Here is a 57,671-nt window from a genome sequence, read left to right on the forward strand (position 1 = left end):
CTGGCATAGGTTTCAGCGGCGGCTTCGCTTTCGTCTTCACCTTCCAGGCGCACCAGGTGGGCAGGCACGCCAGTCGCGGCGCCCCAGTAGTAGATGCCCAGCGCGCAGGCGGCCACGGCCACGGTGTCGAGCGGGTGGCCGATTACCCCCAGGCCACCGAAGCTGCCCAGCCACGACAGCAGGATGGTCACCGCGTAGAAGCCGATCAGCCACGCCGACGAGCGCACTTGTTGGGCCAGCGACAGGTGCTGGGTGGGTACGAAACGGCTGCACAGCAGGTACAGCACGAACATCACGATTTGCAGGGCCAGCAGCCACGACACGGTGTTCCAGCCCGACCAGTACACGATCAGCGCGGCGATGATGAACGACAGCGGGCCGAGCACGGCCATGCCCTTGACCCGGAACGGGCGCGGCATGTGGGGTGCATTGCGGCGCAGGGCGGCGACGGTGACCGGGGCTACGGCGTAGCTCAGTACCAGGGCAGCCGATACCACGTTGATCAGCGCTTCCCACGAGGGGAACGGCAGGGTCCAGAACACCGACAGGCCAAACGTCAGCCACAGGGCCGGGCGCGGGATGCCGGACTCTGCATCGATGCGGGTGAAGTACTTGAAGAAGGTGCCAGTCTGCGCCCAACCATAGATCACCCGCGGGGTGGCGTTCATGTAGATGTTGCCGCAGCCGCTGGGCGAGATCACGGCGTCGGCCACCACCAGGTAGGCCAGCCAGCCCACACCCAGGGCCAGGGCGATGTCACGGTAGGGCAGGGCCAGTTCCTTGGTCACGCTGGTCCAGCCGTTGGCCAGCATTTCGGTCGGCACGCTGCCGAGGAAGGCCAGTTGCAACAGGGCGTAAATCGCTGTGGACAGCAATACCGAAAGAATCAGCGCAATCGGGATGGTGCGCTGTGGGTTCTTCACCTCGCTGGCCACCGAAATGATCGGCGTCAGGCCCAGGTAGGCGAAGATGATGCCGCCTGCCGACACGGCCATTTCCACCCCGGACAGGCCGAACGGGGCAAAGCCGTGGACCTCGAAGTTTTCTGGTTTGAAGAAGGTGAACAGCACGCCGATTACCAGCAGCGGCACGATGAACTTGAACACGCTGACCAGGTTGTTGGCTTTGGCGAAGGTTTTCACGCTGCGGTAGTTGAGGAAGAAGAACAGCCCCAGCAGGGCGAACTGCACCAGCCAGCCGAGCACGGTCGGGTCGCTGGAGCCGGCCTTGGTCAGCCCGGGGAACCAGGCGGCGGCGTATTGGCGTGAGGCGACCACTTCGATGGCGATCAGGCTGGAAAAGGCGATCAGGGTGATGAAACCCATCAGGTAGCCGAGCAGTGGGCCGTGCGAGTAAACCGGGTAGCGCACCACGCCACCGGCGCGGGGCAGGGCGGCGCCCAGCTCGCAGTAGACGATGCCCAGCAGCAGTACGGCGAACCCGCCAAGGAACCAGGAGAGGATGCCGGCCGGGCCGGCGATGGCCGACACGTGGCTGGCGGCGAACAGCCAACCGGAGCCGAAAATGGCCCCTAGGCCGATGAAGGTGAGGTCCAGCAGTGATAACTGTTTTTTGAATTTGCCTGACATGGGTTCGCCTTTTTGTTGGTTATTGGATAGGCAGGTCTGATGTCACGAGATGCGGCTTTTTGGGCCGCGCTCTTGTAGGACTTGGGCGGCTTGCGTGGGGCATAGAGTGAACCGGTCGTGGCGACGGTTCTTGATGGTTTTCTGCAGGGGGGATGACGAAATCGGCACAGTTGCAAAAAAAACTGGCGGCCAGGGTGGGCTGGTGGATAGGCTGTAGGCCATACCGGATAAGGGTTTGAGAGATGCAGTGGCAGTGCTGGCCCCTTCGCAGCACAAGGCTGCTCCTACAAGGACCGCATGGCTATCAAGACCTGTAGGAGCAGCCTTGCGCTGCGAAGAGGCCGGCCCAGCAAACCGAGATAGAGAAGATGACCAACACCCCCCTGGCAACCCTCTACCAGTCCCTCGACCAGCACCGCCCCGCCACCCTCGAGGCCCTGCTCGCCGGTGTATCGCTGCTGCTGCCGATCCTCGACGCCATCCCCAACGCCGCCATCTTCATCAAGGACCCGGCCGCCCGCTACGTGCTGGCCAACAACACCCTGGTCCAGCGCTGCGGCCTCAAGCGCCTGCAACCGCTGCTGGGCAAGACCAGCGCCGAAGTGTTCCCGGCACAGCTGGGCCCCGGCTACACCGAACAGGACCGCCGGGTGCTCAAGGAGGGGATGGTACTGGAGGACCAACTGGAGCTGCACCTGTACGGCAGCCTCGAACCCGGCTGGTGCCTGACCCACAAGCGCCCGCTGTACAATCAGGCGGGCGAGATCATCGGCCTGGTCGGCATTTCGGTCGACCTGCAGTCAGCCGCCGACAGCCACCCCGCCTATCAACGCCTGGCCGCGGTGGACGAGCACATTCGCCAGCACTTTCACCAGCCGATCAGCATGGGCGAGCTCACCCGCATTGCCGGTATTTCCGTGGCCCAGCTGGAGCGCTACTGCAAGCGGGTGTTCCACCTCACGCCCCGGCAGATGATCCACAAGGCACGCCTGGAGCACGCCCATCGCCTGTTGCATTCGGACCTGCCGATCACGGAAGTGGCGATGTGCTGCGGCTACACCGACCACAGCGCCTTCAGCCGCCAGTTCAAGCAACTGACCGGCTTTACCCCGCGTCAGTATCGCCAGGCAACCAGCGCTCAGGTGGCTTGAAACAGTGCTCGCGCCTCGGCGAAGCACTGTTCGGCAATCGCCGAGCGCGGCTCGCTGCGGCGCAACAGCAGGCCGACCTGGCTGTGGATGGCGGCGTCGGCCACCGGCACGATGCGCAGGTGCTCGCTGAGGTCTTCCAGGCCGCAGTCCAGCGGCATGATCGCGCAGCACATGCCGGTGTTGATAGCCTGGATCAGCTGGAAGGTCGAGTCGCTTTCCAGCACCGCATTCGGCTCCAGGCCACGGCTGCGGAAGCTCAGGTCCAGCGATTGGCGGTAGTGCATGCCTTTGCTCAGCAGGCCCAGTGGTATGTCGCTGAGTGCATCCCAGCGCAGCGGGTCGCCGGCAAACTGGAAGTGCCGGGTGTCGTGCAGCAGGCCCATGGTGGTGGTGCCCAGTTCGATCACTTCGAAAAAGCTGGTGTTGACCTGGTCCAGGTAGCAGATACCCAGGTCGAGCTGGTTGCGGCTGAGCCCGTCGATGACTTGTTCCGAGCTCAGCGAGCTGAGCTGAAAGTGCAGTTCGGGGTATTCTTCGCGCAGCGGCAGCAGCAGGTGCATGGGGTTGAAGCTGGCCAGCGGCACCGTACCCAGGCGCAGGCTGCCGACCACCTGGCCGCGGCAGCTGGCGGCCTCGGCCTGCAGGCCGTCGTGGGCGGCGAGCAGGGTGCGGGCCCAGGCCAGGATGCGCTCGCCGGCCTCGGTGAAACCTTCGAAGCGCTGGCCGCGCTTGACCAGCACCAGCTCCAGTTCGTCCTCCAGGTTGCGCAGGCGCATGGACAGCGTCGGCTGGGTGATATGGCACAGCGCCGCCGCCTGGCCGAAGTGGCGGGTCTGGTCGAGGGCGATGAGGAACTTGAGCTGCTTGATGTCCATGAAAGTGCCTGGCGTCTGGTTATGCAGACCTTAACCCACGTCTGCGATAGATGTCATTGATCGCCCGGTACGCCATATTGATTGGACGCCCTCGGGCCGTGCCTCTAGCGTGGCGACAATGCCATTCAAGGAGCTTTACCGTGCGCGTCCAACCCGATGCAGTCTTCGTACCGCTGAACATCGCCGTGCTGACCGTCAGCGACACCCGTACCTACGACAACGATACCTCCGGCGAGCTGCTGGCCAGCCGTTCGGTAGAAATCGGCCACCGGCTGGTGGCGCGGGCGCTGCTCAAGGACGACCTGTACAAGATCCGCGCCCAGGTGGCGACCTGGATTGCCGATGAGCAGGTGCAGGTGGTGTTGATTACTGGCGGTACCGGCTTTACCGGGCGAGACAGCACGCCGGAGGCAGTCGAGTGCCTGCTGGACAAGCGCATCGACGGTTTTGGTGAGCTGTTCCGGGCGTTGTCGATTCTGGATATCGGCACCTCGACCGTGCAGAGCCGGGCCTTGGCCGGGTTGTCCAACCGCACGTTGGTGTGCTGCCTGCCTGGCTCTACCGGGGCCTGTCGTACGGCATGGGAAGGGATTCTAGCCGAGCAGCTGGATGCCCGGCACCGGCCGTGCAACTTCGTCAAACACCTGTTGCCGATCGAGGCCTGCGCAAGCCGGGGCTGAACTGGGTCCTGTACCGGCCCTTTCGCGGGTAAACCCGCTCCCACAGGATCGCCACTGCCTTTGGACTTTGTGCAGTCCCTGTGGGAGCGGGTTTACCCGCGAAAGGGCCAGCACAGGACGGCGCATTTGCTCAGCTCAGCACATACCCCACCGGCAACAACGCTGGCGGCAACTGCTGTTCCCCCAACCCCGCCAGCACATCGCGCTCCACAGTCCGCACCATGGCATCGGTCGGCAAATCGTTTTCATCACGCCCGAACGGGTCTTCCAGCTCGTTGCCAATCGCATCCAGCCCGAAGAACGTGTACCCCACGATGGTGGTGAACAGCGGCGCCAGCCAGCCCAGCGGCTCGGCCAGGGCAAACGGCAGCAGAATGCAGAAGATGTAGATGGTGCGGTGCAGCAGCAGCGTATAGGGGAACGGCAAGGGTGTACCCTTGATCCGCTCACAGGTGGCCTGCACTTCGGTCAGCCCCACCAGCCGCTGCTCCAGCAGGCTGTAGCGCCAATCGCTGATCTGCTGCTGCGCGGCCAAGCGCGAACAGTGCTCGCCCATTTCACGCAGGATGCCGTCACACACATTGTGTGGGCTGATCGCATCGGGCCGGGCCAACCACGGTCTGGCAGCTACCCGTTCGTCCTCGTTACGCAACCGTGCATTAAGCGCATGAGCGAAGCCACACAGGCTGCGCAGCAGGTCGCCACGCAGTTTTTCATCTGTAATGACCACGCTTTCACGAACGAACGAGCGGGTTTCGATGATCAGCTTGCCCCAGGCCTTGCGGCCCTCCCACCAGCGGTCATAGCAGGCGTTGTTGCGAAAGCTCATGAAGATCGACAGCGACAGGCCAAGCAAGGTGAACGGCGTGGCACTCACCGGGTAGAAAAACGCCGGGTAATGGCGCTCGACCAGCACGATCAATGCTGCCAGCAAGGTCACCATCAGGCAGCGCAGGGCAATGCGCTTGACGATCGAACCCTTGAGGGTGAACAGCACGCGCAGCACATCGGGGGTTGGGTGGACGATCATGGATTTCCAGAGACGGCCGCTTAGCCGCCGGTCATGTTCATGAAGCGCAGGATCTGCACGTCGCCACCGACTTCGAAGTGATGGCGGTAGGGCTTGAGGTGCAGCGAATCGCGGATGGCCTTTTCCAGGCGTTCGGCATTGCCAGGGTGCGCGCGCAGCACATGCTTCAGGTCCACCGAATGTTCATTGCCCAGGCACAGCAGCAGGCGGCCTTCGACCGTCAGGCGCACGCGGTTGCAGGTGGCGCAGAAATTGTGGCTGTGCGGCGATATGAAGCCGACCCGGGTGTTCGCGGTTTCGGCCAGGCGCCAGTAGCGGGCCGGGCCCTGTGAGGATTCGGTGGATTCGATCAGGGTGAACTGCGCGGCAAGGCGCTCACGTACTTCATCACTGGAGCAGAACGACTCGCCGCGTTCGTGCTCGCTGATCACCCCTAGCGGCATTTCTTCGATGAAGGTGATGTCCAGTTCGCGATCGATGGCAAAGCGCACCAGGTCGACCAGTTCATGATCGTTGCGGCCCTTGAGCACCACGCAGTTGAGCTTGGTGCGCTTGAAGCCGGCCTTGCGTGCGGCGTCGATACCGGCGATGACCTGATGCAGGTCGCCGGTGCGGGTCAGCTGCTTGAAACGGTCGGCGTCCAGGCTGTCGAGGCTGATGTTCAGGCGCGTCACGCCGGCATCGAACAGCGGCTGGGCCAGGCGCCCGAGTTGTGAGCCGTTGCTGGTCATGCACAGTTCGCGCAAGCCGGGCAGGGCGGCAATGCGCCCGCACAACTCGACGATGCCCTGGCGTACCAGTGGCTCGCCGCCGGTCAGGCGGATCTTGCGGGTGCCCAGGGCGACGAAGCGCTCGGCCACCTGGAACAGTTCTTCGAGGCTGAGGATTTGCTGGCGCGGCAAAAACTGCATGTCTTCTGCCATGCAGTACACGCAACGGAAGTCACAGCGGTCGGTGACCGACATCCGCAGGTAGTCGATTTTCCGGTTGAAGCCGTCAATCAGGGCCCGGCTGTTCTGTTCCACGTTCGCGCTCGAATGGGTTGGGACACATCTCCAAGCTATAACCTGGCCGCAGGGGCGTCAAATTGCTTTGTCCGACTGCTTGATCGACGGCATCTATCACTTGACTTGGCATCTTCAGCGTCTGTGAGATCGAGCGCCGCCCGCGCGGCGCATCGCGAGCTGCGCTCGCTCCTACGTTTGTTTGGGCCAGTTATTCCTGGGGGAGTTGCGCGCGAACGCTTTGGCGCATGGCTCGGTATCGCGTCGTACGAACAAGGCGGTCGCGCGCGCCTGTCACAGGCGTTACTGGCCCGAAACAAACGTAGGAGCGAGCGCAGCTCGCGATGCGCCGCGCGGGCGGCGCTCGATCTCACTGGCGCTGAAGATGGCACGGCAAGCACCTGGAAACCCATGATCGACACCGCTTATCACACCGTAAGATCTTTCGATTGGACGCCCCTGCCTCACGCTCAATAGGCTGGAAAAAAGCATCGAAGCGTGAGGATTCATCGCATGAGCCAGGACGAACACATCAGGGACTACAAAGGCGCCGCCGCCGGTTGGGGGGCGCTCAAGAGCGTCACCAAAAGCTGGCTGGGCAGCGAAAATGCCTTCAAGAACCTGCGGGCCATGCTCAAGACCAACCAGAACGGCGGCTTCGACTGCCCCGGCTGTGCCTGGGGCGAGTCGCCGGAAAGCGATATGGTCAAGTTCTGCGAAAACGGCGCCAAGGCGGTTAACTGGGAAGCCACCGGCCGCTCGGTCGACCCGGCCTTCTTCGCCAAATACAGTGTCAGCGCGCTGAAGGACCAGACCGACTACTGGCTCGAATACCAGGGCCGCCTCACGCACCCGATGCGTTACGACGCTGCCACCGATCACTATGTCGAAACCACCTGGCAGGAGGCCTTCGAGCTGGTCGCCACGCACCTGCGTGCGCTGCAGTCGCCCGATGAGGCCGAGTTCTACACCTCGGGCCGGGCCAGCAACGAGGCGGCGTTCCTCTACCAGCTGTTCGTGCGCGCTTACGGCACCAACAACTTCCCCGATTGCTCGAACATGTGCCACGAAGCCAGCGGCGCAGGCCTGTCGGAAACCCTCGGGGTGGGCAAGGGCACTGTCGTGTTCCACGACCTGGAGCTGGCCGACGCCATCTTCGTCATCGGCCAGAACCCCGGCACCAACCACCCGCGCATGCTCGAACCGCTGCGTGAGGCGGTCAAGCGCGGGGCCCAGGTGGTGTGCTTCAACCCACTGAAAGAGCGTGGCCTGGAGCGCTTCCAGCACCCGCAGCACCCGTTCGAAATGCTCAGCAACGGCTCCGAGCCGACGTCCAGTGCCTACTTCCGCCCGGCCTTGGGCGGTGACATGGCGGCCATGCGTGGCATCGCCAAGTTCCTCTTGCAGTGGGAGCGCGAAGCCCAGGCCAAGGGCGAGCCGGCGGTGTTCGACCATGCTTTCATCGCCGAGCACACCAGCGGCGTCGATGGCTACCTGGCGGCGGTGGACGCCACCTCCTGGGCGCACATCGTCAAACAGTCGGGCCTGACCCTGGCCGAGATCGAGCTGGCAGCACGCATGTACCGCAAGGCCGAGCGGGTGATCATGTGCTGGGCCATGGGTGTCACCCAGCACCGCCATTCGGTGCCGACCGTGCAGGAAATCGTCAACCTGCAGCTGCTGCGCGGCAACGTCGGCAAGCCCGGTGCCGGCCTGTCGCCGGTGCGCGGCCACAGCAACGTGCAGGGCGACCGCACCATGGGCATCGACGAGAAGCCCAAGGCGGCGCTGCTCGATGCCATCGAAAAACGCTTCCAGTTCCGCGTGCCGCGGGCCCATGGGCACAACGCGGTGCTGGCGATCAAGGCCATGGAAGAGGGCCGGGCCAAGGTGTTCATCGCCCTGGGCGGCAACTTCGCCCAAGCCACCCCGGACACCCCGCGCACCCACGCGGCGCTGCTGAACTGCGCGTTGACCGTGCAGATTTCCACCAAGCTCAACCGCTCGCACCTGGTGACCGGCCGCGATGCGCTGATCTTGCCGTGCCTGGGCCGTACCGAAATCGACCTGCAGGCCGAAGGGCCGCAAGGCGTGACCGTGGAGGACACCTTCAGCATGGTGCACATCTCCAACGGCCAGTTGCGCCCGCGTTCGCCGCACATGCGCTCGGAGCCGTGGATCGTCGCCGGCATGGCCAAGGCCACGCTGGGCAATCAGCCGATCGACTGGGAGTATGCGGTGGCCGACTACAACCGCATTCGTGACATGATCGCCGACGTGATCCCGGGTTTCACCGGCTTCAACCAACGCCTGCATAGCCCAGGCGGTTTCCACCTGGGCAACAATGCCGCCGATCGCAGCTTCCGCACGGCCACAGGCAAGGCCCGCTTCATGCCCCACGCACTGCCGGAAGAGTTGATCAACGCCAAGGTACTGGCACGGGGTGACAAGCCCGACCTGATCCTGCAGACGCTGCGCTCGCATGACCAGTACAACACCACCCTGTATGGCCTGGATGACCGCTACCGCGGGGTGTTCGGCCTGCGTGAAGTGGTGTTCGTCAACGAGGCCGACATCCGCCGCCTGGGCTTCGAGCCGGGTGAGCAGGTGGACTTGGTGTCGCTGTGGGAGGATGGCGTAGAGCGGCGGGTGTCGGGGTTCCGCCTGGTGGCGTATGACGTGCCTGAGGGGCAGGCGGCGGCGTATTACCCGGAGACCAACCCACTGGTGCCGCTGGAAAGTTATGGCGAGGGGACCTACACCCCGACCTCGAAGTTTGTAGCGATCAAGGTCGAGAAAGCCAAGGCGGGGAACCGCATTGCGGCGGTGTTGGCTTCGGATTGATCGGTTGCCTGAGCTGGCCCATTCGCGGCACAAGGCCGCTCCTACAGGTGATCGCATTCCCCTGTAGGAGCGGCCTTGTGCCGCGAATGGGCTGCAAAGCAGCCCTTGATCACCGATGCACCGGGTAGGCCGTGGTGTATTTCATCTGCTCCATGGCAAAACTGGAGGTAATGTTCGACAGCCCATCGGTACGGGTAATCAGCTTTTTGTAGAACCGGTCATACGCCGCAATATCCCCCACCACCACCCGCAGCATGTAATCCCAGTCCCCCGACATGCGGTAAAACTCCATCACTTCCTCGAACCCGGTCACAGTCGCGGCAAACTGCTCCAGCCAGGCGCTGTCATGGCGCTGGGTCTTGAGCTGGACGAATACTGTCAGCCCCAGCCCCAGCCGTTCGGGGTCCAGCAGGGCGACACGGCCGAGTATGTAGCCTTCTTCTTCCAGGCGCTTGACCCGCTTCCAGCACGGCGTGGTGGACAGGTTGACGGCCTCGGCCAGGTCTTTGAGCGAGAGCGAGGCATCGCGCTGAAGCAGGGTAAGAATGTGCTGGTCGAAACTGTCCATATCGCGCGCGGGCCGTGTAGAAAAATTTTTCACAGATTACCCCAAGGCCAGACGATTTGGGTTGTGCGATAGTTGCAGCCTTCACTCTGCCAATGGGCCTGACCATGTCCGACAAGCCGCGCAATTTCGCCACCCGTACCATTCACGCCGGCGAGCAGTTCAGCGTCGCCGAAAACGCCATTTTCCCGGCCATCGTCACCGCCAGCTCGTTCACCAAGCGCAGCCTGGACGACAAGCCGGAGTACTCCTACAGCCGGGTCGGCAACCCCACCCGGCATGCCTACGAAACCTGTGTCGCCGCCCTGGAAGAAGGCGTGGGCGCGGTGGCCTGTGCCTCGGGGGTGAATGCCACTGCGACGGTGCTGGAGCTGCTACCCAAGGATGCCCACGTGGTGGTGATGAACGGCGTGTACGGCGGCACCTTCCGCATTATGGAGGACTACCGCAGCCGCACTTCGGGCCTGACCACCACCTATGTCGACCTCAACGACCTTGAGGCTGTGGCCGCCGCCATCAAGCCGGAAACCCAGCTGATCTGGATCGAGTCGCCGACCAACCCGTTGCTGCACCTGGTCGACATCAAGGCCGTGTGCGACCTGGCCAAGGCGCGGGGTATTCTCACCTGCATCGACAACACCTTCTGCTCACCGTGGAACCAGCGCCCGATCACCCTGGGCGTAGACCTGGTGATGCACTCGGCCAGCAAGTACATTGGCGGCCATTCCGACCTGACCGGTGGCGTGGTGGTGGCGGCCAATGATGCGCTGCTGGCGCGCCTGCGCCGCATCAGCATGGCGATTGGCGCGGTGCAGGGGCCGTTCGACTGCTACCTCGCCCTGCGCGGCCTGAAAACCCTGGATGTGCGCATGGAACGCCAATGCAGCAACGCCCTGCAGGTGGCACGCTTCCTCGAAGGGCATGCGCAGATCGAGCAGGTGTATTACCCAGGCCTGGAAAGCCACCCCCAGCATGACCTGTGCAAACGCCAGATGCGCAGTGGCGGGGCGGTGGTGGCGATGAAGGTCAAGGGTGATCGGGCCGCGCTCAACCGCCTGGTGGAGGCGTTGCAGATTTTTGTGCTGGCTGACTCGCTGGGCGGGGTGGAGAGCATGATCAACCACTCGTGGACCATGTCGCACTGCTCGCTGAGCCCGGAGCAGAAAGGCGTGATGGGGATCAGCGAGAACCTGCTGCGGCTGTCGATGGGGATCGAGGATTACCGCGACCTGATTGAGGACCTGGATGGTGCACTGAAAGCGCTGGCTGCAGCGTAAGGGCTGCTGGCCTCTTCGCGGGCTCGCCCGCTCCCACAGGTACTCCACAGGTCTTGAGGGCTGTGACGACCCTGTGGGAGCGGGCGAGCCCGCGAAGAGGCCAGCAGGTTTGATGAATTTTTGTCAGGATTTCGGCGGATGGATGATCCGTTCGATCTTGTCCTTGATCAGCAACCGTTCCTTGCGCAGCCGGGTGACGGCGTCGTCGTTGGTACCGTTGCCTTCGGCGGCGACCACCTCCTTGTCCTTGGCGTTGTACTCCTTGTGCAGCGCGTGCAGCGTCTGGTCTTTGTCTATGAGCGCCTGGAATGCATCAGCGGTAACGTGCAGGTCAGCGAGCAGATCATGCGGAACTGGCATTTCTTCACCTCTGTCAGGGTTGTCGGTAAGGTCCTGACCTCTGAGGATAGCCGCGTTTGCGCAGGCTTGTGATAGCGGCCTGGCTGAATGGCAGCTGAATGGCTTTCACGTAATTGATAAACGACGAAGCTTCACGAAATTGTTACCGTCTTTTTCACAAAAAATTGATGACGCGCTTTCTAGAGTTCGCCCAACTTTCCCACGGTGCCATCCGGCCTGGGGGTTGATAATCACTCTTGATTGCGAACGCTGATGCTCAACTTCAAATCCCTGCGGACTGAATGGGTCACGCTGCTGGCCAGCCTTTACCTGCTGATTGGCTTGAACATGTTCCTGTGGGAGCACTTGCAAGAGGTGGTGCCCGCCGGCCTGTCGGGGCTGTGGCTGAGCCTGGCGTTTGCGGTGCTCATGTTGTTCGCCTTCAACCTCATCCTCACCTTGCTTGCCTTCCGTTATGTATTGAAGCCAGTACTTATCGTGTTGTTCATGAGTGGCGCGGGTGTGGCTTACTTCATGAACCAATACGGTGTACTTATTGATGCCGGTATGTTCCGCAACATGGCTGAGACCAATGTTGCAGAAGTGCGCGACCTGATGTCATTGAAGTTTGCCGCCTATATTCTGCTGCTGGGTGTATTGCCCTCGGTACTGTTGTGGAAGGCGCAGATCGCCTATCGCCCCTGGCACCGCGAGCTGCTGGGCAAATTGGTGGTCAGTGGGGCCTGTGTCGTGGCCCTGGGCTCGGTTGCGCTGGTCAATTACCAAGGTTTGTCGTCGCTGTTTCGCAACCACCACGAACTGCGCCTGATGCTGACACCGAGCAATATCGTCGGGGCCTCCATTGGGTATGTCAGCGAGCGTGTCGGTACTGCCTCGCGCCCGTTCCAGCATTATGGCGAAGATGCCAGGCGTGATGCCGCCTGGCAAAAGCATGAGCGCAAGTCGCTGACAGTGCTGGTGGTTGGTGAAAGTGCCCGGGCAGACCATTTTGGTGTGCTGGGCTATGACCGCGATACCACGCCGAACCTGGCCAAGGAACAGGGCCTGCTGGCGTTTTCCGACGTGCACTCGTGCGGTACGGAAACAGCAGTCTCGGTGCCGTGCATGTTCTCGGGCATGAAGCGCAAGGATTACGACGCCCGCGTGGCGAAGAACCGCGAAGGGCTGCTGGACATCCTTCAGCGTGCCGGCCTGGCCGTGCAATGGCGTGACAACCAGTCAGGCTGCAAGGGTACCTGCGACCGCGTGCAGTTCATCGATGTCAGCAACCTCAAAGACCCCCAGCTGTGCGCCAATGGCGAATGCCATGACCAGATCCTGCTGCAAGGCCTGGATGAGCTGATCGACAACCTCGACAAGGATACCGTGCTGGTGCTGCACCAGATGGGCAGCCACGGCCCGGAATACTTCAAGCGTTACCCCAGTGGCGGCGAGCGCTTCACCCCGGTGTGCCAGAGCAACGCGCTTAACCAGTGCAGCGAGCAGGAGATCATCAACGGCTACGACAACACCCTGGTCTATACCGACAAGGTGCTGGCGTCGCTGATCGACACCTTGCGCAGCAAGCAGGACAAGGTCGACACGGCCATGATCTACCTGTCCGACCATGGCGAGTCGCTGGGCGAGTACAACCTGTTCCTGCATGGCACGCCTTACGCCATCGCCCCTGAGCAGCAAAAGCATGTGCCGCTGCTGACCTGGTTCTCCGACAGCTACAAGGAAGACTTTGGCCTCGACACCGACTGCCTGGCCAAGCTCAGCGATGCCCCGCTGTCGCAGGACAACCTGTTCCATTCCATGCTCGGCCTGTTGCAGGTGCACACCGAGCTCTACCAGCAGTCGCTGGACATGTTCGCCAGCTGCCGGCCTTGGCTGGCGGCCAAGCGCTGAATGCATGGCTGTACCTCCCCCTGTAGGAGCAGCCTTGTGCTGCGAAGAGGCCGGTACAGCCAGCCCATTAGCAGAATGCCTGCACCGGCCCTTTCGCAGCACAAGGCTGCTCCTACAAAAAAAGGGCCGGTTTGCAGCGCCGTTTATCTACTCCAGGGATGGCGCAGGTTTCACCAGCAGTGCCCGCGCCGTATATACTGCGCGCCAATGTTAGTGGGAGAGCCTCGTGGCCATCGAAATTCACTGGATCCGTGACGACCAGAGCCTGGCCGAACACTGCCGCGACTGGCACCAACTGCCCTTCGTCGCCGTCGACACCGAATTCATGCGGGTCGACACCTTTTACCCGAAAGCCGGGCTGATTCAGATCGGTGACGGCCAGCGGGCCTTCCTGATCGACCCGCTGCTGATCGGCAACTGGCAACCCTTGGCCGACCTGCTGGAAGACAGCGGTGTGGTCAAGGTGCTGCACGCCTGCAGCGAAGACCTGGAAGTGCTGCTGCGCCTGACCGACAAGCTGCCGCAGCCGCTGTTCGACACCCAGCTGGCTGCCGGGTACCTGAACCTGGGCTTCTCCATGGGCTATTCGCGCCTGGTGCAAGAGGTGCTGGGTATCGAACTGCCCAAGGGCGAGACCCGCTCCGACTGGCTGCAGCGCCCGCTCTCGGAAACCCAGGTCAGCTACGCTGCCGAGGATGCCGTGCACCTGGCCGAGCTGTTCACCGCGCTGCGCCCGCGCTTGTCCGACGACAAGTACGCCTGGGTTCTGGAAGACGGTGCCGAGCTGGTGGCCGCCTTGCGCCGTGAAGTCGAGCCCGAAAGCCTGTACCGCGACGTCAAGCTGGCCTGGAAGCTGGCCCCCCAGCAACTGGCGGTGCTGCGCGAACTGTGCGCCTGGCGCGAGCGCGAAGCGCGCAACCGCGATGTGCCGCGTAACCGCATCCTCAAGGAGCACTCGCTGTGGCCCATGGCCAAGAGCCAGCCGAACAACCTGTCGGCGCTGGCCAAGATCGACGAGATGCACCCGCGCACCATTCGTCAGGACGGTGAGTTCCTCATCCAGCTGATCAAGCGCGCTGGCAGCCTGCCTGCCGAGCAATGGCCAGCGCCGGTGCCCGAACCGCTGCCGATCGAGGCCGCCGGCGTGCTCAAGCAGCTGCGTGCCATCGGCCAGGCCGAAGGCGAGCGCCTGGGCATTGCCCCCGAGCTGATGCTGCGCAAGAAAGCCCTGGAAGCGCTGCTCAAGAGCGGCTACCCCAATGGCCCTTATCAACTGCCCGATTCGCTGCGCGGCTGGCGCCGTGAGCGCATGGGCCAGGCCCTGCTGGACAACCTGGCAGGTGCCGGAGAGACCCGATGAAACGCATTTGCTCTATATACAAGAGCCCCCGCAAGAACGAAATGTACCTGTACGTGCTCAAGGCGGACGGCCTGGAGCGCGTGCCTGAAGGCCTGCTGCCGGCCTTCGGCACCCCCATCCACGCGTTTGACCTGGTGCTCAGCCCCGAGCGCAAGCTGGCGCGCGAGGACATCACCAAGGTGCTGGAAAACCTCGAAAACCAGGGCTACCACCTGCAGATGCCGCCGCTGGAAGATGAGTACATCGAGCACCTGCCCGAAGAGCTGCTGCGCCGTAACGACCCGGTCTGACCATGCGTGTACTGATTGCTGAGCATGACCATGCTCGATACGCCGGGCTTTTGCGTGAAGCAGCGCCTGAAGTGGAAATCCTCACCAGTGGTGACTCCGCCGAACTGGCGCAGCAGGCAGCGCAGTGCACGGTGTGGCTGGGCCAGCCGGACCTGCTGGCAAGCTTGCTGCGCCAGGGCCTCAAGCCGCAGTGGATGCAATCGACGTGGGCCGGTATCACGCCGTTGCTGGCCGACGGCCTGCCGCGTGACTATCGCCTGACCCGTGCGGTGGGCATTTTCGGCCAGGTGATGGCCGAGTACATGCTGACCTACATGCTTGGCCATGAGCGCGAGGTGCTGTCGCGCCTGGTCAGCCAGGTCGAGCGGCGCTGGGATGACCGCCCGGGGTGCACGCTGGAAGGGCGCAAGGTGCTGATTGTCGGCACCGGCGACATTGGCCAGCGTGTGGCCGAGTTCCTGCAACCGTTTGGTGTGGTGCTGTACGGTGTGGCCAGCACCGCCCGGGAACAGGCACCGTTCGTCGAGGTGGCGGCCCTGGCCGACTTGCCGCGCATGGTTGGCCAGGTCGACTACGTGATCAACCTGCTGCCGGACACCCCGGCTACCCATGACCTGTATGACGCGGCGCTGTTCAAGTGCTTCCTGCCCACGGCGTTGTTCATCAATGCCGGGCGTGGCGTGGCGGTGGTCGATGCCGACCTGGTCGAGGCGCTGAAGGAAGGCCATCTGGCCGGTGCGGTGATCGATGTCTGCCGGCAGGAACCGTTGCCCAGGCAGCACCCGTTCTGGACCGCGTGGGGGCTGTTGCTGACCGGGCACAGCTCGGCACCCACCTCGCCGACGGCGATGGTGAGGTTGTTTGTCGAGAACGTGCGGGCTTATGAAGCGGGGCAGGGGTTGCGTGGGGAAGTGGACTTCGCCCGGGGCTACTGATTGATGTTGCCTGTGCCGGCCTCTTCGCAGCACAAGGCTGCTCCTACAGGGCGATGGAGATCCTGTAGGAGCAGCCTTGTGCTGCGAAGAGGCCAGTAAGGCCTCTACAAGGCTTACAGGCTGAAATCACCCTCGGCAGCAAGCTCGCTCAACGGCTTGCGCGGGCTCGGCACTTCACGCGACTGCAGCGCTTCATCCAGGCTGGCCTTGTCACCCAGCTTGCCAATCGCCACCATGGCATGCAGCACGTAGCCTTCGGGAACCTTCAGTTCCTGACGCGCCAGGTCCTGGTCGAAACCGGCCATGCCATGAGTATGCCAGCCGCTGATGCTGGCCTGCAGGGCCAGGTGGCCCCAGGCGGAGCCGGTGTCGAAGGTGTGCCACAGCGCCGGTTTTTCTTCCGTGGCGCCCGGGGCGGCGAAGGTGGTCTTGGAAATGATCAGTACCAGCGCCGAGGCCTGTTGTGCCCAGCTGCGGTTGAACGGCACCAGCAGGTTCAGGTAGCGCTCCCAGCTTGGCGTGTCGCGGCGGGCATACAGGAAGCGCCAAGGCTGCGAGTTGTACGCCGACGGAGCCCAGCGTGCGGCTTCCAGGAAGCTCAGCAGGGTTTCTTCGCTGATCGGCTCGGCGGTGAAGGCGCGTGGCGACCAGCGGTTGATGAACTGTTCGTTGATGGCGTAATCGGCAATGCGGGGGGTGGCGCTCATGACAGCTCCTGCAAACGGACGGGAAAGCGGCACGCTACTGCGTCCCGTCGCGACTGACAAGCGGTCTGGCTTTGCCGAAGGCCAGGCTCTAGACTGGCGCCGCCGCGCGCCGTGGCCCCAAGATGAATGCAGGAAACCGTGTGATGATCGCTGAAAACGCGCCGTTCTGGCGGCGCAAGACCCTCGAACAACTCAGCCCGCAAGAGTGGGAGTCGCTGTGCGACGGCTGCGGCCTGTGCTGCCTGCAAAAGCTCGAGGACGAAGACGACAACAGCGTCTATTACACGCGTATCGCCTGCAAGTTGCTGGACATGGATACCTGCCAGTGCAGCGACTACCCCAACCGCTTCGCGCATGTACCGGACTGCATCCAGCTCACCCCGGGCAAGGCCGACCAGTTCACGTGGCTGCCAAGCACCTGCGGTTATCGCCTGGTCAGCGAGGGCAACGACCTGCCGGCCTGGCACCACCTTGTCTGTGGCGATCGCCAGCAGGTTCATGAACAGCGCATTTCCCAGGCGGGGCGTATGCTCAGGGAGCAGGATGTGCACGAAGACGACTGGGAAGACCACCTGATCTTCCGCGCCAGCTGACCGGCGCGGCCCGCTGCCACGGGGAAACAAGGAGTTTCTGTATGCGTTGCCAGCTGTTTTTGCTGTTGGGCCTGATGGCCAGTTCGCCAGTCTGGGCGAAAAAGGTCGACCTTGACTACCAGGTGCGCCTGTTGCCCGCCAGTGGCCAGGCTGAAGTCCGCCTCACCTTGGCTGATGGCAGCGCCGTGCGCAGCCTCGACTTCGACCTGGGCAAGGCGGGGGCCTTCAGCGGCTTCCAGGCCGACGGCCAATGGCGAATGCAGGGGCAGCGCGGCGTGTGGCAGCCGGCAGCCGGCAAGACCAGCCTCAGTTACCGCGTGCAGCTGGACCAGAAGCTCGCCAGCGGTGCCTATTCCTCGCGTGTTACCCCGCACTGGGCGCTGTTCCTCGGCGACCAGCTGGTACCGCCTGCGCGGCTTGACCAGCAAGATGGCACCGAGCTGGTGGCGCGCCTGGCGTTCGACCTGCCCGATGGCTGGAAGAGTATCGAGACCTCCTGGCCACGCATTGGCAAGGACAAGTTCCGCATCGACAACGTTTCGCGCCTGTTCGACCGCCCGACTGGCTGGATGCTGGCCGGCGACCTGGGCAGCCGCCGTGCCCGCCTGGGCGATACCGAGGTCACCGTGGCCGCGCCGGTGGGGCAGGGCATGCGGCGCATGGACAGCCTGACCTTGCTGACCTACGTCTGGCCGCAGTTGCAGGCGGTATTCCCGCGCAACCCGCCCAAGCTGCTGCTGGTCGGTGCGCGTGACGGCATGTGGCGTGGGGCAATGGCAGCGCAGGGTTCGCTGTACCTGCACAGCGCCCGCCCGATGATCAGCGAGAACGGCAGCAGCCCGTTGCTGCGCGAAGTGGTGCAGCTGTTTGCGCAGATCCGTGGGCGCGACGGCAATGACTGGCTGGTGGAGAGCCTGACCGACTACTACGCCAGCGAATTGCTGCGCCGTTCGGGCGGGGTAAGCGATGACCGCTACCAAGCCTGGCAGGCACGCCTGAGCAAGCAGGGCGCCAAGGTCACCCGGCTCAAAGGCGAACGCGCCAGCCCCGCTCAGGTGGCCCGCGGGGTAATCCTGCTACAGGCACTGGACAAGGAAATCCGCATTCATACCCAGGCCAAGCGTTCGCTGGACGACGTGGTGCGCGGGCTGATGCGGCTGCCCAGCGTAAGCACCGAAGAGTTCGTGCAAATCAGCGAGAACGTGCTGGGCCGCAAGTCCGAGGTACTACAGAGCAAGGCGTTGCGCTAAGTTCGCGTGTACGAAGCGGTGCGCAATGCCTGTAGGAGCGGCCTTGTGTCGCGAAAGGGCTGCGAAGCAGCCCCGGCGATATTTGCAACTAATCTGAGATTTTTGGGGGCGCTTCGCACCCCTTTCGCGACACAAGGCCGCTCCTACAAGGGCTGTGCATGCCTTTGAGAGCGGGCAGGTGCCTTGATCAACTGTCAGCCAATGGATCCTTACCGGTCACCGTCACTCCCTGCGTTGCCGCCTTGGCACTGGCCTTCAACGCCTCCAGCTCCGCCGCGCTGCGTTCAATATCCGAACGCGTGCGGTGGTACTCCTGCCGATGCTTCTGCCACCAGGCCTTGGTCGAGCAATGCCCGCTGACCCCGCGTGCCAATGCAATACCGCCCACTACCATCTGCAGCAAGCCGACCAGGCCGCCATGGCGCAGCCCCTTGCTGAGCATCAGCGCCCCGCCGGCCAGCGAACTGACCCGTTCCAGACCATGGACATTGTGCTGCGAAGACGCAGCAGAGTGGATATCGAGCATGGCAAGACCTCCGTGTGAAATGTAAGCAGCTGACCTGCAGGGTGTCGCCAGCGTTCATTCGGGTCGCCCAGCGGCGCCAAAAGTGCTCGCTGTGTCGCATTTGGCCAACTACCTGTCTGGTTTGGCAATGCACCCCCAAGGGTGTTTAATCACACCCTGGGAACCGCTGTAACCCTTGTAAACAAAGGGCTAGGCAGTTTCCACCGTTCATCGAGAATACTGTAGACACATTGTCTAACAGTGCCCTATAGTCGTTATACAAATAGTAGACACAGCGCTATGACAATAAAGAAGGCCGCCATGAAAGCCACCGTCCAACCACTCGCTGCAGAAGTGCCGCAGGACCGCAAAGCCGTCCTCGCCGAAGCACTGCGCCGCCGGATCATGAGCATGGAACTGGCCCCGGGCGCCGTGGTGGACGAACTGGCCCTGTGCGAGGAGTTCGGCCTTTCGCGCCCTCCAGTGCGCGAGCTACTGCGCCAGATTGCCGCTGAAGGCTACATCGAGCTGGAAGCCAACCGCGCGCCACGCGTCGCCGCCATGAGCCACGAGTCGCTGCACAGCTTCTACGTTGCGGCGCCGCTTATCTACGTGGCCACTACCCAGCTGGCCGCCACTTACGCCAGCGCTGAAGAAATCGAAGTGCTCAAGGCTATCCAGGCCCAGTTCCGTCAGGCCATCGAAGAACGCGACGTTGAAAACCGCGTGCTCTACAACGACGCCTTCCACCTGGAAATCGGCAAGATGGCGCACAACGACTACCTGATGCCGAGCCTGCGTCGCCTGCTGATCGATCACACCCGATTGGGCAAGATCTTCTATCGCCATCCCACTACCGATGACATGCAGCGCGACCTCGAAATCGCCTGCGAGCAGCACGAGCAGATGATTCAGGCCATCGAGCGCCGCGACCCGCAAGCGGCTGGCCAGCTGGTGCGCGATCACTTCGAACTGTCGCGCCGCCGCATGGCCGAGTACGCCGCGCCGCAAGGGCTGGATGTACCGATTCAGATATGAACTACCAAGGTCAGGCCACCGGCGTTGACCACCCGTCGACAACAAGATCCAGGTTAGTAAGATGACAAGAATAAGTTCGTTACCTGCCGATGATGCCACCTGTGGCTGGTACCACCTGAGCAAACCACGTACGCCACGGCCGACCCACAGTGGGCAAAGCCAGGCGCGCTGGGTGGTGGTCGGCGCAGGCTTCACCGGGCTGGCGGCCGCTCGGCAGCTGGCAACGAACTTTCCGCATGACGAGATCGTGCTGGTCGAAGCCCAGGAGGTTGGCTTTGGCACTTCCGGGCGCAATGCCGGCTTTGCCATCGACCTGCCGCACGATATCGGCGCCGAGGACTACATTGGTGACATCGACATCGCCAAGACGATCCTCAAGCTCAACCTAGGTGGGCAGCAATGCCTCAAGGACCTGGTCGAGCGCTACGACATCGATTGCCAGTTCCGCCCTTGCGGCAAATACCAGGCGGCCATCGAAGACCGCGGCATTGCCGTGCTGGATGCCTACCGCCGCGGCCTGGACAAACTGGGTCAACCCTACGAAGTGATCGAGGGCCGCGACCTGCCCGATCATATCGGCACTGACTTCTACCGCAAGGGCCTGTTCACGCCCGGCACCGCCTTGCTGCAACCCTCGGCATTGGTCAAAGGTTTGGCCGATAGCCTGCCCCCCAACGTCTCGCTGTACGAACACACACCGATTACCAACGTCGAGTACGGCGACAAGGTGGTGCTGCGCCACGCCAAGGGTTCGATCACCGCCGACAAGCTGGTGCTCACCACCAACGCCTTCGGCATGAGCTTCGGTTTCCTCAAGGGGCGCATGCTGCCGGTGTTTACCTACGCCAGCATCACCCGCCAGCTGACCGAGGAAGAACAGGCGCGCCTGGGCGGCAAACCCTACTGGGGCGTGATCCCGGCCGACCCGTTCGGCACCACCCTGCGCCGCACCGTCGACAACCGCCTGCTGATCCGCAACAGCTTCAGCTACAACCCCGACGGCCGTAGCAACCGTAAATATCTGGAACGCTTTGTTCAGCGCCACCGCGAATCGTTCGCCCGGCGTTTTCCGATGTTGCCTGGGGTGAACTTTGAATATACCTGGGGCGGTGCGCTGGCACTGTCGCGTAACCACATGGGCTTCTTCGGCAAGTTGGCGCCGAATGTCGTCGGCGCACTGTGTTGTAACGGCCTGGGCGTTACCCGTGGCACGGCCACCGGCAAGTTGCTGGCCGACTGGCTGGCCGGTGACAAGAACGAACTGATCGAGTTTTTACTCAATGCCCCAGGGCCTTGTGTAAACCCGCCCAAGCCTTTGGTTTCCCTGGGCTTGAACGCAAACCTGATGTGGGGGCAGTTCCGCGCCGGCAGAGAAAGCTGATCGTTATATGAGTTAGACCATAAAGCATTTTACGTCGGCGTCAGTTGGCCGGCACGGGCGCGGCTTGCCCGAAATTGATGATCGAGATGCGTCGTCCGAACACCCGGGGCTGAAGACGGTTTTCAGTTTCGCGGACACGCTCGCCTTGAAAATGTGCATATAGCAGACGGGGTAGGAATAACAATGACAAATCCGAATGTTTCGATTGAAGATGTACCGATCAACAACTTCCACCAATTGCTGACCCTGCGTTCCGGCGGCGGTTCGTTCGTCGATGGCTATGTACTGAGCATTATCGGCGTGGCCATGGTGCAGATGTCTGCAGGCCTGAGCCTGAACAGTTTCTGGCAGGGCATGATCGCCGCTTCGGCGCTGATCGGTATTTTCTTCGGTGGCTTTTTCGGCGGTTGGCTGACCGACCGCTTTGGCCGCAAACGGGTGTTCTTCGTTGGCCCGACCCTGTTCATCCTGGCCTCGGTGGCGCAGTTCTGGGTGGAATCGGCGCTAGCCTTGTTCCTGCTGAGGTTCGCCATCGGCATCGCCGTAGGTATCGAATACCCGGTTGCAACGTCGCTGCTGGTGGAGTTCCTGCCCAGGAAGAACCGAGGCCCGCGCCTGGCAACCCTGACGGTATTGTGGTTTGCCGGCGCCGCCACCGCCTACCTGGCCGGTGAGGCAATCTTGCGCCAGGGTGGCGACGACGCCTGGCGCCTGGTGCTGGCCAGTGCTGCCGTTATTGGTGCGCTGCTGTTCGCCATCCGCCTGGGTACCCCGGAATCGCCACGCTGGCTGATCAGCAAAGGCCGCTTGGCCGAGGCCGAGCAGGTGATCAAGCGCGTCTACGGCAACGGTTTTTCGCTGAAGAACCTGCCGGAAGAGCCCAAGACCCGCAAGCTGTCGTTCCTCAGCCTGCTGCACTCTGGCTACGGCAAACGCATGCTGTTCGTCACCATGTTCTGGACCTGCTCGGTGATCCCGGTGTTCGCCGTGTACGCATTTGCCCCGAAAGTGCTGGGTGCGTTGAACCTGAAAGGTGACTGGGCATCGATCGGTTCCATCGCCATCACTTTCCTGTTCGTGGTGGGCTGCATCGTGGGCACCCGCCTGCTCAACACCCTCGGTCGGCGCACCACGCTGCTGCACAGCTTCTTCTGGTCGGGGCTGGCACTGCTGGGCCTGGGTGCCTTCAGCAATGGCAACGAGATGCTCATCCTGGTGCTGTTCGGTGCCTATGCCTTGTTCATCGGTGGCGCCCAGGTGCTGCAACTGGTGTACCCCAACGAACTGTTCCCTACCGAAATCCGTGCCGGCGCCGTGGGCGTTGGCACCTCCATGTCGCGGGTCGGTGCGGCAGTTGGCACCTGGCTGGTGCCCATCGCCCTCGACAGCTATGGCATCGGCGCCACCATGTATGCCGCTGCTGCCGTGACCTTTGTCGGCCTGGCCTTCTCGGTCGCCCTGGCCCCGGAAACCCGTTCGCTGAACCTGCAACAAGCGGCTTCGTTGAGCTGAAACCTTACAACCCGCCGCTGCGTGGTTGCGCGGCGGTATTTACAACACTGAGCAACGCACTGGAGAACCTACCGTGAAATTCGAAGGCATCTACACCCCGGCAATCACTCCGCTGGCCGCGGACGGCTCGATCGACAAGGCGGCGTTCGCCGAGGTCCTCGAATACCTGGTCGAGTCGAAAATCCACGGCGTCATCATTGGGGGCTCCACCGGCGAGTACTACGCCCACACCACCCAGGAGCGCATCGAGCTGGCCGCCCAGGCCAAGGACGTGCTCAACGGCCGCCTGCCGTTGATCGTCGGCACCGGTGGCATTCGCACCGAAGACGCCGTGGCTTTCGCCCAGCACGCCAAGGAAATCAAGGCTGACGCGCTGCTGGTCGGCACCCCGCCGTACGCGCTGCCGACCCAACAGGAAATCGCCTTGCACGTCAAAGCAGTCGACGCCGCTGCCGACCTGCCGATCATGCTTTACAACTACCCGGGCCGCATGAGCGTAAGCATGGGCGAAGCGTTCTTCGATGCCGTGGCTGATGTGAAGAACATTGTCGCCATCAAGGAAAGCTCCGGCGACATGGCCCAACTGCACCGCCTGGCCATCCATCGCCCGAACATCCAGCTGTCGTGCGGCTGGGACGACCAGGCCCTGGAGTTCTTCGCCTGGGGCGCCCAGAGCTGGGTCTGCGCCGGCTCCAACTTCATTCCGCGTGAGCACGTGGCCCTGTACGAGGCCTGCGTGATCGAAAAGGACTTTGCCAAAGGCCGCAAGATCATGGCCGCCATGATGCCGCTGATGGACTTCCTGGAAGGTGGCAAGTTCGTCCAGGCCATCAAGAACGGCGTGGCGCTGAACGGCCTGAAGACCGGCGGCGTGCGCAAGCCGCTGTACGACCTGGACGATGCCGAGAAGCAGGAACTCAAGCGCGTGGTCACCGAACTGAAAGCCACCATCGCCCTGATCAAATAAGGAGGCTGGCACAATGGCTGAATTGCTGAACAAGGAACAATACGCGGCCATCGCCGCCGAACTGCAACTGCGTACCCAGGCGTTCATCGACGGTGAATTCCGCGATGCCATCTCCGGCCGCATCTTCGTCACCACCAACCCGGCCACCGGCAAGCAACTGGCCGAAGTCGCCGCCTGCGACGTCAACGACGTGAACGTGGCCGTGGCGGCTGCCAAGCGTGTGTTCGAAGAGGGCACCTGGTCGAAGATGCAGCCGAACGACCGCAAGCATGTGCTGCAGAAGTTCGCCCAGCTGCTGGAAGACAACGCCCACGAACTGGCGGTGCTGGAAGCGCTGGACAGCGGCAAGCCGGTCAGCGAGTGCCAGACCGTCGACGTGCCGGAAACCATCCACACCATTCGCTGGCACGCCGAGCTGATCGACAAGATCTACGACGCCACTGCACCGACCGGCAATGCTGCCGTGACCATGGTGGTGCGTGAAGCCATCGGTGTGGTCGGCCTGGTGCTGCCGTGGAACTTCCCGCTGCTGATGCTGGCCTGGAAGATCGCCCCTTCGCTGGCCGCCGGTTGCTCGATCGTGGTCAAACCCGCCAAGGAAACCACGCTCAGCGCCCTGCGCGTGGCCGAGCTGGCCCATGAGGCGGGCATTCCTGCTGGCGTGTTCAACCTGGTGCCAGGCGGTGGCCGTGAAGTGGGTGAGGCCATTGGCCGCCACATGGACATCCCGATGGTCAGCTTCACCGGCTCCACCGACACTGGCCGCCTGTTCCTGAAATACGCTGCCGAGTCCAACCTCAAGCGCATCGTCCTGGAACTGGGTGGCAAGAACCCGGCCGTGGTCATGAACGACTGCGAAGACCTGGACGAAGTGGCTCAGTTCGTGACCGCCGGCGCGTTCTGGAACATGGGCGAGAACTGCTCTGCTTCTTCACGCCTGATCGTGCACAAGGATGTCAAAGACGAGCTGCTCGGCTTGATGGCCAAGCACCTGAAGGACTGGAAACTGGGCGACCCGATGGACCCGGACAATCGCCTCGGCGCCATGGTCAGCAAGTCGCACTTCGAGAAGGTGAAGTCGTACCTGGAGTACGCCGCCGAGCATAAGCTCAGTATCGTCCAGGGTGGCGAGACCGAGGAGGGCGTGTTCGTGCAGCCGACCATCGTCGACAACGTAGGCCGCGACAACAAGCTGTTCGTGGAAGAAATCTTTGGCCCGGTGCTGAGCGTGACCAGCTTCGAGACCATCGATGAAGCCATCGAGCTGGCCAACGACACCATCTACGGCCTGGCGGCTTCGGCGTACACCGGCAGCCTGCGCAATGCGTTGCGCCTCTCGCGTGAAATCCGCGCGGGCGTGGTTACGGTCAACTGCTTCGGCGAAGGTGACGTGACCACGCCGTTCGGTGGTTACAAAGAGTCCGGCTTTGGTGGGCGCGACAAGTCCATCTGGGCACATGACCAGTACACGGAGCTGAAGACCATCTGGATCAACGCTGCGTGATCTGAGCCAGAGCGGTGCTGTTCTGACGGCGCTCAGCACCTGGCCGCCCTGTGCTGGCAGGGCTGGCCCTTTCGCAGCACAAGGCTGCTCCTACCGGGCTCACACTGCCCGCTGTTGTAGGAGCAGCCTTGCGCTGCGAAGAGGCCGGTCCCGCTGTCGCAGTGGCGGCCTTTTTATTTGAACTTGGGCCCCGAGCGGGTATTCAGCCCTTTGGCCAAGCGGTCATACAGCACCACATTCACCGTCGCCGCCAGGTTCATGCAACCCTCGGTGGGGATGTAGATGGTCTCTTCGCACCACGCCCGCACCTCGGGGCTGAGGCTGCCGTCTTCCGGCCCAAAGATATAGATGGCCCGGTCCGGGTGGGTATAGTCCGGCAGGGGTCGCGCACCTTCCACCAGCTCCACCGCCACCGGCGTACAGCCCAGCGGGATGATGCGCTGCAGGTCATCGATGCCGATCAGCGGAATGTCGTAGTGCACGCGCTTGGTGTCGGTGACGAAGTCACGCGCGCGTTCGTAGCGTTTGCCGGTGTAGAACACCGAATTGACGCCATAGCAGCCCGCAGCGCGCATCACCGAACCGACATTTTCTGCCGACTTGGGGTTGAACAGGCCGATGCAGCTGTATCGTTTGTTTGCCACGTACCGGGGCCCTTCGCGAAAAAAGCGCGATTATACGGGCTGCCCGGTAACAGCGGGGGCCGAATCGATGGTCAGTCTTTCTTCAACATGCCCGCCAGTGCGGCGAACGGGTTGTGGGTGGCCTTGGCGATGCTTGGCGTGCTGGTGGAGCCTTCGCTGAAGTACTGCTGGTCGGTGTAGCGCGAGTGCTCGTTGTCGTGGCAGTACAGGCATAGCAGTTCCCAGTTGGAGCCGTCCTGCGGGTTGTTGTCGTGGTTGTGGTCACGGTGGTGCACGGTCAGCTCGCTCAGGCGCTTGCCGGCGAATTCGCGGGCGCAGCGGCCGCACACGTGCGGGTACATTCTCAGGGCCTTGTCGCGGTAGCCCATTTCCTTGTCACGCTTGGCATCGGCCAGGATGCGGTCGAGGCGCGCGGTGGCGGCGGCGGAAGAGGTGGAGCTCATGGTGTTTCCTTTGTTCTGATCAGGCAAATGACGGTTATGGCATTGAGTCTAGCGCGCTTGCAGGGCAGGCGGACAGGCGAAAGCGGTGATTTAGGCGTAGCCTGTAAGCAGGTTCCCGACAGGAGGTTGCTGATGTTTCATGCGATCCTGACCGTGTTGTTGATGGCTGGCCTGCCCATGGCCGAGGCTGCCAGCACGCCACCCCGTCTCACTACGCCCGTGCCTGGTGCACCGGGTACGCCTACGCCCACGCCATACCCGCAGATAACCCCGAGTACACCGCCCAAGGCCTACGACAGCCAGCCGGGGGCGCCTTTGTTGCCGCCGATGCCAGTGCCGGGGCCGCCCAAGGAACAGCCATTGCCGGGGTTGCGTCAAGACCCGCCGAGGCCGGCGGTTGAGGATGATTGAATACGGTGCGCCTGCTCTGGCCGCTGTGGGAGGAACGCATGTGCGCAAGATCCACCGCGGTCCCTGTGGGAGCGGGTTCACCCGCGAACACGGGCGAAGCCCGTGCCAACCACCGCGGTGCCTTCTTCGCGGGTAAACCCGCTCCCACAGGGGCCGCGCGGGTGCTCGAATTTTATGCCACACCCAGCGCGCCAAACACGAACGCATACTCCAGGGCCACATCCTTCAACCCCTGGTACCGCCCGCTCATCCCGCCGTGCCCAGCCCCCATCTCGGTCTTGAGCAGCAGCAGGTTGTTGTCGGTCTTGCGCGTGCGCAAGCGCGCCACCCACTTGGCTGCTTCCCAGTACTGCACGCGGCTGTCGTTGTAGCCCGCTACCACCAGCATCGCCGGGTAGGCCTGCGCTTTTACATTCTCGTACGGCGCATAAGCCTTGATCCGTTCATAAACCTGCGGCTCCTCAGGGTTGCCCCATTCGTCGTACTCGGTCACGGTCAGCGGCAGCTCGGGGTCGAGCATGGTGTTTAGCACGTCGACGAACGGCACTTCGGCAATCGCACAGCGGAACAGCTCGGGGCGCAGGTTGAGCACTGCGCCTATCAACAGGCCGCCGGCGCTGCCGCCGCTGATGGCCAGCCGCTCGGCCGTCGTCACGCCTTCGGCGATCAGGTGCTCGGCGCAGGCGATGAAGTCGCTGAAGGTGTTGGGCTTGTGCTCCTGCTTGCCGGCGCGGTACCAGGCCTCGCCCAGTTCGCCGCCGCCGCGCACATGGGCGATGGCAAAGGCCACGCCGCGTTCCAGCAGGCTGAGGCGGGCATGGGAGAACCACGGGTCGAGGCTTTCGCCATAGGCGCCGTAACCGTACAGGTACAGCGGCACGGCTTTGCCCAGGTCCTGGCGGCGACGCACCAGGCTGATCGGCACCTGGGTGCCATCCGCTGCGGTGGCCCACAGGCGCTCGCTGACATAGTCGTCGGCATCGAACGCACCCAGCACCGGGGTTTGCTTGAGCACGGCCTGGGCGCCGCTGGCCAGCACCAGCTGGCGCACTTGGGCTGGGCGGTTGAGCGCTTCGTAGCGCAGGCGTATGCGCGTACTGGCGAACTCCAGGCTGTCCTGCACGTACAGGCTGTAGGCAGCGTCGGGGAGTTCCACGCGGTAGGCCGGCAGGCCTTGCGGGCGTACTTCGATGATCGGCAGGCCGCCTTCGCGCAGGCTCAGGGTCAGGGCGCCTTCATTCAGGCTGAGGCCTTCGAGCATGATTGCATCACGGTGTGCCACCAGCACCTGCCATTGTTCACGGCTGGGCACCGGTGTGACCGGGGCGTGGTACAGGGCAAAGTTGATGCCGTCCTGGTTGGTGCGGATGAACCAGCGCCACTCGCCATCGAGCTGGCCATGGTCGGGGAAATACTCATGGCCTTCGACCCGCGGCGCCAGGCAGGTGAACGGCGCCTGCGGCGTTTCGGCATCCAGCACCCAGGCCTCGCTGGTGGTCTTGCTGTTCAGCAGCAGCACCAGCTGGCGCTCGGAACTGGTGCGGTAGCAGTGCAGGAAGAAGCGCCCGTCGGCTTCTTCGAACACGGTCTGCGCATCGTCGCAGCCCAGCGTGTGGCGGCGCAGGCGCCAAGGCCGGTGGGTGTCGTCCAGTTCGGCGAAGAACAGCGTCTGGCTGTCGTTGGCCCAGGTCAGGCTGCCATCGCAGTCGTCGAAGGGCAGGGCGGTGATGCTGCCAGTGGCCAGGTCCTTGACGTACAGGGTGTAGATTTCATCCCCGCTGGTATCGAGGCTGTAGGCCAGCAGGCGGTGGTCGGGGCTGATGTTGAATGCCCCCAGCGACAGGAAGCCGCCATTGGCCAGGGCGTTGGGGTCGAGCAGCAGTTGCTCCTGGCTTTCATCCACGGTGTTCGAGTCGTCGGCCGGGCGCGGGCAGCGGTAGTGGCGTGGGTATTCGTCGCCTGCTGTGGTGCGGGTGTAGTACAGGTAGGGGCCCCAGGGGGCCGGCAGCGACAGGTCGGTTTCCAGGATGCGGCCCTTGATCTCTTCGAACAATTGCTCGCGCAACGGCGCCTGGTCGGCCAGGCAGGCTTCCTGGTAGGCGTTTTCGGCTTGCAGGTAGGCGAGTACCTCGGGGGTGTCGCGCTGCTGCAGCCAAGCGTACGGGTCGGCGGCGTTGTCGGCGTGGGCGATGGGCGGTTGGGGCTTGGTTTGCATGGATGATCTCTTGATTGGGGTCGCCTGTGCGGGCCTCTTCGCGGGTGAACCCGCTCCCACAGGGATAGCGCAGTACCTGTGGGAGCGGGTTCACCCGCGAAGAGGCCCGCACAGGCAAACGCTGTCTGCGCCCGGAAAAGTGTTTATCATAGGCATCTCTTTGCCTGGCTTGCACGAACACCATGACCGAGAACGACTACACCTTCGCCTGGGGCCTGTACGCCGTGGCCGCCTTGGGCTGCCTGCTGGTGGCCTTCAAGCTCACCGGCTGGATGTGGCGCTGGTTGCGCGAACCCCTGCGGGTGGTGCTGGCAGTGCTGCTGCTGACCCCGACCGTGGTCGATCCGGTCAAGGACAGCTTCGCCCCGGCCATCGCCATCACCGCCCTGGACCTCGCCTTCAAGGTGGGCAACAACGCCTGGCGTGCGGTGTCCGACTTCGCCATGTACGGCATGATTGCCTTCGGCCTGTATTTCCTCTTCGTGCTGGTGCGCTGGCCGCTGGAAAAACGCGCCCGCGAGCGCCGTGCGCAAGCCGAGGCAGCCGCCAAACGCCAGGTGGACGAAGATGACCAGCTCCCCGGGCAAGCCCCGTTGGCCGCCGAGCGCGGCGACCGTTACCGCGATGATCCACGGCCTGCCGCCCCGCGCGGTAATGGCCGGGTCGAGCCCCGTCTGTAAACGGAGGAGACACGCCTGTGTGCGAACTGCTGGGCATGAGTGCCAACGTCCCCACCGACATCGTTTTCAGCTTCACCGGCCTGATGCAGCGCGGTGGCCGTACCGGCCCGCACCGTGATGGCTGGGGTATCGGTTTCTACGAAGGCCGTGGTCTGCGCCTGTTCCAGGACCCGGCCGCGAGCAGCGAGTCGGAAGTGGCCAACCTGGTGCAGCGTTATCCGATCAAGAGCGAAGTGGTGATCGGCCATATCCGCCAGGCCAACGTCGGCAAGGTCTGCCTGTCCAACACCCACCCGTTCGTGCGGGAAATGTGGGGCCGCAACTGGTGCTTCGCGCACAACGGGCAACTGGGCGACTTCAAGGGCCTGGCCAGCTTCTACCGGCCGGTGGGCGACACCGACAGCGAAGCGGCGTTCTGCGACCTGCTCAACCGCATCCGCAGTGCCTTCCCCGAGCCGGTGCCGGTGGAACAGCTGCTACCGGTGCTGGTCGAAGCCTGTGCCGGCTACCGTGGCCTGGGCGTGTTCAACTGCATGCTCAGCGACGGCGACTGGCTGTTCTGCTTCTGCTCGACCAAGCTGGTGCACATTACTCGCCGTGCGCCGTTTGGTGCCGCGCGGTTGAAGGATGTCGACCTGATCGTCGATTTTCATACCGAAACCACACCCAACGACGTGGTCACGGTGATTGCCACCGAGGCCCTGACCGAGAACGAGACCTGGCACCGTTACGAGCCGGGTCAATGGGCCCTGTGGCGGCACGGCGAGTGCGTGGCGCACGGCCAGAGCTAAGGACGCTGCATGTTCAGAAGTTACCTGCGGTTGCTGCTGTTCACCTTCGGCCTGCTGGCCGGTATCCAGGTCCCGGGGCTGGTCAAGGACTATAGCCAGCGGGTGGAGGCGCACCTGTTCGAATCGCGCGAGGCGCTTGATGGGTTCCGGCAAACGGCCGAGCGCTTCTTCAACGGCGACTTGCAGGCGTTGCTGCAGCATTACCGCAGCAGTGACGATCCGGTGTTCAACAGTGATGCCAACAGCATCGAAAGCCTGATGATCCGCAACGAACTCCTGGAAAACGAATGGCAGGCGTTGCAAGGACCGTGGGCCCAGCGTACCTGGCATGTGCTGGTGCAGGCCGACCCGCAGCTGCGCGAAGAAACCCTCAATGGCTACAGCTACCAGATTCTGCTGGTGCCCGAGGCGATTGGCTGGGGTGTTGGCGCAGGGTTTGTACTGGCCTTTGTGGTCGAAAGCCTGTTGTTGGGGCTTGGCTGGGTGATCCTGGGCGGGCGGCGCAGGGCGGTGAAAGAAAGCTGGCGCTGACGCCTTACTAAATCAGTTTGTACGCAGCGCAGTCGCTGTAGGAGCGGCCTTGTGTCGCGAAAGGGCTGCGCAGCAGCCCCAGCAATTTGTGCATCGCTGCTGAATCCCTGGGGCTGCTGTGCAGCCCTTTCGCGACACAAGGCCGCTCCTACAGGGACCGATTCAGCCTGTGAGAAGTGTGGCGGTTGAAATCGGTCAGACCAGTACTATCCGCTGCCCACCCACATCCCGGGCATACCGCTCCAGCACCTGCCGGCAAACACCAACCACCTCGTCCACCAACGCCACCCCGGTCTGCCACGCCACCACCAACTCCAGGCTCGGCGGCGGTTGCAGCCCCTCCAGCAACACCAGTTCGCCCCGGCCCAGTTCAGCATCCACTAGCGCCGGCGGCAACGCACCAATGCCAAAGCCGTCGCGCAACAGCCGGGTAATTGCCGCTACCGAGTTAACGCAGTTCAACCGCGGCGCCTCTGCCCCCGCCGCTTGCAGCAGGCTCAGCACCTCCTGGTGCGGCCGTGAATTTTTCGAGAAGGTGATGATGCGCTCGCGCCCAAGCTCGGCCAGCGACGCATAGTCCCGGTGCTGGTGCGAGCCGGCAGCGACTACCCAGCCCATCGGGTAGCGCGCCAGGTCCAGGCTGCGGATCGACTGCTCGCGCAGCAGGTCGGTCTGCAAAATCACGTCGAGAAAGCCCTTCTGCAACTGCTCGCGCAGGTTCAACGCGGTGTCGGCCACCAGTTCGATTTCCACCTGCGGGTAACGCTCGGTCAGCTCCGCCACCAGCGCGCTCATCCAGGTGTGGATCACCGTGTCCATCACCCCGATGCGAATGCGCCCGACCTTGGCCCGGTCGCTGTCCAGCGACTGCTTCATGGCCTTGGCCGTTTCCAGCATGCGTTCGGCGTACTCCAGTACCTTGCCGCCTTCCGGGGTCAGGCTTACCCCACGTGAGTCGCGCAGCAACAGCTTCACACCTAGGTCTGCCTCCAGCGCGGCAATGCGGCTGGACACGGAAGCTTGGGTGGTGAACAGCTTTTCTGCCGTCAGGCGGAAACTTTTCAGCCGGGCGACCCAGACGAAGGTTTCGAGGAAGCGAAGGTTCATGATCAGTTTTTCTTGTTCCAGACCGGCGGTTTTTATCGTTGGACTCAAATGTCGCGGCCTCTGAACAATGGCAACCAGGCCGCGACGCTTTATGTCGCCCATAAAACAATACCAACAAGCCGAGGCATCCATGAACCCCACCGGCGTGCAGCAGCAGGTCAGTTCCCCACCTTCGTCCGGGCCTTTCGCCTGGTACCGCGACATCGACAAACAGCAACGGCGCACCTTCTGGAGCTGCAAGATCGGCTATGGCCTGGACGGCATGGACACGCAGATGCTCAGTTTTGTCATCCCCACGCTGATCATGCTGTGGGGCATCACCACCACCGAAGCCGGGTTGATCCATACCAGCACGCTGATCGCCTCGGCCGTGGGCGGCTGGATCGCCGGTATCCTTTCCGACCGCATCGGCCGGGTGCGCACCCTGCAATTGACGGTGCTGTGGTTCGCCTTCTTCACTTTCCTGTGCGGCTTTGCCCAGAACTACGAACAGTTGCTGATCGCCCGGACCCTCATGGGCTTTGGCTTCGGTGGTGAATGGACCGCTGGCGCGGTGCTGATCGGCGAGGTGATCCGTGCCCAGGACCGTGGCAAGGCGGTGGGCATGGTGCAGTCCGGCTGGGCCATCGGCTGGGGCCTCACGGCGATTCTGTACGCGCTGCTGTTCTCGTGGCTGCCGCCAGAACAGGCCTGGCGCGCGCTGTTCCTGCTGGGGCTGGTACCGGCGTTGTTCGTGATCTTCGTGCGCCGTCTGGTCAAGGACCCGGAGGTGTACCGCGAGGCCAAGGCGGTGGAAAGCGCCGAGGCACCTTCGCACTTCTACGAAATCTTCGCCCCGGGCATGCTCTGGACCACCGTTCGGGCGTCGCTGCTGACTACTGGTGCACTGGGTGGCTACTACGCCATCACCTCGTGGCTGCCGACCTTCCTCAAGAACGAGCGCGGCCTGAGCGTGCTGGGTACCGGTGGCTACCTGGCCATGGTGATTGTCGGCTCGTACGTGGGCTATGTGGTCAGCGCGTACCTGTCCGATCTGCTGGGGCGCAAGAAGAACTTCATCCTGTTTGCCGTCGGCTCGTTCATCATCGTGCTGTTGTACACGCAGATGCCGGTCAGCGATGGCGTGATGCTGTGGCTGGGCTTCCCGCTGGGCTTCTTCGCTTCGGGCATCTTCAGCGGCATGGGGGCGTTTTTGACCGAACTGTTCCCTACGCGCATTCGCGGTTCGGGGCAGGGCTTTTGCTACAACATTGGCAAGGTCATTGCGGCGTTGTTCCCGTTGCTGATCGGCATGCTCGGCCAGAACGTGCCGCTGGGTGTGGGTATCGGGGTGTTCTCTGCGGTGTCCTACGGCATTGTGATCGTGGCGGCCCTGAGCCTGCCGGAAACACGCGGCAAACAGCTGCAGGCGCGGTAAGGTAGGCCTATGAACAACAACAAGGGAGACCGCGTGGTGGAACGCCTGCTACTCAATTGCGACATGGGCGAGAGTTTCGGCAGCTGGCGCATGGGCCTGGATGCCGAGGTAATGCCCTACATCGATTGCGCCAACATTGCCTGTGGCTACCACGCCGGCGACCCCGGCATTATGCGCCGCACCGTGGCCCTGGCGCTGGAGCATGGGGTAACCATCGGCGCGCACCCGGCCTACCCGGACCTGGTCGGTTTCGGTCGCCGCTCCATGGCCTGCAGCCCCGAGGAAATCCGCGACCTGCTGCACTACCAGATCGGTGCGCTGGACGGCATTTGCAAAGTGCTGGGTGGCCGCGTGGCTTATGTGAAGCCCCATGGCGCGCTGTACAACGACATGATGGCCGACCCGCTCAAGCTGCGCACCGTGCTGGAAGCTGTGGCGGCCTACGACAGCAATCTGCCTCTGATGCTGATGGCCACCGCCGACAACCGCGCCGCCCAGGCCCTGGGCGATGAAATCGGTGTGCCGCTGTGGTTCGAGGCGTTCGCCGACCGCGCCTACACCGCCAGCGGCCATCTGGTGTCGCGCCGTTTGCCTGGCGCGGTGCATCACGACCCGGTGCTGGTGGTGGAGCAGGCCGTGCGCCTGGCCCGAGGCGATACGCTGGTGGCGGACGATGGCAGCGCCCTGCGCCTGCAGGCCAGCACCCTTTGCGTGCATGGCGACAACGACAGTTCGGTGGCGGCGGTGCGGCAGATACGCCAGGCTCTCGACGCCCTGGAGCCGCAATGAAAGCGCGTATCGAAGTGGTGGCCATCGACAGCCTGATGGTGCGTCTGTTCGACCGGATCGACGAGGCCAACATGCCGTGGATGCTCGCCGCCAGCCAGCGCCTGAGCGCCGTGTTCGGCGAGCACCTGCTGGACCTGGTGCCGTCCTACACCACGCTGATGGTGCAGTTCGACCTGCCACCGGGCGAGGCGAGGGCGCTGATCAACCAGGCGCTGGAGGGTTTGCAGCCAGACACCGGCAGCGGCGGCCGGCGCCACGAGATCCCGGTGTGGTACGACGCCAGCGTCGGCCCTGAACTGCCTGTGCTGGCGGCCCGCAGCGGCTTGAGTGAAGCCGAGGTTGTGCGCTTGCACAGCGAACGTGATTATCCCGTGTTCGCCCTGGGCTTCGCCCCCGGTTTCGGTTTCATGGGCCTGGTCGACGAACGCCTGGCCAGCCCGCGGCTGAGCACTCCGCGCAAGCGGGTAGCAGCGGGTAGCGTGGGCATCGCCGAGCGCCAGACGGCGGCGTATCCGGCGGTATCGCCGGGTGGCTGGAACCTGATCGGGCGCACGCCGGTGCGCTTGTTCGACCGCGAGCGTGAGGGCTACAGCCTGTTGCAACCCGGTGATCGGGTACGTTTCGTGCCGGTTTCGCGCAGCGAGTTCCTGGCGTTGGGCGGCGATGAGGAGGCGCAAGGATGAAGCAATTGACGATCGAGGCCAGCACGCCGCTGTGCCAGTTGCAGGATGCTGGCCGCTTTGGCGTGCGTCACCTGGGCGTGACCCAAGGCGGCGCGCTGGACTGGGTGGCCATGCACTGGGCCAACTGGCTGCTGGGCAACCCGTTGGCGGCGCCGGTGGTCGAGGTGGCGTTGGGTGGCTTTTGCATAGTGGCCGAACAGGACTGCGTGCTGGCCCTGGCCGGTGCCGACCTGGATGCCCGAGTCGATGACCAGCCTGTCGCGCCCTGGCGCAGCCTTGCCCTGGGCAAGGGCCAGCGCCTGACCTTGAAGCAGCCAAAGCAGGGCGTGCGGGCTTACCTGGCGGCACCGGGCGGTTTCCTGGGCGAGGATGTACTGGGCAGTTGTTCCACGGTGGTACGTGAAGCACTGGGTGGCATGGATGGCCGGGGTGCGGCGCTGGCTAAAGGCCAGGCGTTAGCGTTTACCGGTAGCGATGCGACCCTGCGCGAGGTGCCGCAAGCGCTGCGCCCGCAGTACGCGGAAAAGCCTGTGCTCGACCTGGTGATGGGTGCACAGATCGGTGATTTCAGTGGTACCAGCCTGTTCGAAGCCTTCAATCGGGAGTGGACCCTGGACAGCCGGGCTGACCGCATGGGCATTCGCTTGTTGGGGCCGCAGCTGGTTTACCAGGGGGCGCCGATGATTTCTGAAGGGATACCGCTGGGGGCGGTGCAGGTGCCGCCGGACGGGCAGCCGATTGTGTTGCTCAATGACCGGCAGACCATTGGTGGGTATCCGCGGCTGGGGGCGTTGACGCCGTTGGCGCTGGCGCAACTGGCGCAGTGCATGCCGGGGGCGGTGGTGCGCTTCAGGGCGGTGGTGCAGGATGAGGCCTGGCGGGAGCAGCAGATATATCTGGACCGATGGCGGTGAGGCTACCGGCCTCTTCGCGGGTAAACCCGCTCCCACAGGTACAACACAGCCCTTGAGGAATGTGGAGTACCTGTGGGAGCGGGTTTACCCGCGAAAGGGCCGGCACCGGCAACATCACTTGGACAGGTAACGCATCCCTTCTTCCAGCCCCTGCAAGGTCAGCGGGTACATCTTGTCCTCGATCAGGTCCCGCACCAGGTGGGTCGAAGCGGTGTAGTCCCAGGCCTGCTTGGGGTACGGGTTGATCCAGATGATCTTCTTGAATTTCTCCATGAAGCGCTGCAGCCACACATACCCGGCCTCTTCGTTCCAGTGCTCCACGCTGCCGCCCGGCTGGGTGATTTCGTAGGGCGCCATGGCCGCATCGCCGACGAACACCACTTTGTAGTCGTCGCCATACTTGTGCAGCAGGTCGAAGGTGGAATAGCGCTCCGAGGTGCGGCGCAGGTTGTTCTTCCACACCGACTCGTACACGCAGTTGTGGAAGTAGTAGTACTCCAGGTGCTTGAACTCGGTCTTGCAGGCCGAGAACAGCTCTTCGCAAACCTTGATGTGGGCGTCCATCGAGCCGCCGATGTCGAACAGCAATAGCAGCTTCACCGTGTTGCGCCGCTCGGGGCGCATCTGGATGTTCAGCAAGCCGGCGTCCCGCGCGGTATGGTCGATGGTGCCGTCGATATCCAGCTCTTCGGCGGCTCCCTCACGGGCGAACTTGCGCAACCGGCGCAGGGCCAGTTTGATGTTGCGCGTGCCCAGTTCAACCTGGTCGTCGAGGTTCTTGTACTCGCGCTGGTCCCACACCTTTACCGCCTTGCCCTGGCGTTTGCCAGCGTCGCCCACGCGGATGCCTTCGGGGTTGAAACCGCCCGAGCCGAACGGGCTGGTACCGCCGGTACCGATCCACTTGTTGCCGCCGGCGTGGCGTTCCTTTTGCTCCTCAAGGCGTTTTTTGAATTCCTCGATCAGCTTGTCCAGGCCGCCCAGGGACTGGATCTGCGCACGTTCTTCATCCGTGAGCGAACGCTCGAACTCCTTGCGCAGCCAGTCTTCGGGGATCAGCGCCTCGATGTGTCGGTCGAGGTTTTCCAGGCCTTTGAAGTAGGCAGCGAAGGCCCGGTCGAACTTGTCGAAATGGCGTTCGTCCTTCACCAGGATGGCGCGCGCGAGGTAGTAGAATTCGTCCATGTCGGCGAACACCACATGCTTTTGCAGGGCCTGGTGCAGGTCCAGCAACTCGCGGACCGACACCGGCACCTTGGCCGCGCGCATTTCATTGAACAGGTTGAGCAGCATGGCCCGGCTCCTGTCAGCGGTTGCCGCGCCGGCTCATGAAGGCCAGGCGCTCCAGCAGCTGCACGTCTTGCTCGTTTTTTACCAGCGCGCCGGCCAGAGGCGGGATGGCCTTGGTCGGGTCGCGTTCGCGCAGCACGGCTTCGCCGATGTTGTCGGCCATCAACAGCTTGAGCCAGTCGACCAGCTCGGAGGTGGACGGTTTTTTCTTCAGGCCCGGTACCTTACGCACGTCAAAGAACACATCCAGCGCCTCGCTGACCAGCGACTGGCTGATGTTCGGGTAATGCACATCGACAATCTGCTGCAGCGTGGTGCGGTCGGGGAAGGCGATGTAGTGGAAGAAGCAGCGGCGCAGGAAGGCGTCCGGCAGCTCTTTTTCGTTGTTGGAGGTAATGATGATGATCGGCCGCTGCTTGGCCTTGATGGTCTCGTCGATTTCGTAGACGTAGAACTCCATCTTGTCCAGCTCTTGCAGCAGGTCGTTGGGGAACTCGATGTCAGCCTTGTCGATTTCGTCGATCAGCAGGATGACCCGCTCATCGGCCTCGAAGGCCTCCCACAGCTTGCCCTTTTTCAGGTAATTGCGCACATCGTGCACTTTGTCCACGCCCAGCTGCGAGTCACGCAGGCGGCTGACCGCGTCGTACTCGTACAGGCCCTGGTGGGCCTTGGTGGTGGACTTGATGTGCCAGGTGATCAGCCGCGCGCCGAAAGAGGCCGCCAACTGTTCGGCCAGCATGGTCTTGCCGGTGCCGGGCTCGCCCTTGACCAGCAGCGGGCGTTCGAGGGTGATGGCCGCGTTTACCGCCAGTTTCAGGTCGTCTGTGGCGACGTAGTCGCGGGTGCCTTCGAACTTCATGGGGTCTGTCCTCTGCTGTAAGCCTGTACCGGCCCTTTCGCGGGTGAACCCGCTCCCACAGGAACCTCACATGGCCAGAGGTTTGTGGGGGGCCTGTGGGAGCGGGTTTACCCGCGAATAGGCCGGCACAGGTAACACATGATTTGATTTGTTACCGACTATAACGCGGGGGTGAGCGGCTGGAAACGCAGACCGGGTATTCAGTCCCTGAATGCCCCGTCACGCCCACTCAGTCGGAATCCGGCGCGCCTCGCTCGTATCGGGCATTGAATGCCTGGATAAACCCGTTGCGCAGGATCTGCAGGAATGCCTCGAAGGCGCTGATATCCTGCTTGCGCACACTGCCACTAAGCTCCACCCGGGTGGCGAACTGGTTTTTCGGCTGGTTCTTCAGCACCGTCTCGGTCGCCCCCACCACCGCTTCCCACACCGAGCGGAAGAAGCCCTTGTCCTTTTCCTCGACGTCCTGTTGCCAGTCGAATACATCGACGTCACGCAGCAGCGGCTTTATGTAGCCGTTAAGCCGGCCGTTCTCCGCCTGCGCCTCGATGACCACGTCCCCATGCCCGGCATTGAAGTCGAATTTGCCATAGGCGCTGGCGAAGTCGTTCAGTTTGCGCAGCTCGATGCCGGTGGCGCGCAGCCTGAATTCGAAGTCATCGAAATCACTGAACGGGTCGAACGTGGCACGGCTTTCTACCTTCGCATCGCCCGCGATCAGTGCAGTACCTTCAAAACTCGCATCGCGACGGCCTTTGGGGTCTCGAACATTGGTCAGGTTGCGGATGTTGGCGTTCAGCCGGGTGGCCTTGAGGTCGACCGGTGGCTTGGAGTTGAAGTTGCGGAACGTCAGCACGCCGTTGTCGATACGCACTTCATTGAGGGTGATGGGCAGCAGTTTTTCCAGTTGCTGGCGCCAGTCGGTACCCCGGCCGGTCTGCGACGCCTGCTTGCTGCCACCGTCGACGAAGTTCAGCTCCGGGCGGACAAAGGTCACCTCGGCCACCACGGCCTTGTCGTACCACAGCGAATGCCAGCTCACCGAAAGGTCGATCAGCGGCGCGTCCAGAAACGGTACCGGCACCTTGCCGCTGGTCTTGACGATCTTCAGGCCGTTGATCTGGTACGCGCCGCGCCACCAGGCCAGGTCCACATCGGCCACCTGGCCACGGTAATCGCCCATGTCGGCCAGTTTTTCGTTCAGGTAGTTGCGCACCAGGTAGGGCAGGGCCAGGTGCAGGGCTACCAGCAGCACGATCAGGCTGCCCAGGCCGATCAGCGGCCAGCGGTAACGGGCTCTCATCAGGGCGTCTCCAAGGCGGGATGTGCGGTTGACCGCAACGCGCCCGGTCGAGTTCGAACAGGCTTTACGGGCCACCGGCCGGGGCTTACCCTTGAGGTCTTTCCCTGCTGTTTTTCATGCCAAGGACTCCTGCCATGAGCCGTATCTTTGCAGACAACGCCCATTCCATCGGTAATACGCCGCTGGTGCAGATCAACCGCATCGCCCCGCGTGGCGTAACCATCCTGGCCAAGATCGAAGGGCGCAACCCGGGTTATTCGGTCAAATGCCGCATCGGCGCGAACATGGTCTGGGACGCAGAGAGCACCGGCAAGCTCAAGCCGGGCATGACCATCGTCGAGCCCACCTCGGGCAACACCGGTATCGGCCTGGCCTTCGTCGCCGCCGCACGGGGCTACAAGCTGATGCTGACCATGCCAGCCTCCATGAGCCTGGAGCGCCGCAAGGTGCTGAAGGCGCTGGGTGCCGAACTGGTGCTGACCGACCCGGCCAAAGGCATGAAAGGTGCCATCGAGAAGGCCAACGAAATCGTCGCCTCCGACCCGGCCCAGTACTTCCTGCCGGGCCAGTTCGAAAACCCGGCCAACCCGGCCATCCACGAAAAAACCACCGGCCCGGAAATCTGGAACGACACTGACGGCGCCGTCGACGTGCTGGTGGCGGGCGTGGGCACGGGCGGCACCATCACCGGTGTTTCGCGCTACATCAAGCACACCCAGGGCAAGGCAATCCTGTCGGTGGCTGTCGAGCCCGTGTCGTCGCCGCTGATCACCCAGACCCTGGCCGGCGAAGAACTCAAGCCCAGCCCGCACAAGATCCAGGGCATCGGTGCCGGCTTCGTGCCGAAAAACCTCGACCTGTCGATTGTCGACCAGGTCGAAACGGTGACCGACGAAGAGTCCAAGGCCATGGCCATTCGCCTGATGCAGGAAGAGGGCATTCTTTGCGGGATTTCCTGTGGTGCAGCAATGGCCGCCGCCGTGCGCCTGGCCGAAAAACCGGAAATGCAGGGTAAGACCATCGTCGTAATCCTGCCCGATTCGGGCGAGCGTTACCTGTCGAGCATGTTGTTCAGCGACATGTTCAGCGAGCAGGAAAACCAGCAGTGATCGGCCTTGCCGCTGACCCTGCGCAACAATCGGCGGCCTGGTTTATTGCAAAATCTTCATGAATGCGATCCCGCCCGGGTTGTTTTTACCGGGGCGGGATCGGTTTATGATGGCAGGATGATTTTCAGGAGAGCAGGTGGCGCAGCCCTGGCTCTTCCCCAAGGAGTGAAAGCATGACCTTTTCCTTTGCAGCCAAGGCGGGCGTCTTGCTGGTGTTTTTCGGCAGCGTGCTGTTCGTGCACCTGCGCGGCAAGGCCCGCCTGCCGGTGTTGCGCCAGTTCGTCAACCATTCGGCGCTGTTTGCCCCGTACAACGCCTTGATGTACCTGTTTTCCGGTGTGCCGTCCAAGCCCTACCTGGACCGCCAGCGTTTCCCTGAGCTGGACGTGCTGAAGGACAACTGGCAGGACATCCGCGAAGAGGCCATGCGCCTGTTCGACGAAGGCTACATCCGCGCCGCCGAGAAGGACAACGACGCCGGCTTCGGTTCGTTCTTCAAGAAAGGCTGGAAGCGTTTTTACCTGAAGTGGTACGACAAACCGCTGCCTTCGGCCGAGGCCCTGTGCCCGCGCACGGTCGAGCTGGTCAGCAGCATCCCCAACGTCAAGGGCGCGATGTTTGCCCTGCTGCCCGGCGGCAGCCATTTGAACCCGCACCGCGACCCCTTCGCAGGTTCGCTGCGCTACCACCTGGGCCTGTCCACGCCGAACTCCGATGCTTGCCGCATCTACGTCGATGGTGAGCAATACGCCTGGCGTGATGGCGAGGACGTGATGTTCGACGAAACTTACGTGCACTGGGTCAAGAACGAGACTGATGTTACCCGCGTTATCCTGTTCTGCGACATCGAGCGCCCGCTGAGCAGCCCGCTGATGACCCGCATCAACCGCCAGGTCAGTGCCTTCCTCGGCCGCGCCACCGCACCGCAGAACACCGACGACGAGCGTGTGGGCGGGATCAACCAGGCGTATGCCTGGAGCAAGCGGTTCAGCAATAAAATCAGCACCCGCGTGAAGCAGTTCAAGCGCGCCAACCCCAAGGCCTACCGCATTTTGCGGCCGGTGCTGGCGGTGGTGGTGGCGTATCTGCTGTACCGCTGGCTGTTCTGATTCTGCGAATGGGGGCGCAAAACGCCCCCATTATATTTTCAGGCCGGCTCCAACGCTTCGACTATCTTCCCACGGCTAAGGTGCACCACCTTGTCCGCCGTATCGAAATACCGGTCATCATGCGAGATCACGATAATGGTCTTGCCCAACCGCTTCAGGTCTGGCAGCAGCTCGGTGTAGAACACCCGGCGGAAGGTCGGGTCCTGGTCCGCCGCCCATTCATCGAACACCAGCACCGGCCGCCCATCCAGCCAGGCGTTTACCAGCGCCAGGCGCTTGCGCTGCCCGGTGGACAGGTCGGTGGTGGTAAAGGCGCCATCACGCACGCTGACCTTGTGGGCGATCTCCAGCCGTTCCAGGTAGCGCGTGGCATCTTCAGGCAGGCTGTGTTCATGCTCGGGCAGGTCTTCGAACAGGTAGTAGTCGGCAAATACGGTGGTGAACAGCTGGCGGTAGTCATCCAACCCTTCCGGGCCGATTGCCTTGCCATTCAGGCGCACTTCGCCGCGCTGCGGAGTGTATAGACCGAGCAACAGCTTGATCAGCGAGGTCTTGCCGCAGCCATTCTCGCCGACGATGAACAGGATTTCGCCCGGCTCGATACTCAGGTTCACCGGCCCGACACGGAACGGCTCTTTACCGTCCACCGGCGGGTAGGCGTACTCGACGTTGCGCAGTTCCAGGTGCGCGGTAGCCAAGGCCTCGCGCTTGACCGGCGGCTCCAGCAGCAAGTGCGGCTCGGGCGAGGAAAAGCGCTCGGACAAGTCGGCAATGCGGCGGAACGCCACCTGCGCGCGGCCAAGGATTGGCAGGTTGCCGATCAGCGTTTCCAGCGGGCCTTTCATGTACAGCAGCACCAGCACGAAGCCGCTCATCACCGCCGGGTCGTTGCTCGGCCACAGCGATTGCAGGGCCAGGGTAAGGCCGATGACCACGAAGAACAGCATCGAACCCAGGCTCTTGGCCACCACGAAGATGTTGATGGCACGGATGTGGGTGTTGGCGATGAAGTCGGCGGTGCCCTGGATATTACGGGTGAGCATGGCATGGCGGCGGCGGCGGTCGATGCGCAGTTCCTTGGCGCCTTCGGCAATGGCCGAGTAGTGCTTTTGCAGGTTGTCTTCGGCATCGCGGGCGGCGTTGAAGCCGGCCACGCCTTTTTGCCGGGCGATGTATTGCACGCCGCTGCCGATGCCGATGGCCACCAGGGTGATGGCGAAGATCGGCCACGACAGCCAGGCCAGGTAGGCCATGCAGCCGGTCACCGTGGTCAGCGAGATGGCCAATGGGGCGAAGGCGAAGGCGAAATCGCTGATGGTATCGACGTCACGTGTCAGCACCGGGATCAGGCGGTGAGTGCGGTAGCGCTCGATCTGTTCGATCGGCGCCGACAGCACTTTGGCGCCCAGGTCCTTGCGCAGCCGGGCAATGACTTTCTGGCCCACGTAGTTGGTGCCGCTGTCGGCCGCCACGCTGCTGACCAATGCCAGCAAGCACAGGCCGGCGAAGGCCAGGATTACGCCTTGGCTCATGCCGCCGTCAGCGTGCAAACCCTGGTTGACGGTGGCCAGCAGGGCAGTCACCGCCAGGCCGCCGACCATGCCCAGCAGCACTGAAACGATTACTGCGGGGCGGTAGGGTTTGAGCAGGGCCAGCAATTCGCGGATGGCCCCGGGGGAGGAGGTTTTCATGAAGCATGATCTCGCTGGTGAGGTGGGGGCGGGTTAGCTGCCGAGGGCCAGGGTGCCCTTCATCAAGGTGCTGTGGAACGGGAACGAGCAGTAGAAGCTGTAGACGGTACCGGTCTTCAGCGACCGGGTGTCGAGGGTGACGCTGTCCTTTTCGCCGCCGCCGATCAGGCGGGTGTGGGCGATGACCCGGGTGTCGTCAGGTTTCACATAGTCCTGCGCCTCGCCGGCCTTCTGGCCGTCATCCAGCACGCCTTGCATGTCGGCTGGGGTGCTCAGCACCCAGTTGTGGCCCATGACGTTCTTTGGCATGTCACCGGGGTGGGTGAGGGTGACGGTGAACGAGGTGCACGCCTTGGGTACGGTAATGGCGGCCTTGTCGAAGGTCATCTGGTCGGTGCCATGGATTTCCACGGCGCATTGCTCCGCCGACCAGGCGGCAGGGGCCGCGGCAAGCAGGGCGAGGAGCAGAAGCTGGCGAGTCATGTACGGTTCCTGGGCGATAAAAGGGGGCACATCGTTCAGACGAACCGGCGCGGCTGCGCTTTACCTGCGTGTGCTGCCCTGGTGAATTTCCCGTTGGCCCGCTCGTTCATCTAGTCAGGCGCCGCCATGGCGCAAAACCCGATTACGCCGCCAAAGCGGCCCTGGCTTGAGGTGACCGTACATGAGTGAACTGCTGAGCTTTGCCATCGAACCCCTGGACGCCGCGCGCGGCAACCTGCCGCTGCTGGTGCGTGCACCGGAGCCGGGGATTGACCTGCTGGAGGCCTTTGCCGAATTGCAGCCGCTGGTGGACCGGCACCTGCTACAGGCGGGTGGCATCCTGTTCCGCGGGTTCGAGGTAGGTGGCGCCGAAGCCTTCCGTCAGTTTGCCGCCTCTTTCGGGCACCCGCTGCTCAATTATGAGTTTGGCTCCACGCCACGCAGCAACGTGACCAAGGGCGTTTACACCTCAACGGAATACCCCGCGCACCAGAGCATCCCGCTGCACAACGAGCAGGCCTACACCCTGGAATGGCCGATGAAGATCTGGTTCTACAGCGTGATCCCCGCCGAGACCGGTGGCGAGACGCCGATTGCCGACAGCCGCGAGGTGTACCGGCGCATGCCGGTGCGTATTCGCCAACGTCTGGAAGAGAAAGGGCTGATGTACGTGCGCAACTACGGCAACGGCCTGGACGTGGAGTGGTCGCAAGTGTTCAGCACCGAAGACCCGCGCCAGGTCGAGGCTTACTGCCGGGCACATGCCATCGAGTGCATTTGGAAGGACGACGGCGAGCTGCGCACCCGCCAGCGTTGCCAGGTGGTGGGGCGCCACCCCGTGACCGGGGACAATGTGTGGTTCAACCAGGCGCACCTGTTCCATGTGTCGAACCTGCAACCAGAAGTGCGTGAGTCGCTGATGGACATCGTCGAGGAGGAGGACTTGCCGCGCAACGTGTACTACGGCGACGGTACGACCATCGAGGATTCGCTACTCGATGAGGTGCGCGGGGTGCTGGATGACTGCACCATCAGCTTCCCTTGGCTGGCGAATGATGTGCTGATGCTCGACAACATGCTCGCGGCCCATGCGCGGTCGCCGTTTACCGGCAAGCGCAAGGTGGTGGTAGCGATGGCTGAGGGGCATTCCGAACTGCTGCGCTGAAGGGCTCGGAGGTACCGCGCTCCTGCAGGGTTATCACTGTCCTCAGGAACGATGCAGGACCTGTGGGAGCGGGTTCACCCGCGAAGAATCCAGCGCGGTGAATGGCACCGGCTTTGCCGGTGTTCGCGGCTGAAGCCGCTCCCACAGTGATTGCGTCAACTTTTAGAGTCTCGGCAAGCCCGTTCTCCGCTGCCCCCTAAATCAGCCCCCCATGCCTTCGTCTGACAGTTACCGCTCGACTGCCAGGACACCGCTCGACATGAATGCTGATCAAACGCTCAAGCTCGCCCGTCGCTTCATCGAACTCAGCCCCGACAAGCGCCGCCTGTTCCTCAAGGCGCTGCAGGGCGAGGGCATGGACTTTTCCGTGCTGCCGATTGCGCCCGGTGTGGAAGTAGCTGAGCGCGACCAGCTATCGTACGCCCAGCGGCGCATGTGGTTCCTCTGGCAGCTCGACCCGCAGGGCGCGGCGTACAACCTGCCTATGGCCGTGCGCCTACATGGCCCGCTGGACCTGACGGCCCTGCAGCACGCCTTCGAAGCCCTGATCGCCCGCCACGAAACCCTGCGTACCCGGTTCGTCGCCGATGGCGATGACGTACGCCAGCAGGTCGATGCGGTCGCTGCCCCGTTGCAGTTGCGCCAGGATGCCCTGGCCGAACTGGATGAAAGTGCCCGCCAGGCCGCTGTCGAGTCCATCGCCGAAGCCGAGGCGCTGGCCCCGTTTGACCTGGCCAGCGGCCCGCTGCTGCGTGTGCGCCTGCTGCAACTGGCCCCGCAAGATCACGTGTTGCTACTCACCCTGCACCATATCGTCGCCGACGGTTGGTCGATGAACGTGCTGATCGACGAGTTCCTGCGCCTGTACGACGCCGCCGTGGCGGGTGCCGACGCCACCCTTGAGCCGCTGCCAATCCAGTATCGCGACTATGCCCTGTGGCAGCGCAGCTGGCTGGAAGCCGGAGAACAGGCGCGCCAGCTGGCTTACTGGCAAGCACGTCTGGGTGATGACCATTCACCGCTGGAACTGCCATTGGACCGCACACGCCAGGGCCGGCCCAGCTACCGGGGCGCACGCCACGAGTTCCCCATCGCCGCAGACGTTGCCGAGCGCCTGCGGAGTGTGGCCCGCAAGCACAACGTCACGCTGTTCATGGTCCTGCTGGCTGCTTTCAAACTACTGCTGCAACGCTACAGCGGCCAAGCCGCAATCCGTGTCGGCGTGCCTATCGCCAACCGCAATCGTGCAGAAGGCCAGGGCCTGATTGGCTGCTTCATCAATACCCAAGTGCTACACACTGAGATCGACCCGCTGCTGGACATCACTGGCCTGCTGCAGTGCGTGCGCGAGACTGCTTTGGGCGCGCAAAGCCACCAGGACTTGCCGTTCGAGCAGCTGGTCGAAGCGCTCGACCTGCCGCGCAGCACTGAAAGCCCGCTGTTCCGCGTGTTGTTCAATCACCAGGCGCAGGTGGCGGATGTGCAGGCCATCGAAACCCGCTCCGGCTTGAGCCTGGCGCCGATCACGCTGAAGAAGCACAGCGCCCGCTTCGATCTGGCATTGGACACTCACGAGCGCGCCGGGCAATTGCATGCGGCGTTCACCTACGCCACCGATGTGTTCGACGCTGTTACTGTCGAAGCCCTCGGCGAACAGTGGCTGGCCCTGGTGCAAGCGCTGGCCGATGAAACCGGTGGTGCTGTCGGCGAGCTGGCATTGCCGGGCCTGGCCGTTGCCCAGAGTGAGTTGAAGCCGGTCGAGGCAACCCGGCTGGTGCACCAACGCTTTGCCGCTGCCGCCAGCCGCCACCCCGAGCATACGGCGGTAATGGCCGCAGGCGAGCAAGCCAGCTTTGCCGAGCTTGATGCCCGTGCCCAAACCATTGCCGGCCGCTTGAACCAGGCCGGGGTAGGGCCGGACACGCTGGTCGGCGTGCTGGCAGACCGCAGCGTTGGCATGCTCGCCAGCATCCTGGGTGTGCTCAAGGCCGGTGGCGCATACCTGCCGCTGGAGCCTGAACAGCCGGCCGAGCGCCTGGCCTACATGCTGGCCGACAGCGGCACGCGCCTGGTGCTGGCACCCAGTCACTGGCAGGCTGAACTGGCTGATGGCGTGCAGCGCATCGACTGGGCGCAAACGGGTAGCGCCAGTGCCGTTCGCCCAGCGCCCCAGCCGGCCAACCTGGCCTATGTGATCTACACCTCTGGCACCACCGGGCAGCCCAAGGGCGTGGCGATCAGCCACGGCGCTCTGGCCAACTACGTGGATGGCATCGCCGCGCGCCTGCCGGTCGAACGCATCCGCAGCATGGCCCAGGTCTCGACGCCGGCTGCCGACCTGGGCCACACCATGTTGTTCGGTGCCCTGTGCGGCGGCCACACCCTGCACATGCTGTCGCGTGAACAGGTATTGGACGCCGAAGGCTTCGCTGCCTACCTGGCCGAGCATCAGGTAGACGCACTGAAGATCGTGCCGTCGCACCTGGAGGCGATGTTGGTGGCTGGCCGTTCGGCGCTGCCAGCGCAGTGCCTGGTGCTGGGCGGTGAGGCCATCAGCCCGGGCCTGCTGGGCAAGATCCGCCAACTGGATCCGGCGCTCAAGGTGTTCAACCACTACGGCCCGACCGAGACCACTGTCGGCGTGCTGGTCGCCGAACTTGACGAGCACGCCAGCCTCGGCAAGCCATTGGTCAATACCTGCGTTGCGGTGCTCGACCGTTGCCTGCAACCGCTGCCGGCCAAGGCCAAGGGCGAGCTGTACATCGGTGGCGCCGGCCTGGCCCGTGGTTACCTGAATCGCCCGGCGCTCACGGCCGAGCGCTTCGTCCCTGATCCAGGCGGCAGCCACGGCAAGCGGCTGTACCGCAGCGGCGACTGGGTACGCCAGGGCAGCGACCTGCAATTTGCCGGGCGCATGGATGGCCAGGTGAAAATCCGTGGCTACCGTGTGGAGCTGGCCGAAATCGAAAGCCAGCTGCGTGCGCTGGAGGGTGTCGCCAACGCGGTGGTGCGCATGCATGGCCACGCACCGCAACTGCAACTGGCCGCATGGCTGGTGCCCAGCCAGGTGCCGGTCGACAGCGTGGCCTGGCAGGACGCGATCCGCGCCACCCTCAAAGGCCTGCTGCCCGAACACATGGTGCCAGCCTATCTGATGGTGCTGGAGCACCTGCCTGTCACTGTCAACGGCAAGGTCGACGTCAAGGCGCTGCCAGAGCCGGTCGCGACACAGGTGGTTTACCAGGCACCGCAGAATCCGTTGCAAGTGCAACTGGCGCAAATCTGGGCCGAAGTCCTGCAAGTGCCGCAGGTGGGCCTGACCGACAACTTCTTCGCCCTTGGCGGCCATTCGCTGCTGGCCACCCAGGCCGTATCACGGGTGCGCAAGCAATTGGGCGTGGACCTCCCGCTGCGTACCCTGTTCGACACCGTCGACCTGCAAGCCTTCGCTCAAGCGGTAGCTGAGGGAGAGCAGGGCGCCGGGCTGGAGATCGAAATCCTTGACCGGCAGCAGCCGCTGCCAGTGTCTCGCTCGCAAAACCGCCAGTGGCTGTTCTGGAAGCTGAACCCCGAAAGCCTGGCGTACAACACGCCAATGGCTGTGCGCATGCAGGGCAATCTTGACCGTGCAGCGGTGCAGGCTGCGCTGGACGCTCTGGTCGCCCGTCACGAATCGCTACGCACGGTGTTCGTGGAGGCTGAGGGCCTGCCTTGGCAGCGCATCCAGCCGGCGGCTTCGGTGCCGATCGGCTTCGAAGATATCAGCGGCCAGGACCACGCGGCGCAGATGCGCAAGCTGGAAGCCGAAGCGTTCGTCCCGTTCGACCTGGAGCACGGCCCGCTGCTGCGTGCCCGCCTGTTCAAGGTGGATGCGCAGGAGCACCTGCTGTCGCTGACCCTGCACCACATCGTTTCCGACGGCTGGTCGATGAGCCTGCTTGTGCGCGAGTTCGCCGCTGCCTACAACGCTGCTGCCACTGGTCAAGTGCACGCCATCGAACCGCTGGCGGTGCAGTATGCCGACTTCGCCGCCTGGCAGCGCAAGTGGCTGGCCGAAGGGCAGATGCAGGCGCAGATCGACTACTGGAAGACGCGCCTTGAAGACGACTTCGAAGTGCTCGAACTGCCCGCCGACCGCATTCGCCCGCAGGTCAAAAGCTACCGGGGCAGCCGCTTCGACGTGCGCCTGCCGCCGGCGCTGACCGAGCGCCTGCGCACCCTGGCCGTGGCATCCAACGCCACGCTGTTCCATGTGTTCCTGGCGGCCTACGCCATCGTGCTGTCGCGCTACAGCCGCAAGGGCACGCTGAACATCGGCGTACCGGTCACCAACCGCAACCGCCTGGAGCTGGAAGGGCTGATCGGCTTCTTCATCAATGTGGTGGTGGCACGCATCGGCGTGGATGGCAGTCAGCCGTTCCCCCAGTTGCTGGCCGCCATCAAGGAAACCACCTTGCAAGCCCAGGCCAACAAGGATGTGCCGTTCCTGGAAGTGGCCGAGGCGCTGTACCCCGACCGGGACCAGGGCGTGAATCCGTTCTTCCAGGTGCTGTACAACCACCTGCGCGACTTGGGCGAGCAGGTGTCCAGCGATGCCCTGCACGGCCTGAGCGTCAAGGAAGTGGACCTGCTGGAGCCGGGCGCGCAGTACGACATTTCGCTGAACACGCTGGAGCGCTCCGATGGCGTGACGGCTTCATTCAACTACTCCACCGACCTGTTCGACGCGGCGCGTATCGAGCGCATGGCCGGGCACTGGCAGGCATTGCTGGAGGCCATCTGCGCCGAGCCGCAGCGTTGCATTGCCGAGCTGGACTTCCTTGGTATCGCCGAGCGCCAGCAGTTGACCCACGATTGGAACCCCGTGCCTCAAGCCACCAGCGGGTTGTGCGCGCACCAGCTGCTTGAACACCAGGCGCGTGAGCGGCCAGACGCCTTGGCACTGATTTTCGACGACCAGCAGATAACCTACGCCGAGCTAGACCGCAGCAGCAACCAGCTGGCGCATCGCCTGCGGGCGCTGGGCGTAGGTCCGGAGCGTCTGGTCGGCGTGGCCGTGGAGCGCGGCCTGGGCATGGCCCTGGCACTGATCGCCATCCACAAGGCCGGTGGCGCCTATGTGCCTCTGGACCCGGACTACCCGCAAGAGCGCCTGGCCTACATGGTCGACGACAGCAACATCGGCCTGCTGCTGGCCGATGCGCCTTCTCGTGATCGTCTGCAACTGGCCAAGCAGCTGCCTTGCGTGGTGCTGGAGCCCGGCACCGAGTGGCTGCAAGCCTGGCCAGCCGAGCCGCTGGCGAACCTGGCTGCACCGCAGAACCTCGCCTACGTCATCTACACCTCCGGCTCCACTGGCATGCCCAAGGGCGTGGCCATCGACCACCATGCCTTGTCGGTATTCTGCCAGGTGGCCGGCGATTATTCGCGATTGAGCCCGGACGACCGCGTGTTGCAGTTCGCCACGTTCAGTTTCGATGGCTTCATCGAGCAGTTCTTCCCGCCGCTGGCCTGCGGCGCCTGTGTGGTGCTGCGCGACCTGCGGCTGTGGGACACCGCCACCTTGCTGGACGAAATCAACCGCCATGGCGTGACCGTGGCCGACCTGCCGGCCGCCTACTGGCGCCTGCTGGCGCTGGAGCGCCGTGCCCCCGAAGCCTATGGCCGCCTGAAGCAGATTCACGTGGGCGGCGAAGCAGTGCCGGAAGACGCCCTGCGCGCCTGGCTGGCGGATGGGCCGCCAGCCGTGCGCCTGCTGAACACCTATGGCCCGACCGAGGCCACCGTGGTCGCCACCACTTATGACTGCTCGCAGATGACCGAGCAGCAGATCAGCCTGGGTGGCGTACCCATCGGCCGCGCCTTGCCGGGCCGCAGCCTGCATGCGCTGGACGATGGCTTGGCGCCAACCCCGGTGGGTGTCCCCGGTGAGCTGTTCATCGGCGGTGCAGGCTGCCTGGCACGCGGTTACCACCAGCGGCCATCGCTTACGGCCGAGCGCTTCATCCCTGACCCGTTCGACCCGGTTGGCGGTGGCCGCCTGTACCGCACCGGCGACCTTGGCTACTACGACGAAAACGGCCAGCTGGCCTATCGCGGCCGGGTCGACCATCAGGTGAAAGTGCGTGGCTTCCGCATTGAACTGGGCGAAATCGAGCAGTCCCTGCGGGCGCACCCGGACGTGCGCGAGGCCACCGTGCTGGCCATCGACCTGCCCAGTGGCAAGCAACTGTGTGCCTATGCCGTGCCAGCCGAAGGCCACAGCGGCGACTTGCGCCTGGCGCTTAAGCAGTACCTCAAGGCCAGCCTGCCGGACTACATGATCCCGTCTTACCTGGTGACCCTGCCAAGCATGCCACTGACCCCCAGCGGCAAGCTCGACCGCAAGGCGCTGCCGCTGCCCGACCCAAGCCAGCCGCAGCATGACTACGAGGCGCCACAGACCGAGCGGCAACAGCAGCTGGCCGCGCTCTGGGCGCAGTTGTTGAACGTTGCCCGGGTGGGCCTGAACGACAACTTCTTCGAGCTGGGCGGCCACTCCCTGCTGGCCGCTCAGGCGGTGTCACGGATCAACGTGGAGCTGGGGCTCGACGTGCCCCTGCGGCTGATCTTCAGCCACCCCGAACTGCGCGCGTTCGCCCAGGCACTGGACGAGCAAGGTCTGTCGCTTTCCGACGACGGCCTGAGCGATATCGAACAAATGATGAACGCATTCTCAGAGGCCTGACATGGAACTCACTGCAGCACAACGCATCGCCCAACGTTTCGTCGGCCTCCCCGTGGAGCAGCGCCAGCAGATCCTGGAAAAGATGCAGGCCAGCGGCCAGAGCTTCCGCCTGCTGCCCATCGTGCCCGCACGCCAGGGTTTGGCGCGCATCCCGCTGTCGTATGCCCAGCAGCGCCTGCTGTTCCTCTGGCAGCTGGAGCCTGACAGCCCGGCCTACAACGTACCGATGGCGGTGCGCCTGAAGGGCGAGCTGGACCAGGCGGTGCTGCAACAGGCGCTGGATGCGCTGGTGCAACGGCACGAGTCTCTGCGCACGCGCTTCGCTTCGGACGAAGGCGAATTTCATCAGGAAATCCTCGACCACTGCCCGCTGCCACTGGAACTGGCGGTGTTCGACGGTGCCGACGATGAGGCCTCGCTGGGCGCGGTGGTGGACGCCGTACTCAAGCGGCCGTTCGACCTGCTGACTGGGCCGCTGCTGCGGGTGACGCTGCTCCGCGTGGGTGACGAGGAGCATGTGTTGGTGCTGAGCATGCACCACATCATCTCTGACGGTTGGTCGAGCGATGTGCTGGTGCAGGAGTTCATCCAGCTGTATACCGCCCTGGCCGAAGGCCGTCAGGCGCAGTTGCCGGCCTTGCCGATCCAGTATGCCGACTACGCCATCTGGCAGCGTGCCTGGCTGGAAGCCGGCGAAGCACAGCGACAGCTGGAATATTGGCAGGCACAGCTGGGCGATGAGCAGCCGGTGCTGAGCCTGCCACTGGACTTCGAGCGCCCGGCCACGCCAAGCCAGCGCGGCGCGGTGGTGCGCGTGGACATTGCCGGCGAACAGGCCGAAGCCCTGCGCAACCAGGCGCGCAAGGGTGGCCATACCTTGTTCGTGCTGGTGCTGGCGGCCATGGCGGTGGTGCTGTCGCGTTACAGCGGCCAGGCCGATATCCGCATCGGCGCGCCGAACGCCGGGCGCAACCGCAAGGAGCTGGAAGGCCTGATCGGCTTCTTCATCAACACCCAGGTGCTGCGCGTGCAGGTGGACGAGCGCGCCACCTTTGCCGGGCTGCTGGAGCAGGTCAAGGACGTGATCGGCGGCGCACAGTCGCACCAGGAACTGCCGTTCGAGCACCTGGTGGATGCCTTGCTGCCGGAGCGCAACCTGGCCCACAACCCGCTGTTCCAGTTCAAGATCAACCAGCATGTAGCTGCCAGCGACACCGAGCGCAAGCGGCTGGGTACGCTGGAAGTGGAGGGCTTTGCCCGTGACGGCGGCGACGCGCGCTTTGACCTGGCGTTCGATTTTTCCGACAAGGCCGATGGCATCGAGGGCTACTTCACCTACGCAACTGACCTGTTCGAGCAGGCCACCATCGAGCGTATGGCTGGCTCGTTGCGCCATGTGCTGGGTGCGCTGACCCGCGACCTGCAGCAGGTAATCGTCGACTGCCCAGAGCTTGTGGCTGTGCTGCCGGCTGCCGTGCAGTCTTATCCGCAGGGTGACATTCTTGCGTTGTGGCGCCAGGCCATAGCCCAAGGCCAGGCCCACGGCGGCGTGAGAGCCGGTGAGCGGTTCATGACCCAGGCCGGGCTGGAGGCAGCGTCCAATCGCCTGGCCAGCTTCCTGCGCCAGCGCGGTGTGGGTGCTGGCAGCATCGTAGCCCTGTGCTTGCCGCGTTCCATCGAGTGGGTTAGCGCCTTGCTCGCGGTGCTCAAGAGCGGTGCGGCTTACCTGCCGCTGGACGCCCAGCAACCGCAGGAGCGCCTGCAACAACTGATTGCTGACAGCGGTGCTTCAGTGCTGTTGCACGAACCCGGTGATGATCGTTTCACCGACCTGCAAGGCGTGCAGGTGATTGCCTGCGAGCATTCCGCCTGGGCAACCTGCAGCGACAGCCCGGTCGAGGTGGCCATCGCGCCTGAGCAGCCGGCGTACCTGATCTACACCTCCGGTTCGACCGGCCAGCCGAAAGGCGTGGTGGTGAGCCACGGCGCGCTGGCCAGCTACACCCAGGCCGTGCTGGAGCGCCTGCAACTGCCGGGTTCGGCCAGCATGGCAATGGTGTCCACTCCCGCAGCCGACCTGGGCCATACCGTGCTGTTCGGCGCTCTGGCGTCCGGCCGCTTGCTGCACCTGTTGCCGCAAGAGCTGGCATTCGACCCGGATGGCTTCGCCAGCTACATGGCGCAGCATCAGGTTGGCGTGTTGAAGCTGGTTCCGAGCCACTTGCAAGGTTTGCTGCAAGCAGCCCGCGCCGCCGATGTACTGCCTGTCGAGGCGCTGATCCTGGGCGGTGAGGCATGCAGCTGGGGCCTGCTGGAAAAAGTCCGGGAGCTTCGCCCGGGTTGCCGGGTAATCAACCACTACGGCCCGACCGAAACCACGGTCGGTGTGCTTACCTTCGAACCCGCCCAGCCTGTGCCAGGCTGCCGTACGGTGCCGGTCGGTCGCCCGTTGGGCAATGCCTGCGCCCAGGTGTTGGATGGCTACCTCAACCCACTGGCGGCACAGGTGCCCGGTGAGCTGTACCTGGGCGGGCAGGGCGTTGCCCAGGGCTACCTGGGCCAGCCCGCGCTGACCGCCGAGCGCTTCGTGCCGGCCGAGAACGGTTTGCGCCTGTATCGCACGGGTGACCGGGCGCGGCTGACGGCCGATGGCCTGGTCGAGTTCATTGGCCGTGCTGACGACCAGGTGAAAATTCGTGGCTACCGCGTGGAGCCGGGGGAAGTCGGCCGGGTATTGGCCGGCCTGCCTGAAGTCAACGACGCCGTGGTGTTGGCTCTGCCGCTGGAAGGTGATGCCGAGCGCCTGCAACTGGTGGCCTACGCAGTGGTCGATGCTGGCGTGACGACGCAGCAGTTGCAGGGGCAACTGCAAGCACGCCTGCCGGACCATATGGTGCCGGCACAGATGCTGTTGCTGGAGCGCCTGCCGCTGACCGCCAACGGCAAGCTAGACAAACGCGCGCTGCCGGTACCCGGCGCGGTCAGCCGTGGCTACGTGGCGCCGGAAGGTGAGATCGAAGAGAAACTGGCCGCCGTGTGGGCCGATGTACTGAAGCTGGAACAGGTTGGTAGCAGCGACAACTTCTTCGAGCTGGGCGGCGATTCCATCCTCAGCCTGCAGATCATCGCCCGGGCCAAGCGTCAGGGTATCAAGATCACCCCCAAGCAACTGTTCGAGCAACAGACTATCGCCCAACTGGCCCAGGTGGCCAAGCGCATCGAGGCCAAACAGCCGGTAGCCGCAGCGGCAGCCGTGGACACCGCCATCAACGGCGAGGCCGCGCTGCTGCCCGCCCAGTTGCGTTTCTTCGAAATGGATATCGCCCAGCCTGCGCACTGGAACCAGTCCGTATTGCTCAAGCCGGCCGACCCGGTACAGGTGCCGCAACTGGAAGCAGCCCTGCGCGCCGTGGTGGAACACCACGATGCCCTGCGCCTGCGTTTCATCCAAGACAACCGCAAGTGGCAAGCCCGCTTCCAGCCACTGGACAATGCGCCGCTAGTGCGCCAGCACACGTTGGCCTCGCTGGGCGAACTGGACGCTGCCGGCAACGATGTGCAGGCCAGCCTGAACCTGGAGCACGGGCCGTTGCTGCGCGCCGAACTGTTCGACTTCGCCGATGGCCAGCAGCGCCTGCTGCTGGTGGTTCACCACCTGGTGGTGGACGGTGTGTCGTGGCGCGTCCTCCTGGAAGACTTGCAGGAGGCCTACCAGCAATTGCTGAACGGCCAGGCCGTGAGCCTGCCCGCCAAGACCAGCCCGGTGAATACCTGGGCCGAGCGCCTTGCCGCCCACGCCAGTAGCCCGGCCTTGCACGCACAGCAAGGCTACTGGCAGCAGGTGCTGGCCGGCGACAACGCAGAACTTGCGCGTGACAACCCACAGGGCAGCCTGGACAACACCCATGCCCGCACCGCCGCCACGCGACTGGATGCCGAGCGTACCGCCAAGCTGCTTAAGCAGGCCCCAGCCGCCTACCGCACGCAGATCAACGACCTGCTGCTGACTGCACTGGCGCGCACGCTGTGCCAGTGGAGTGCCCAGGACAACGTACTGGTGCAGCTGGAAGGGCATGGTCGCGAAGACCTGTTCGACGACCTCGACCTCAGCCGCACCGTGGGCTGGTTCACCAGCCTGTTCCCGGTGCGCCTTGCCCCTGGCCACGACCTTGGCCAATCGATCAAGCGGGTTAAGGAGCAATTGCGCGCAGTACCGGACAAAGGCATCGGCTATGGCCTGCTGCGCTACCTTGGCGCCCCCGAGGTGCGTGAGCAACTGGCGAGCGCCGCCCAGCCCCGTGTCACCTTCAATTACCTGGGCCAGTTCGACGCCAGCTTTGATAGCGAAGCCAGCGCACTGTTCACCCCAAGCAGTGAGGCGGCAGGCCGCACCCAATGTGCCGGGGCGCAGCTGGGTAACTGGCTGAGCATCACTGGCCAGGTGTACGGCGGCGAACTGTTCCTGGAGTGGACCTACAGCGCCGACGTTCACCACCCGGCCACCATCGAGCGCTTGGCCCAGGCTTACGAGCAGGCCCTGACGGAACTGGTCGAGCATTGCTGCAATGCCCAACACCAAGGTGTGACGCCATCTGACTTCCCGCTGGCCGCGCTGACCCAGGCACAACTGGACAGCCTGCCGCTGGCCGCCGGGCAGATCGCCGATGTGTACCCGCTGTCGCCCATGCAGCAGGGCATGCTGTTCCACACCCTGTACGACCAGCAGGCCGGCAACTACATCAACCAGCTGCGCGTGGACGTGCACGGGCTGGATGTGCAGCGCTTCAAGCAGGCCTGGCAGGCCACGCTCGATGCCCACGACATTCTGCGTACCGGCTTCCTCATGCAGGGCGAACTGGAGCAGGCGGTGCAGGTGGTACGCAAGGCGGTCGAGCTGCCATTCAGCGAGCACGACTGGCGCGGCCAACCGGCGCTGGAGAAGGCCTTGCAGGCGTTGGCCGAAGGCGAGCGCCAGCGCGGCTTCGACCTGGCCGCAGCGCCATTGCTGCGCCTGGTGCTGGTGCGCACGGGCGATGACAGCCACCAGCTGATCTACACCAACCACCATATCCTCATGGACGGCTGGAGCACCTCGCGCCTGCTGGGTGAAGTGCTGCAACGCTATGCTGGCGTGGCGCCGCAAGCGCAGGCCACGCACTACCGCGACTACATAGCCTGGCTGCAAAACCAGGACGCGGCGGTGGCCGAAGCCTTCTGGAAGGCCCAACTGGCTAGCCTCGATGAGCCGACCCGCCTGGCCCAGGCCATCGCCGGCAGCGCAGGCGTTGCTGGCACGGGCTACGGTGACCATCGACTGACCTTCGACCGCGAGCAGACCGCGCGTATCGAAGCCTTCGCCCGGGCCAATCGGGTCACGGTCAACACCTTGGTGCAATCGGCCTGGCTGCTGCTGTTGCAGCGCTGCACCGGCCAGGCCAGCGTGTGCTTCGGCGCCACGGTCGCTGGCCGCCCGGCAGACCTGCCCGGCGTGGAAGAGCAGATCGGCCTGTTCATCAATACCCTGCCAGTAATCGGCGCACCGCGTGCCGAGCAGACCGTGGCCGAGTGGATCGGCCAGGTGCAGGCCGGCAACCTGGCCGTGCGCGAGTTCGAGCACACGCCGCTGTACGACGTGCAGCGCTGGGCGGGGCAGGGCGGTGACGCGCTGTTCGACAGCATCCTGGTGTTCGAGAACTACCCGGTGTCCGAGGCGCTGCAACAAGGCGCCCCCGGTGGCCTGCGCTTTGGTGAGGTGGCCGTACAGGAGCAGACCAACTACCCGCTGACCCTGGTGGTGGAACTGGGGGCGACCCTGTCGATGCAGTACAGCCACGACCGTACGTTGTGGAGCGACGACACCATTGACCGTTTGGCGGGCTACTTCACCAACCTGCTTGAGGCGCTAACTGAAAACGCTGATGCACGGGTCGGTGAACTGCCAATGCTGGCCCAGCCCGAACGGCAACTGATGATCGAAGGCTGGAACCACACCCAAGCGGC

General features: G+C 63.8%; 45 protein-coding genes (2 of these 45 running past the window's edge). 28 read left to right on the plus strand and 17 right to left on the minus strand.

Annotated elements, in window-relative coordinates:
- Positions 1 to 1,589, minus strand: partial view of an APC family permease gene (locus ABI582_RS20640; protein ID WP_442120134.1) — the 5' portion only. The gene continues 25 nt to the left of window position 1, outside the view; the window shows 1,589 of its 1,614 coding nt (coding positions 1-1,589); it begins with the start codon at positions 1,587 to 1,589; its stop codon lies off the left edge, out of view.
- A gap of 368 nt (positions 1,590 to 1,957) precedes the next feature.
- On the opposite strand from ABI582_RS20640, the gene ABI582_RS20645 reads away from it, so the two are divergent.
- Positions 1,958 to 2,740, plus strand: a complete 783-nt coding sequence (locus ABI582_RS20645) for a helix-turn-helix domain-containing protein (RefSeq protein WP_442120135.1) — start codon at positions 1,958 to 1,960, stop codon at positions 2,738 to 2,740.
- Here the strand turns inward: ABI582_RS20645 and ABI582_RS20650 are convergent.
- The gene (locus ABI582_RS20650; protein WP_442120136.1) at positions 2,728 to 3,615 is read right to left on the minus strand and encodes a LysR family transcriptional regulator; all 888 of its coding nucleotides are present in this window, start codon (positions 3,613 to 3,615) and stop codon (positions 2,728 to 2,730) included. The genes ABI582_RS20645 and ABI582_RS20650 overlap by 13 nt on opposite strands.
- 140 nt (positions 3,616 to 3,755) lie before the next feature.
- Here ABI582_RS20650 and moaB point away from each other — a divergent pair, with 140 nt between their 5' ends.
- A complete protein-coding gene (gene moaB, locus ABI582_RS20655) occupies positions 3,756 to 4,295 on the plus strand; it encodes a molybdenum cofactor biosynthesis protein B (protein ID WP_043204243.1) in 540 nt (179 codons plus the stop codon).
- Positions 4,296 to 4,425: 130 nt separating this feature from the next.
- Here the strand turns inward: moaB and ABI582_RS20660 are convergent, their stop codons facing one another.
- Together ABI582_RS20660 and moaA are read right to left on the minus strand one after the other, a co-directional pair.
- Positions 4,426 to 5,325 (minus strand): bestrophin family protein, encoded by a 900-nt coding sequence (locus ABI582_RS20660; protein WP_368976420.1) that lies wholly within the window; start codon positions 5,323 to 5,325, stop codon positions 4,426 to 4,428.
- Between the two features lie 20 nt (positions 5,326 to 5,345).
- Positions 5,346 to 6,350 carry a GTP 3',8-cyclase MoaA gene (gene moaA, locus ABI582_RS20665; protein ID WP_081238205.1) on the minus strand — a complete coding sequence of 335 codons (1,005 nt, stop codon included), beginning with the start codon at positions 6,348 to 6,350 and terminating at the stop codon, positions 5,346 to 5,348.
- Positions 6,351 to 6,842: 492 nt separating this feature from the next.
- On the opposite strand from moaA, the gene ABI582_RS20670 reads away from it, so the two are divergent.
- On the plus strand, positions 6,843 to 9,173 hold the full coding sequence (locus ABI582_RS20670; protein WP_442120137.1) for an FdhF/YdeP family oxidoreductase: 2,331 nt from the start codon (positions 6,843 to 6,845) through the stop codon (positions 9,171 to 9,173).
- 109 nt (positions 9,174 to 9,282) lie between these two features.
- On the opposite strand, the gene ABI582_RS20675 is transcribed toward ABI582_RS20670, so the two are convergent.
- Positions 9,283 to 9,741, minus strand: a complete 459-nt coding sequence (locus ABI582_RS20675) for an Lrp/AsnC family transcriptional regulator (RefSeq protein WP_264360388.1) — start codon at positions 9,739 to 9,741, stop codon at positions 9,283 to 9,285.
- Positions 9,742 to 9,833: 92 nt separating this feature from the next.
- Here ABI582_RS20675 and ABI582_RS20680 point away from each other — a divergent pair, with 92 nt between their 5' ends.
- Positions 9,834 to 11,015, plus strand: a complete 1,182-nt coding sequence (locus ABI582_RS20680) for a trans-sulfuration enzyme family protein (RefSeq protein WP_442120138.1) — start codon at positions 9,834 to 9,836, stop codon at positions 11,013 to 11,015.
- A gap of 123 nt (positions 11,016 to 11,138) precedes the next feature.
- Here the strand turns inward: ABI582_RS20680 and ABI582_RS20685 are convergent, their stop codons facing one another.
- A complete protein-coding gene (locus ABI582_RS20685; RefSeq protein WP_442120139.1) occupies positions 11,139 to 11,375 on the minus strand; it encodes a YdcH family protein in 237 nt (78 codons plus the stop codon).
- A 252-nt stretch (positions 11,376 to 11,627) separates the two neighbouring features.
- Here ABI582_RS20685 and ABI582_RS20690 point away from each other — a divergent pair, with 252 nt between their 5' ends.
- The 4 genes from ABI582_RS20690 to ABI582_RS20705 all read left to right on the plus strand — a co-directional run bounded on the left by ABI582_RS20690 (position 11,628) and on the right by ABI582_RS20705 (position 15,850).
- Positions 11,628 to 13,265: a phosphoethanolamine transferase gene (locus ABI582_RS20690; RefSeq protein ID WP_442120140.1), complete on the plus strand. Its 1,638-nt coding sequence runs from the start codon at positions 11,628 to 11,630 to the stop codon at positions 13,263 to 13,265.
- Positions 13,266 to 13,491: 226 nt separating this feature from the next.
- Positions 13,492 to 14,625 carry a ribonuclease D gene (gene rnd, locus ABI582_RS20695; protein ID WP_338744904.1) on the plus strand — a complete coding sequence of 378 codons (1,134 nt, stop codon included), beginning with the start codon at positions 13,492 to 13,494 and terminating at the stop codon, positions 14,623 to 14,625.
- A complete protein-coding gene (locus ABI582_RS20700; protein WP_258911564.1) occupies positions 14,622 to 14,915 on the plus strand; it encodes a YcgL domain-containing protein in 294 nt (97 codons plus the stop codon). Before rnd ends, ABI582_RS20700 begins: the two co-directional genes overlap by 4 nt.
- 2 nt (positions 14,916 to 14,917) lie before the next feature.
- Positions 14,918 to 15,850 (plus strand): D-2-hydroxyacid dehydrogenase, encoded by a 933-nt coding sequence (locus tag ABI582_RS20705; protein WP_442120141.1) that lies wholly within the window; start codon positions 14,918 to 14,920, stop codon positions 15,848 to 15,850.
- Between the two features lie 113 nt (positions 15,851 to 15,963).
- Here the strand turns inward: ABI582_RS20705 and ABI582_RS20710 are convergent, their stop codons facing one another.
- Complete coding sequence (locus tag ABI582_RS20710; protein WP_442120142.1) at positions 15,964 to 16,557, minus strand: nitroreductase family protein; 594 nt, start codon at positions 16,555 to 16,557, stop codon at positions 15,964 to 15,966.
- Between the two features lie 143 nt (positions 16,558 to 16,700).
- Here ABI582_RS20710 and ABI582_RS20715 point away from each other — a divergent pair, with 143 nt between their 5' ends.
- Together ABI582_RS20715 and ABI582_RS20720 are read left to right on the plus strand one after the other, a co-directional pair.
- Positions 16,701 to 17,150 (plus strand): YcgN family cysteine cluster protein, encoded by a 450-nt coding sequence (locus ABI582_RS20715; protein ID WP_442120143.1) that lies wholly within the window; start codon positions 16,701 to 16,703, stop codon positions 17,148 to 17,150.
- Positions 17,151 to 17,191: 41 nt separating this feature from the next.
- Complete coding sequence (locus ABI582_RS20720) at positions 17,192 to 18,400, plus strand: hypothetical protein (protein ID WP_442120144.1); 1,209 nt, start codon at positions 17,192 to 17,194, stop codon at positions 18,398 to 18,400.
- 187 nt (positions 18,401 to 18,587) lie between these two features.
- Here the strand turns inward: ABI582_RS20720 and ABI582_RS20725 are convergent, their stop codons facing one another.
- Positions 18,588 to 18,926 (minus strand): YgaP family membrane protein, encoded by a 339-nt coding sequence (locus tag ABI582_RS20725; RefSeq protein WP_442120145.1) that lies wholly within the window; start codon positions 18,924 to 18,926, stop codon positions 18,588 to 18,590.
- A gap of 300 nt (positions 18,927 to 19,226) precedes the next feature.
- Here ABI582_RS20725 and ABI582_RS20730 point away from each other — a divergent pair, with 300 nt between their 5' ends.
- The 5 genes from ABI582_RS20730 (at position 19,227) to ABI582_RS20750 (ending at position 25,307) form a co-directional block, all read left to right on the plus strand.
- A complete protein-coding gene (locus ABI582_RS20730) occupies positions 19,227 to 19,943 on the plus strand; it encodes a GntR family transcriptional regulator (RefSeq protein ID WP_338744900.1) in 717 nt (238 codons plus the stop codon).
- A gap of 61 nt (positions 19,944 to 20,004) precedes the next feature.
- On the plus strand, positions 20,005 to 21,324 hold the full coding sequence (locus ABI582_RS20735) for an NAD(P)/FAD-dependent oxidoreductase (protein ID WP_442120146.1): 1,320 nt from the start codon (positions 20,005 to 20,007) through the stop codon (positions 21,322 to 21,324).
- A 183-nt stretch (positions 21,325 to 21,507) separates the two neighbouring features.
- Entirely contained in the window at positions 21,508 to 22,836 is a 1,329-nt protein-coding gene (locus ABI582_RS20740; protein ID WP_442120147.1) for an MFS transporter, read from the plus strand.
- A 73-nt stretch (positions 22,837 to 22,909) separates the two neighbouring features.
- The gene (locus ABI582_RS20745; protein WP_403008882.1) at positions 22,910 to 23,803 is read left to right on the plus strand and encodes a dihydrodipicolinate synthase family protein; all 894 of its coding nucleotides are present in this window, start codon (positions 22,910 to 22,912) and stop codon (positions 23,801 to 23,803) included.
- 13 nt (positions 23,804 to 23,816) lie between these two features.
- Positions 23,817 to 25,307 (plus strand): aldehyde dehydrogenase, encoded by a 1,491-nt coding sequence (locus ABI582_RS20750; RefSeq protein WP_442120148.1) that lies wholly within the window; start codon positions 23,817 to 23,819, stop codon positions 25,305 to 25,307.
- Between the two features lie 173 nt (positions 25,308 to 25,480).
- On the opposite strand, the gene ABI582_RS20755 is transcribed toward ABI582_RS20750, so the two are convergent.
- Both ABI582_RS20755 and ABI582_RS20760 read right to left on the minus strand, forming a co-directional pair.
- On the minus strand, positions 25,481 to 25,951 hold the full coding sequence (locus tag ABI582_RS20755) for an RNA methyltransferase (protein WP_016498381.1): 471 nt from the start codon (positions 25,949 to 25,951) through the stop codon (positions 25,481 to 25,483).
- A gap of 71 nt (positions 25,952 to 26,022) precedes the next feature.
- A complete protein-coding gene (locus tag ABI582_RS20760) occupies positions 26,023 to 26,394 on the minus strand; it encodes a YajD family HNH nuclease (protein ID WP_016488597.1) in 372 nt (123 codons plus the stop codon).
- Positions 26,395 to 26,526: 132 nt separating this feature from the next.
- Between ABI582_RS20760 and ABI582_RS20765 the strand changes: the two genes are divergently transcribed.
- Positions 26,527 to 26,805 (plus strand): hypothetical protein, encoded by a 279-nt coding sequence (locus ABI582_RS20765; protein WP_442120149.1) that lies wholly within the window; start codon positions 26,527 to 26,529, stop codon positions 26,803 to 26,805.
- Positions 26,806 to 26,977: 172 nt separating this feature from the next.
- On the opposite strand, the gene ABI582_RS20770 is transcribed toward ABI582_RS20765, so the two are convergent.
- The gene (locus ABI582_RS20770; protein WP_442120150.1) at positions 26,978 to 29,020 is read right to left on the minus strand and encodes a S9 family peptidase; all 2,043 of its coding nucleotides are present in this window, start codon (positions 29,018 to 29,020) and stop codon (positions 26,978 to 26,980) included.
- 182 nt (positions 29,021 to 29,202) lie between these two features.
- On the opposite strand from ABI582_RS20770, the gene ABI582_RS20775 reads away from it, so the two are divergent.
- The 3 genes from ABI582_RS20775 to ABI582_RS20785 are packed head-to-tail and all read left to right on the plus strand — an operon-like array spanning position 29,203 to position 31,022.
- A complete protein-coding gene (locus ABI582_RS20775) occupies positions 29,203 to 29,700 on the plus strand; it encodes an MFS transporter (protein WP_442120151.1) in 498 nt (165 codons plus the stop codon).
- 17 nt (positions 29,701 to 29,717) lie between these two features.
- Positions 29,718 to 30,491: a class II glutamine amidotransferase gene (locus tag ABI582_RS20780; RefSeq protein WP_086974630.1), complete on the plus strand. Its 774-nt coding sequence runs from the start codon at positions 29,718 to 29,720 to the stop codon at positions 30,489 to 30,491.
- A 9-nt stretch (positions 30,492 to 30,500) separates the two neighbouring features.
- Complete coding sequence (locus ABI582_RS20785; RefSeq protein ID WP_442120152.1) at positions 30,501 to 31,022, plus strand: DUF2937 family protein; 522 nt, start codon at positions 30,501 to 30,503, stop codon at positions 31,020 to 31,022.
- 195 nt (positions 31,023 to 31,217) lie between these two features.
- Here ABI582_RS20785 and ABI582_RS20790 read toward each other — a convergent pair whose 3' ends face one another.
- A complete protein-coding gene (locus ABI582_RS20790; protein ID WP_338744893.1) occupies positions 31,218 to 32,129 on the minus strand; it encodes a LysR family transcriptional regulator in 912 nt (303 codons plus the stop codon).
- A 130-nt stretch (positions 32,130 to 32,259) separates the two neighbouring features.
- On the opposite strand from ABI582_RS20790, the gene ABI582_RS20795 reads away from it, so the two are divergent.
- Genes ABI582_RS20795 through ABI582_RS20810 form a run of 4 tightly spaced genes read left to right on the plus strand, consistent with a single transcriptional unit; the run spans position 32,260 to position 35,932 of the window.
- Positions 32,260 to 33,546 (plus strand): MFS transporter, encoded by a 1,287-nt coding sequence (locus ABI582_RS20795; protein ID WP_338744892.1) that lies wholly within the window; start codon positions 32,260 to 32,262, stop codon positions 33,544 to 33,546.
- 9 nt (positions 33,547 to 33,555) lie between these two features.
- A complete protein-coding gene (locus tag ABI582_RS20800; RefSeq protein ID WP_442120153.1) occupies positions 33,556 to 34,335 on the plus strand; it encodes a 5-oxoprolinase subunit PxpA in 780 nt (259 codons plus the stop codon).
- Positions 34,332 to 35,018 (plus strand): 5-oxoprolinase subunit PxpB, encoded by a 687-nt coding sequence (gene pxpB / locus ABI582_RS20805; protein ID WP_442120154.1) that lies wholly within the window; start codon positions 34,332 to 34,334, stop codon positions 35,016 to 35,018. Before ABI582_RS20800 ends, pxpB begins: the two co-directional genes overlap by 4 nt.
- Positions 35,015 to 35,932 carry a biotin-dependent carboxyltransferase family protein gene (locus ABI582_RS20810; protein ID WP_442120155.1) on the plus strand — a complete coding sequence of 306 codons (918 nt, stop codon included), beginning with the start codon at positions 35,015 to 35,017 and terminating at the stop codon, positions 35,930 to 35,932. Before pxpB ends, ABI582_RS20810 begins: the two co-directional genes overlap by 4 nt.
- Positions 35,933 to 36,046: 114 nt before the next feature.
- Here the strand turns inward: ABI582_RS20810 and ABI582_RS20815 are convergent, their stop codons facing one another.
- From ABI582_RS20815 to ABI582_RS20825, 3 genes are all read right to left on the minus strand, one after another.
- Positions 36,047 to 37,225, minus strand: coding sequence for a vWA domain-containing protein (locus tag ABI582_RS20815; RefSeq protein ID WP_016498390.1), 1,179 nt, complete (start codon positions 37,223 to 37,225; stop codon positions 36,047 to 36,049).
- Positions 37,226 to 37,238: 13 nt separating this feature from the next.
- Positions 37,239 to 38,084, minus strand: coding sequence for an AAA family ATPase (locus ABI582_RS20820; RefSeq protein ID WP_003254658.1), 846 nt, complete (start codon positions 38,082 to 38,084; stop codon positions 37,239 to 37,241).
- A gap of 229 nt (positions 38,085 to 38,313) precedes the next feature.
- Positions 38,314 to 39,387 (minus strand): DUF748 domain-containing protein, encoded by a 1,074-nt coding sequence (locus ABI582_RS20825; protein ID WP_258911575.1) that lies wholly within the window; start codon positions 39,385 to 39,387, stop codon positions 38,314 to 38,316.
- A gap of 134 nt (positions 39,388 to 39,521) precedes the next feature.
- Between ABI582_RS20825 and cysK the strand changes: the two genes are divergently transcribed.
- Together cysK and ABI582_RS20835 are read left to right on the plus strand one after the other, a co-directional pair.
- Entirely contained in the window at positions 39,522 to 40,496 is a 975-nt protein-coding gene (gene cysK / locus ABI582_RS20830) for a cysteine synthase A (protein WP_442120156.1), read from the plus strand.
- A gap of 173 nt (positions 40,497 to 40,669) precedes the next feature.
- Positions 40,670 to 41,605 (plus strand): aspartyl/asparaginyl beta-hydroxylase domain-containing protein, encoded by a 936-nt coding sequence (locus tag ABI582_RS20835; RefSeq protein WP_338744888.1) that lies wholly within the window; start codon positions 40,670 to 40,672, stop codon positions 41,603 to 41,605.
- Between the two features lie 38 nt (positions 41,606 to 41,643).
- On the opposite strand, the gene ABI582_RS20840 is transcribed toward ABI582_RS20835, so the two are convergent.
- Both ABI582_RS20840 and azu read right to left on the minus strand, forming a co-directional pair.
- Positions 41,644 to 43,296, minus strand: a complete 1,653-nt coding sequence (locus ABI582_RS20840; RefSeq protein WP_338744887.1) for a cyclic peptide export ABC transporter — start codon at positions 43,294 to 43,296, stop codon at positions 41,644 to 41,646.
- Between the two features lie 33 nt (positions 43,297 to 43,329).
- Entirely contained in the window at positions 43,330 to 43,779 is a 450-nt protein-coding gene (gene azu, locus ABI582_RS20845; RefSeq protein ID WP_442120157.1) for an azurin, read from the minus strand.
- Between the two features lie 181 nt (positions 43,780 to 43,960).
- Between azu and ABI582_RS20850 the strand changes: the two genes are divergently transcribed.
- The 3 genes from ABI582_RS20850 to ABI582_RS20860 form a co-directional block, all read left to right on the plus strand.
- Positions 43,961 to 44,944, plus strand: a complete 984-nt coding sequence (locus tag ABI582_RS20850) for a TauD/TfdA family dioxygenase (protein WP_442120158.1) — start codon at positions 43,961 to 43,963, stop codon at positions 44,942 to 44,944.
- Positions 44,945 to 45,203: 259 nt separating this feature from the next.
- A complete protein-coding gene (locus tag ABI582_RS20855; protein WP_442120159.1) occupies positions 45,204 to 51,671 on the plus strand; it encodes an amino acid adenylation domain-containing protein in 6,468 nt (2,155 codons plus the stop codon).
- Between the two features lies 1 nt (position 51,672).
- A protein-coding gene (locus ABI582_RS20860; RefSeq protein ID WP_442120160.1) for an amino acid adenylation domain-containing protein crosses the window boundary here: on the plus strand, positions 51,673 to 57,671 show its 5' portion. 1,858 nt of this gene lie beyond the right edge of the window; the window shows 5,999 of its 7,857 coding nt (coding positions 1-5,999); the start codon lies at positions 51,673 to 51,675; its stop codon lies beyond the right edge, outside the window.

This window comes from Pseudomonas sp. SAS7 (assembly GCF_052112345.1).
GTDB classification, from domain to species: domain Bacteria; phylum Pseudomonadota; class Gammaproteobacteria; order Pseudomonadales; family Pseudomonadaceae; genus Aquipseudomonas; species Aquipseudomonas putida_Q.

Excerpts from the sequence above, each read along its gene's own strand:
- ABI582_RS20815 (WP_016498390.1), bottom strand. The coding sequence starts at position 37,225 with ATGCTGCTCAACCTGTTCAATGAAATGCGCGCGGCCAAGGTGCCGGTG.
- ABI582_RS20650 (WP_442120136.1), bottom strand. The coding sequence starts at position 3,615 with ATGGACATCAAGCAGCTCAAGTTCCTCATCGCCCTCGACCAGACCCGC.
- ABI582_RS20765 (WP_442120149.1), top strand. The coding sequence starts at position 26,527 with ATGTTTCATGCGATCCTGACCGTGTTGTTGATGGCTGGCCTGCCCATG.
- ABI582_RS20820 (WP_003254658.1), bottom strand. The coding sequence starts at position 38,084 with ATGAAGTTCGAAGGCACCCGCGACTACGTCGCCACAGACGACCTGAAA.
- ABI582_RS20700 (WP_258911564.1), top strand. The coding sequence starts at position 14,622 with ATGAAACGCATTTGCTCTATATACAAGAGCCCCCGCAAGAACGAAATG.
- ABI582_RS20715 (WP_442120143.1), top strand. The coding sequence starts at position 16,701 with ATGATCGCTGAAAACGCGCCGTTCTGGCGGCGCAAGACCCTCGAACAA.
- ABI582_RS20825 (WP_258911575.1), bottom strand. The coding sequence starts at position 39,387 with ATGAGAGCCCGTTACCGCTGGCCGCTGATCGGCCTGGGCAGCCTGATC.
- ABI582_RS20750 (WP_442120148.1), top strand. The coding sequence starts at position 23,817 with ATGGCTGAATTGCTGAACAAGGAACAATACGCGGCCATCGCCGCCGAA.
- ABI582_RS20675 (WP_264360388.1), bottom strand. The coding sequence starts at position 9,741 with ATGGACAGTTTCGACCAGCACATTCTTACCCTGCTTCAGCGCGATGCC.
- pxpB (WP_442120154.1), top strand. The coding sequence starts at position 34,332 with ATGAAAGCGCGTATCGAAGTGGTGGCCATCGACAGCCTGATGGTGCGT.
- ABI582_RS20790 (WP_338744893.1), bottom strand. The coding sequence starts at position 32,129 with ATGAACCTTCGCTTCCTCGAAACCTTCGTCTGGGTCGCCCGGCTGAAA.
- ABI582_RS20720 (WP_442120144.1), top strand. The coding sequence starts at position 17,192 with ATGCGTTGCCAGCTGTTTTTGCTGTTGGGCCTGATGGCCAGTTCGCCA.
- ABI582_RS20850 (WP_442120158.1), top strand. The coding sequence starts at position 43,961 with ATGAGTGAACTGCTGAGCTTTGCCATCGAACCCCTGGACGCCGCGCGC.
- ABI582_RS20740 (WP_442120147.1), top strand. The coding sequence starts at position 21,508 with ATGACAAATCCGAATGTTTCGATTGAAGATGTACCGATCAACAACTTC.
- ABI582_RS20725 (WP_442120145.1), bottom strand. The coding sequence starts at position 18,926 with ATGCTCGATATCCACTCTGCTGCGTCTTCGCAGCACAATGTCCATGGT.
- ABI582_RS20735 (WP_442120146.1), top strand. The coding sequence starts at position 20,005 with ATGACAAGAATAAGTTCGTTACCTGCCGATGATGCCACCTGTGGCTGG.
- ABI582_RS20690 (WP_442120140.1), top strand. The coding sequence starts at position 11,628 with ATGCTCAACTTCAAATCCCTGCGGACTGAATGGGTCACGCTGCTGGCC.
- ABI582_RS20680 (WP_442120138.1), top strand. The coding sequence starts at position 9,834 with ATGGGCCTGACCATGTCCGACAAGCCGCGCAATTTCGCCACCCGTACC.
- ABI582_RS20660 (WP_368976420.1), bottom strand. The coding sequence starts at position 5,325 with ATGATCGTCCACCCAACCCCCGATGTGCTGCGCGTGCTGTTCACCCTC.
- ABI582_RS20835 (WP_338744888.1), top strand. The coding sequence starts at position 40,670 with ATGACCTTTTCCTTTGCAGCCAAGGCGGGCGTCTTGCTGGTGTTTTTC.
- ABI582_RS20840 (WP_338744887.1), bottom strand. The coding sequence starts at position 43,296 with ATGAAAACCTCCTCCCCCGGGGCCATCCGCGAATTGCTGGCCCTGCTC.
- ABI582_RS20795 (WP_338744892.1), top strand. The coding sequence starts at position 32,260 with ATGAACCCCACCGGCGTGCAGCAGCAGGTCAGTTCCCCACCTTCGTCC.
- ABI582_RS20705 (WP_442120141.1), top strand. The coding sequence starts at position 14,918 with ATGCGTGTACTGATTGCTGAGCATGACCATGCTCGATACGCCGGGCTT.
- ABI582_RS20775 (WP_442120151.1), top strand. The coding sequence starts at position 29,203 with ATGACCGAGAACGACTACACCTTCGCCTGGGGCCTGTACGCCGTGGCC.
- cysK (WP_442120156.1), top strand. The coding sequence starts at position 39,522 with ATGAGCCGTATCTTTGCAGACAACGCCCATTCCATCGGTAATACGCCG.
- ABI582_RS20645 (WP_442120135.1), top strand. The coding sequence starts at position 1,958 with ATGACCAACACCCCCCTGGCAACCCTCTACCAGTCCCTCGACCAGCAC.
- ABI582_RS20770 (WP_442120150.1), bottom strand. The coding sequence starts at position 29,020 with ATGCAAACCAAGCCCCAACCGCCCATCGCCCACGCCGACAACGCCGCC.
- ABI582_RS20730 (WP_338744900.1), top strand. The coding sequence starts at position 19,227 with ATGAAAGCCACCGTCCAACCACTCGCTGCAGAAGTGCCGCAGGACCGC.
- ABI582_RS20670 (WP_442120137.1), top strand. The coding sequence starts at position 6,843 with ATGAGCCAGGACGAACACATCAGGGACTACAAAGGCGCCGCCGCCGGT.
- ABI582_RS20785 (WP_442120152.1), top strand. The coding sequence starts at position 30,501 with ATGTTCAGAAGTTACCTGCGGTTGCTGCTGTTCACCTTCGGCCTGCTG.
- ABI582_RS20760 (WP_016488597.1), bottom strand. The coding sequence starts at position 26,394 with ATGAGCTCCACCTCTTCCGCCGCCGCCACCGCGCGCCTCGACCGCATC.
- ABI582_RS20710 (WP_442120142.1), bottom strand. The coding sequence starts at position 16,557 with ATGAGCGCCACCCCCCGCATTGCCGATTACGCCATCAACGAACAGTTC.
- ABI582_RS20800 (WP_442120153.1), top strand. The coding sequence starts at position 33,556 with ATGAACAACAACAAGGGAGACCGCGTGGTGGAACGCCTGCTACTCAAT.
- ABI582_RS20810 (WP_442120155.1), top strand. The coding sequence starts at position 35,015 with ATGAAGCAATTGACGATCGAGGCCAGCACGCCGCTGTGCCAGTTGCAG.
- ABI582_RS20685 (WP_442120139.1), bottom strand. The coding sequence starts at position 11,375 with ATGCCAGTTCCGCATGATCTGCTCGCTGACCTGCACGTTACCGCTGAT.
- azu (WP_442120157.1), bottom strand. The coding sequence starts at position 43,779 with ATGACTCGCCAGCTTCTGCTCCTCGCCCTGCTTGCCGCGGCCCCTGCC.
- ABI582_RS20855 (WP_442120159.1), top strand. The coding sequence starts at position 45,204 with ATGAATGCTGATCAAACGCTCAAGCTCGCCCGTCGCTTCATCGAACTC.